The sequence below is a fragment of the Dyella marensis genome (genome assembly GCF_900112865.1).
GTDB classification, from domain to species: Bacteria; Pseudomonadota; Gammaproteobacteria; order Xanthomonadales; family Rhodanobacteraceae; genus Dyella_D; species Dyella_D marensis_A.
In genome coordinates this window covers 113,226-170,896 of sequence record NZ_FONH01000006.1, presented here as the reverse complement: position 1 = coordinate 170,896, position 57,671 = coordinate 113,226, and the positions used below count along the sequence as shown (strand labels likewise).

The 57,671-nt window shown below is 67.6% G+C and carries 48 protein-coding genes and 2 pseudogenes (2 of these 50 cut by a window edge); 23 read left to right on the top strand and 27 right to left on the bottom strand.

The window, feature by feature from the left end:
- The 4 genes and pseudogenes from BM172_RS22970 to BM172_RS11605 all read right to left on the bottom strand — a co-directional run.
- Window positions 1–685, bottom strand: a pseudogene (locus tag BM172_RS22970) (methyl-accepting chemotaxis protein) (its annotated part extends 554 nt beyond the left edge of the window); the annotation flags it as partial.
- 911 nt (window positions 686–1,596) lie between these two features.
- Complete coding sequence (locus tag BM172_RS11615) at window positions 1,597–2,130, bottom strand: chemotaxis protein CheW (RefSeq protein WP_026633540.1); 534 nt, start codon at window positions 2,128–2,130, stop codon at window positions 1,597–1,599.
- Window positions 2,131–2,140: 10 nt separating this feature from the next.
- Window positions 2,141–2,512: a response regulator gene (locus BM172_RS11610; protein WP_026633541.1), complete on the bottom strand. Its 372-nt coding sequence runs from the start codon at window positions 2,510–2,512 to the stop codon at window positions 2,141–2,143.
- A 34-nt stretch (window positions 2,513–2,546) separates the two neighbouring features.
- Window positions 2,547–2,900 (bottom strand): response regulator, encoded by a 354-nt coding sequence (locus tag BM172_RS11605; protein WP_026633542.1) that lies wholly within the window; start codon window positions 2,898–2,900, stop codon window positions 2,547–2,549.
- 373 nt (window positions 2,901–3,273) lie between these two features.
- Here BM172_RS11605 and gshB point away from each other — a divergent pair, with 373 nt between their 5' ends.
- The 7 genes and pseudogenes from gshB to BM172_RS11570 all read left to right on the top strand — a co-directional run.
- Window positions 3,274–4,251, top strand: coding sequence for a glutathione synthase (gene gshB / locus BM172_RS11600; RefSeq protein ID WP_026633543.1), 978 nt, complete (start codon window positions 3,274–3,276; stop codon window positions 4,249–4,251).
- A complete protein-coding gene (locus BM172_RS11595; RefSeq protein ID WP_026633544.1) occupies window positions 4,248–5,108 on the top strand; it encodes an energy transducer TonB in 861 nt (286 codons plus the stop codon). Before gshB ends, BM172_RS11595 begins: the two co-directional genes overlap by 4 nt.
- Before the next feature lie 83 nt (window positions 5,109–5,191).
- On the top strand, window positions 5,192–5,761 hold the full coding sequence (locus tag BM172_RS11590) for a YqgE/AlgH family protein (RefSeq protein ID WP_026633545.1): 570 nt from the start codon (window positions 5,192–5,194) through the stop codon (window positions 5,759–5,761).
- Window positions 5,758–6,210, top strand: a complete 453-nt coding sequence (gene ruvX, locus BM172_RS11585; RefSeq protein ID WP_026633546.1) for a Holliday junction resolvase RuvX — start codon at window positions 5,758–5,760, stop codon at window positions 6,208–6,210. The genes BM172_RS11590 and ruvX overlap by 4 nt, the downstream gene beginning before the upstream one ends.
- A gap of 10 nt (window positions 6,211–6,220) precedes the next feature.
- Window positions 6,221–7,150: an aspartate carbamoyltransferase catalytic subunit gene (locus BM172_RS11580; RefSeq protein ID WP_026633547.1), complete on the top strand. Its 930-nt coding sequence runs from the start codon at window positions 6,221–6,223 to the stop codon at window positions 7,148–7,150.
- 319 nt (window positions 7,151–7,469) lie between these two features.
- On the top strand, window positions 7,470–9,245 hold the full coding sequence (locus tag BM172_RS11575) for a hypothetical protein (protein WP_026633548.1): 1,776 nt from the start codon (window positions 7,470–7,472) through the stop codon (window positions 9,243–9,245).
- A gap of 377 nt (window positions 9,246–9,622) precedes the next feature.
- Window positions 9,623–15,271, top strand: a pseudogene (locus tag BM172_RS11570) (autotransporter-associated beta strand repeat-containing protein); the annotation flags it as partial.
- 364 nt (window positions 15,272–15,635) lie between these two features.
- Here the strand turns inward: BM172_RS11570 and BM172_RS11565 are convergent.
- Window positions 15,636–18,698, bottom strand: coding sequence for a TonB-dependent receptor (locus BM172_RS11565; protein WP_026633549.1), 3,063 nt, complete (start codon window positions 18,696–18,698; stop codon window positions 15,636–15,638).
- 520 nt (window positions 18,699–19,218) lie between these two features.
- Between BM172_RS11565 and BM172_RS11560 the strand changes: the two genes are divergently transcribed.
- Window positions 19,219–19,587 carry a BON domain-containing protein gene (locus BM172_RS11560; RefSeq protein ID WP_026633550.1) on the top strand — a complete coding sequence of 123 codons (369 nt, stop codon included), beginning with the start codon at window positions 19,219–19,221 and terminating at the stop codon, window positions 19,585–19,587.
- A gap of 83 nt (window positions 19,588–19,670) precedes the next feature.
- Here the strand turns inward: BM172_RS11560 and BM172_RS11555 are convergent, their stop codons facing one another.
- Entirely contained in the window at window positions 19,671–20,837 is a 1,167-nt protein-coding gene (locus BM172_RS11555) for a PilT/PilU family type 4a pilus ATPase (RefSeq protein ID WP_026633551.1), read from the bottom strand.
- A 31-nt stretch (window positions 20,838–20,868) separates the two neighbouring features.
- Complete coding sequence (locus BM172_RS11550) at window positions 20,869–21,906, bottom strand: type IV pilus twitching motility protein PilT (RefSeq protein ID WP_026633552.1); 1,038 nt, start codon at window positions 21,904–21,906, stop codon at window positions 20,869–20,871.
- Window positions 21,907–22,258: 352 nt separating this feature from the next.
- On the opposite strand from BM172_RS11550, the gene proC reads away from it, so the two are divergent.
- Window positions 22,259–23,083: a pyrroline-5-carboxylate reductase gene (gene proC, locus BM172_RS11545; RefSeq protein WP_026633553.1), complete on the top strand. Its 825-nt coding sequence runs from the start codon at window positions 22,259–22,261 to the stop codon at window positions 23,081–23,083.
- Entirely contained in the window at window positions 23,080–23,655 is a 576-nt protein-coding gene (locus BM172_RS11540) for a YggT family protein (RefSeq protein ID WP_026633554.1), read from the top strand. The genes proC and BM172_RS11540 overlap by 4 nt, the downstream gene beginning before the upstream one ends.
- A 110-nt stretch (window positions 23,656–23,765) precedes the next feature.
- On the opposite strand, the gene BM172_RS11535 is transcribed toward BM172_RS11540, so the two are convergent.
- The 3 genes from BM172_RS11535 to pdxH are packed head-to-tail and all read right to left on the bottom strand — an operon-like array spanning window position 23,766 to window position 25,645.
- The gene (locus BM172_RS11535) at window positions 23,766–24,566 is read right to left on the bottom strand and encodes a cobalamin-binding protein (protein ID WP_026633555.1); all 801 of its coding nucleotides are present in this window, start codon (window positions 24,564–24,566) and stop codon (window positions 23,766–23,768) included.
- Between the two features lie 14 nt (window positions 24,567–24,580).
- Window positions 24,581–25,021 carry a secondary thiamine-phosphate synthase enzyme YjbQ gene (locus BM172_RS11530; protein ID WP_026633556.1) on the bottom strand — a complete coding sequence of 147 codons (441 nt, stop codon included), beginning with the start codon at window positions 25,019–25,021 and terminating at the stop codon, window positions 24,581–24,583.
- A gap of 36 nt (window positions 25,022–25,057) precedes the next feature.
- Window positions 25,058–25,645, bottom strand: coding sequence for a pyridoxamine 5'-phosphate oxidase (gene pdxH / locus BM172_RS11525; protein WP_026633557.1), 588 nt, complete (start codon window positions 25,643–25,645; stop codon window positions 25,058–25,060).
- Between the two features lie 39 nt (window positions 25,646–25,684).
- On the opposite strand from pdxH, the gene BM172_RS11520 reads away from it, so the two are divergent.
- Window positions 25,685–26,515 carry a kinase gene (locus tag BM172_RS11520; protein ID WP_026633558.1) on the top strand — a complete coding sequence of 277 codons (831 nt, stop codon included), beginning with the start codon at window positions 25,685–25,687 and terminating at the stop codon, window positions 26,513–26,515.
- Between the two features lie 36 nt (window positions 26,516–26,551).
- Here BM172_RS11520 and BM172_RS11515 read toward each other — a convergent pair whose 3' ends face one another.
- Complete coding sequence (locus BM172_RS11515; RefSeq protein ID WP_035322360.1) at window positions 26,552–26,872, bottom strand: YbjQ family protein; 321 nt, start codon at window positions 26,870–26,872, stop codon at window positions 26,552–26,554.
- Between the two features lie 370 nt (window positions 26,873–27,242).
- Here BM172_RS11515 and BM172_RS11510 point away from each other — a divergent pair, with 370 nt between their 5' ends.
- Together BM172_RS11510 and BM172_RS11505 are read left to right on the top strand one after the other, a co-directional pair.
- The gene (locus BM172_RS11510; RefSeq protein WP_051548326.1) at window positions 27,243–27,965 is read left to right on the top strand and encodes a hypothetical protein; all 723 of its coding nucleotides are present in this window, start codon (window positions 27,243–27,245) and stop codon (window positions 27,963–27,965) included.
- 2 nt (window positions 27,966–27,967) lie between these two features.
- Window positions 27,968–28,573, top strand: a complete 606-nt coding sequence (locus BM172_RS11505) for a papain-like cysteine protease family protein (protein ID WP_026633560.1) — start codon at window positions 27,968–27,970, stop codon at window positions 28,571–28,573.
- A 172-nt stretch (window positions 28,574–28,745) separates the two neighbouring features.
- Here BM172_RS11505 and BM172_RS11500 read toward each other — a convergent pair whose 3' ends face one another.
- The gene (locus BM172_RS11500; protein ID WP_026633561.1) at window positions 28,746–29,582 is read right to left on the bottom strand and encodes an NAD-dependent epimerase/dehydratase family protein; all 837 of its coding nucleotides are present in this window, start codon (window positions 29,580–29,582) and stop codon (window positions 28,746–28,748) included.
- A 26-nt stretch (window positions 29,583–29,608) separates the two neighbouring features.
- Here BM172_RS11500 and BM172_RS11495 point away from each other — a divergent pair, with 26 nt between their 5' ends.
- The 6 genes from BM172_RS11495 to BM172_RS11470 all read left to right on the top strand — a co-directional run bounded on the left by BM172_RS11495 (window position 29,609) and on the right by BM172_RS11470 (window position 36,163).
- Window positions 29,609–30,148, top strand: a complete 540-nt coding sequence (locus BM172_RS11495; RefSeq protein ID WP_026633562.1) for a shikimate kinase — start codon at window positions 29,609–29,611, stop codon at window positions 30,146–30,148.
- Between the two features lies 1 nt (window position 30,149).
- On the top strand, window positions 30,150–31,250 hold the full coding sequence (gene aroB, locus BM172_RS11490; protein WP_026633563.1) for a 3-dehydroquinate synthase: 1,101 nt from the start codon (window positions 30,150–30,152) through the stop codon (window positions 31,248–31,250).
- Between the two features lie 92 nt (window positions 31,251–31,342).
- A complete protein-coding gene (locus BM172_RS11485; protein WP_026633564.1) occupies window positions 31,343–31,603 on the top strand; it encodes a WGR domain-containing protein in 261 nt (86 codons plus the stop codon).
- A gap of 1 nt (window position 31,604) precedes the next feature.
- Window positions 31,605–32,678, top strand: coding sequence for a uroporphyrinogen decarboxylase (gene hemE, locus BM172_RS11480; protein WP_026633565.1), 1,074 nt, complete (start codon window positions 31,605–31,607; stop codon window positions 32,676–32,678).
- A gap of 121 nt (window positions 32,679–32,799) precedes the next feature.
- Window positions 32,800–33,210 carry a VOC family protein gene (locus BM172_RS11475; RefSeq protein WP_026633566.1) on the top strand — a complete coding sequence of 137 codons (411 nt, stop codon included), beginning with the start codon at window positions 32,800–32,802 and terminating at the stop codon, window positions 33,208–33,210.
- Between the two features lie 124 nt (window positions 33,211–33,334).
- Window positions 33,335–36,163: a valine--tRNA ligase gene (locus tag BM172_RS11470; RefSeq protein WP_026633567.1), complete on the top strand. Its 2,829-nt coding sequence runs from the start codon at window positions 33,335–33,337 to the stop codon at window positions 36,161–36,163.
- 127 nt (window positions 36,164–36,290) lie between these two features.
- Here BM172_RS11470 and rimI read toward each other — a convergent pair whose 3' ends face one another.
- From rimI to BM172_RS11455, 3 genes are read right to left on the bottom strand one after another with little or no spacing between them, the layout of a single operon-like run.
- Window positions 36,291–36,761, bottom strand: a complete 471-nt coding sequence (gene rimI, locus BM172_RS11465; protein WP_026633568.1) for a ribosomal protein S18-alanine N-acetyltransferase — start codon at window positions 36,759–36,761, stop codon at window positions 36,291–36,293.
- A gap of 4 nt (window positions 36,762–36,765) precedes the next feature.
- Window positions 36,766–37,251 (bottom strand): hypothetical protein, encoded by a 486-nt coding sequence (locus tag BM172_RS11460; protein WP_026633569.1) that lies wholly within the window; start codon window positions 37,249–37,251, stop codon window positions 36,766–36,768.
- Window positions 37,248–38,021, bottom strand: a complete 774-nt coding sequence (locus BM172_RS11455) for a CDP-alcohol phosphatidyltransferase family protein (protein WP_026633570.1) — start codon at window positions 38,019–38,021, stop codon at window positions 37,248–37,250. Before BM172_RS11455 ends, BM172_RS11460 begins: the two co-directional genes overlap by 4 nt.
- A 116-nt stretch (window positions 38,022–38,137) precedes the next feature.
- On the opposite strand from BM172_RS11455, the gene BM172_RS11450 reads away from it, so the two are divergent.
- The 3 genes from BM172_RS11450 to BM172_RS11440 all read left to right on the top strand — a co-directional run bounded on the left by BM172_RS11450 (window position 38,138) and on the right by BM172_RS11440 (window position 41,207).
- Window positions 38,138–38,590 carry a DUF4124 domain-containing protein gene (locus tag BM172_RS11450; protein WP_026633571.1) on the top strand — a complete coding sequence of 151 codons (453 nt, stop codon included), beginning with the start codon at window positions 38,138–38,140 and terminating at the stop codon, window positions 38,588–38,590.
- Between the two features lie 273 nt (window positions 38,591–38,863).
- The gene (locus BM172_RS11445) at window positions 38,864–40,561 is read left to right on the top strand and encodes a proline--tRNA ligase (RefSeq protein WP_026633572.1); all 1,698 of its coding nucleotides are present in this window, start codon (window positions 38,864–38,866) and stop codon (window positions 40,559–40,561) included.
- Between the two features lie 316 nt (window positions 40,562–40,877).
- Window positions 40,878–41,207: an H-NS histone family protein gene (locus BM172_RS11440; protein ID WP_026633573.1), complete on the top strand. Its 330-nt coding sequence runs from the start codon at window positions 40,878–40,880 to the stop codon at window positions 41,205–41,207.
- Window positions 41,208–41,935: 728 nt separating this feature from the next.
- Here BM172_RS11440 and BM172_RS11435 read toward each other — a convergent pair.
- From BM172_RS11435 to BM172_RS11405, 7 genes are all read right to left on the bottom strand, one after another.
- The gene (locus tag BM172_RS11435) at window positions 41,936–43,246 is read right to left on the bottom strand and encodes a threonine/serine exporter family protein (protein ID WP_051548327.1); all 1,311 of its coding nucleotides are present in this window, start codon (window positions 43,244–43,246) and stop codon (window positions 41,936–41,938) included.
- 75 nt (window positions 43,247–43,321) lie between these two features.
- Window positions 43,322–43,768, bottom strand: a complete 447-nt coding sequence (locus BM172_RS11430) for an NfeD family protein (protein ID WP_026633575.1) — start codon at window positions 43,766–43,768, stop codon at window positions 43,322–43,324.
- A gap of 29 nt (window positions 43,769–43,797) precedes the next feature.
- Window positions 43,798–44,748: an SPFH domain-containing protein gene (locus BM172_RS11425; protein WP_026633576.1), complete on the bottom strand. Its 951-nt coding sequence runs from the start codon at window positions 44,746–44,748 to the stop codon at window positions 43,798–43,800.
- A gap of 84 nt (window positions 44,749–44,832) precedes the next feature.
- Window positions 44,833–46,215 carry a sensor histidine kinase gene (locus BM172_RS11420; RefSeq protein ID WP_026633577.1) on the bottom strand — a complete coding sequence of 461 codons (1,383 nt, stop codon included), beginning with the start codon at window positions 46,213–46,215 and terminating at the stop codon, window positions 44,833–44,835.
- A complete protein-coding gene (locus BM172_RS11415) occupies window positions 46,216–46,530 on the bottom strand; it encodes a hypothetical protein (protein ID WP_143096502.1) in 315 nt (104 codons plus the stop codon).
- 194 nt (window positions 46,531–46,724) lie between these two features.
- Window positions 46,725–48,068 (bottom strand): sigma-54-dependent transcriptional regulator, encoded by a 1,344-nt coding sequence (locus BM172_RS11410; RefSeq protein ID WP_026633579.1) that lies wholly within the window; start codon window positions 48,066–48,068, stop codon window positions 46,725–46,727.
- A gap of 74 nt (window positions 48,069–48,142) precedes the next feature.
- A complete protein-coding gene (locus tag BM172_RS11405) occupies window positions 48,143–49,969 on the bottom strand; it encodes a DUF885 domain-containing protein (protein WP_026633580.1) in 1,827 nt (608 codons plus the stop codon).
- 252 nt (window positions 49,970–50,221) lie between these two features.
- Here BM172_RS11405 and BM172_RS11400 point away from each other — a divergent pair, with 252 nt between their 5' ends.
- On the top strand, window positions 50,222–52,102 hold the full coding sequence (locus BM172_RS11400; RefSeq protein WP_081805006.1) for a DUF3857 domain-containing protein: 1,881 nt from the start codon (window positions 50,222–50,224) through the stop codon (window positions 52,100–52,102).
- Between the two features lie 94 nt (window positions 52,103–52,196).
- Here the strand turns inward: BM172_RS11400 and BM172_RS11395 are convergent, their stop codons facing one another.
- The 5 genes in view from BM172_RS11395 to BM172_RS11375 are tightly spaced (at most 41 nt apart) and all read right to left on the bottom strand, a layout consistent with a single transcriptional unit that may run on beyond the window.
- A complete protein-coding gene (locus tag BM172_RS11395) occupies window positions 52,197–53,411 on the bottom strand; it encodes an ABC transporter permease (RefSeq protein WP_026633582.1) in 1,215 nt (404 codons plus the stop codon).
- A gap of 7 nt (window positions 53,412–53,418) precedes the next feature.
- Window positions 53,419–54,735 (bottom strand): ABC transporter permease, encoded by a 1,317-nt coding sequence (locus BM172_RS11390; RefSeq protein WP_026633583.1) that lies wholly within the window; start codon window positions 54,733–54,735, stop codon window positions 53,419–53,421.
- A 21-nt stretch (window positions 54,736–54,756) separates the two neighbouring features.
- Window positions 54,757–55,980: an ABC transporter permease gene (locus tag BM172_RS11385; protein WP_026633584.1), complete on the bottom strand. Its 1,224-nt coding sequence runs from the start codon at window positions 55,978–55,980 to the stop codon at window positions 54,757–54,759.
- A 10-nt stretch (window positions 55,981–55,990) separates the two neighbouring features.
- Window positions 55,991–57,298: an ABC transporter permease gene (locus BM172_RS11380; protein ID WP_026633585.1), complete on the bottom strand. Its 1,308-nt coding sequence runs from the start codon at window positions 57,296–57,298 to the stop codon at window positions 55,991–55,993.
- 41 nt (window positions 57,299–57,339) lie between these two features.
- Window positions 57,340–57,671 carry the 3' portion of an ABC transporter permease gene (locus BM172_RS11375; protein ID WP_026633586.1) on the bottom strand. The gene runs 898 nt beyond the window's last position, so 332 of the gene's 1,230 nt are visible here — the last part of the coding sequence; its start codon lies off the right edge, out of view; it ends in the stop codon at window positions 57,340–57,342.

The following is a 57,671-nucleotide window of genomic DNA, read 5'->3' as shown; positions in this document are numbered from 1 at the left end:
GCTTGGAGGTTTCCTGGATCTGGTCGCGGATCGAGTCCATCCCCGAGATGGTTTCGCGCACCACTTCGGCGCCGCGCGAGGCGATCCGCACCGAGCGTTCGGCCACGTCGGCCGATTCGGCGGAATCCTTCGACACGTTGTCCATCAGGCTGGCGATCTGGTTGATCGCCGAGGTGGCGGTGCTGATCCGCGCCGCCTGGCTCTGCGCCGCGTCGGCCAGATGGCGCGCGGTGGTCTGGGTTTCCTGCGCCGAGGACGAGACCTGCTCGGAGGTCTCGTTAATCGTCGTCACCAGGGTGCGCAGCTCGTCGATGGCGTAGTTCACCGAGTCGGCGATGGCGCCGGTGATGTCCTCGGTCACGGTGGTCTTCACCGTCAGGTCGCCTTCGGCCAGCGAGCCCATTTCGTCCAGCAGGCGCATGATCGCCTCCTGGTTACGCTGGTTCAGCTCGGCCGATTCCTGGAAGCGGCGGCGCTGGTCGCGGATCAGGGTAAACACCAGCAGCACGGCGAAGGCGGCGGCGCCGCCGGCGCCCAGCACGCCCCACCACACGTTCGGGAACAGGCGGCGCAGCGGCAGCTTGCCGATCTGCTCGGACAGTTCGTTCGCGCGCAGCAGCACGTTCTGCGAATCCAGCGAGGCCTGGTTGCCGGCGCGCTTCACCTCGGAGAGGTTGCCGGCCGCGCCGACCAGCTTGGAGACCGGGTCCTGCAGGCTGTCCCACTTGGTCTGCATGTCGCCGAGGATCTTGCGGGCGTTGGAGTCGTTCATCGACCGCACGCCGACCTCGGTGTTGCCTTCCTGCAGGCCCTTGAGCACGCCGCCGTAGAGCTGGCCGTCGCGGGCCAGGCCGTCGGCCGCGGGCTGCGAGGCGTCGCCGCCCTGCAGGATTTCCTGCACGCGGCGGATCATGCGGTCGGCCAGCAGCATCTGGCGCGCCGAGGTGTAGGTCTGCTCCGCGCTGCCGCCGCGCTGCTGCAGGATGTTCACCACCTGCTCCATGCTGGAGTTCAGCACGGGAAGTTCGCGCGACAGGGTGCCGGCACGCTGCGCCGAATCCAGCACCAGCGCCTTGTTGGACAGGATCTTGCCGATGTCGGCATCCAGCTGCTTCCAGGCGTTGCTCAGCGCGGCCACGCCGCGGCCGGCCGGGGAGGCGCTGTTGTCGGCATAGGCCTGCATGCCGCTCTTGGTGTCGCCGGAATTCAGGCGCTGGACCGCGGAATCGATCGCATTGCGGTTGGTTTCCAGCTCCTTGAAGGAGTCGACGTTGCCGTCCGACGCCTCCAGCGCGTACTTGGCGGTCTGCTGCGACAACACCTGGATCTGCGTGGTCAGGCCGATGGCCTGGCGATCCTCGCCGTTCTTCGCGTTAAGCATGAAGAAGTCCAGCGCCGCGAAGCCGATCGCGACCACCAGCAAGACGATGAGGCCGGTATAGCCCCGCTCCTTGCCGACGCCCCCTGTAGTGCTCATGTGCGTTACCTCACCCGTCTACGCCACGCCGTCGTTGCGGCATCGGCTGGGATTTCAAAGCCTGTCAATCCGGCCGCGATCCGGCACCGGTCCTACTTATAGATTTGCCGGTTCCCGCTTCAGGCCGCGGCCTGGCGGAAGTCCGGGGCACGCACCAGGCGTCCCATGCTGAATACCGCCAGCCGGGGCTCTCCCACCCTTTCCTCGACGAAACGCGACAGGCGCGGATCGTCTTCCTGCTCGGCCGCCCGGCGCGCCTCGGTATCCACCGTGCGCTGGCCGAACACCTCATCCACCAGCAGCGCCACGCTGCCGGCGCCCTGGCGCACCACCAGCAGGCGGCTGCGCTCGGTGTGCAGCGTGCGCTCGCCGAACAGGAAGCGGCTCAGGTCCACCACCGGCACCAGGTTGCCGCGCACGTTGGCCACGCCCAGCAACCAGGCCTGGGTGCCCGGCACGGGCGTGAGCAGGGGCACGGCGAGCAGTTCGCTGATCTCGTCGATGCCGCTGACGAACAGGCGTGAACCCACGCGGTAGCCGATGCCGCGCCACAATCCCGGCGCCTCCAGCTTCTCGGGCGTATCCGAAGCATGGGTCAGCGACAGGCGCTCGTAGCGCGCGAGAATCTCGAACGGGGACAAGGTCTGGCTCATCGAGTAGACCTCAGGCCGCGTTGGGCAGCAGATCGTTGATGCACGCCAGCAGCTCCTTCTCGTTCACCGGCTTGGTGATGAAGGCGCGGGCGCCCTGGCGCAAACCCCAGACGCGGTCGGTCTCCATGGACTTGGTCGTGATCATCACGATCGGCACGTCCTTGGTCACCGGGTCGCGCGTCAGCGTGCGCGTGGCCTGGAAACCGTTCATGCCGGGCATGATCACGTCCATGATGACCAGGGCGGGCAGCTCGGCGCGCACGCGCTCGATGCCCTCCTCGGCGTTGTTGACCGAACCGACCGTATGCCCGGCGCGCTCAAGCAGCGTGGTGAACACGCGCACGTCGGTCGGCGAGTCGTCGATGATGAGAATATTGGCCACAGGTCCCCCTCAGCCCCTGTAGTCGATGGTGGTCTTACACCGTGACATGGCGATGGATGGCTCCAAGCAGTTCGTCGCGCGTGAACGGCTTGGTCAGATACTGCTCGGCGCCCACGATGCGGCCACGTGCCTTGTCGAACAGGCCGTCCTTCGAGCTGAGCATGATCACCGGCGTCGACCGGAACTGCGGATTGTTCTTGATGAGCGCGCAGGTTTGGTAACCGTCGAGGCGCGGCATCATGATGTCGACGAAAATGATGGCGGGCTTCTGGTCAGAGATCTTGGCGAGCGCCTCGAATCCGTCGACCGCCGTGAGCACGTCGCAACCTTCCTTCTTGAGCAAGGTCTCCGCCGTGCGACGGATGGTTTTGGAATCGTCGATCACCATGACCTTCAGACCGGCCAGGCCATTTCCACTTATGTTCAAGTTCACACACCCCCCTGTGACCCGCCCCAGGCTCAGGTAAGACACGAAGCCGACAGCCCTGGGCCGCCAGCTCCATGTGGACGAAAAGAATCCCGCAAGATTGCCCACCGATTCATCCGCTCGTGGGCGGACGATTGTCCGTGCTGTTTACCGCCTGCCCGTCGTGGCGTCAAGCCAAATTCCTCGCTGTTGCGCTGTGCGGCACGCCTTCACATACCTTGCCGCCCGTCGTGCGCGTCGGCGAACATGCGCGGCATCCCACCTCGTCGACCGACGCCCGCCGATCCGGCAAGAGCGCGCCAGCCTACGGGGCACCCACTACCGGAGAATGACGATGGCCCTCTCGGTCGCCGTGCTGATGGACCCCATCGGCGCCATCAAGATCGCCAAGGACACCACTTTCGCCATGCTGCTGGAAGCCCAGCGGCGCGGCCATGCGCTGCTGTACATGGAGCACGGCGACCTGGCCGTGCGCGACGGCCGCGCCTGGGCCCGCCTGCGGCCGCTGAGCGTGAAGGACGACCCCGCCGGCTGGTTCAGCCTGGGCGAGGCGCGCTGGCAGGAGCTGGCCGAGGTCGACGTGGTGCTGCTGCGCAAGGACCCGCCGGTCGATTCCCAGTTCATCTACGACACCATGGTGCTGTCGCTGGCCCAGCGGGCCGGCGTGACCGTGGTCAACGACCCGCAGGCCCTGCGCGACTGCAACGAGAAGATGTACGCGCTGGACTTCGGCCAGTGCATGGCCCCCACCCTGCTGTCCCGCGACAAGGCCGACCTGCGCCGCTTCGTGGCCGAGCACGGCGAGGTGGTGCTCAAGCCCCTGGACGGCATGGGCGGGCGCGGCATCTTCCGCGTGCGGGCCGGCGACAGCAACCTCAATTCGATGCTGGAAACCCTGCTCAGCGGCGGCCTGCTCAGCGGCCAGGCGCAGTTCGTGATGGCGCAGAAGTTCATCCCGCAGATCAGCGCCGGCGACAAGCGCATCCTGGTGGTGGACGGCGAGGCGGTGCCCTATGCGCTGGCGCGCATTCCCCAGGGCGACGAATTCCGCGGCAACCTGGCCGCCGGCGGCCGCGGCGAGGGCGTGCCGCTGACCGAGCGCGATCGCTGGATCGTGGCCCAGGTGGCGCCCGAGCTGCGCCGGCGCGGGCTGTGGTTCGTGGGGCTCGACGTGATCGGCGACTACCTCACTGAGATCAACGTCACATCGCCGACCTGCGCGCGCGAACTGGACAAGCAGTTCGGGCTTAATATCTGCGGCCAGCTGTTCGACGTCATCGAGCACCACATCCACGGAAAGCGTTCCGCGTGAGTCAACCCGCACCCCGGGGCGCCGACCTGATCGGCGCCACCCTGCTGTTCTCGCTCTTGCTGCACGGCGTGCTGCTGCTGGGCATCACCTTCGGCTACGTGAAGCCCAAGCCCAGCCTGCCCACGCTGGACGTGACCCTGGTCGACGTGGCCAACCGCGAGAAGCCCGAGCAGGCCGACTTCCTGGCCCAGGCCAGCAACCGCGGCGGCGGCGAGCAGGACAAGGCCGCCCGCCCGTCCCAGCCGTTCTCCGGCCCGCTGCCCAAGCCCGATCCGGGCATGGCCGAGCACGCCCAGGAAGCCACCGCGGCGCGCCCGCAGGACGCCACCCCGGACCGCCTGCTGACCACCATCGGCAACAGCCGCTTCAGCGTCAGCTCCGACAGCGCGCAGCCGCAGCGCAGCGACAGCACCCTGCCCGCCGCCGATGCCGACCGCGTGCGCCTGGAAGCCGCTCAGCTGGCGGCCGAGAAGCGGCGCATCCAGGAGGCCTACGCCAAGCGCCCCAAGAAGAAATTCATCTCCTCCAACACCAGCGAGTACGCCTACGCCGGCTACATGCGCAACTGGGTGGACCGGATCGAGCGCGTCGGCAACCTCAACTACCCCGACGCCGCCCGCCGCCAGAAGCTGCACGGCGACGTGCTGCTCACCGTCACCCTGGACCGCGACGGCAAGGTGATCGGCATCGAGATCATCGGCAGCTCCGGCCACGAGCTGCTGGACAAGGCCGCCGAGCGCATCGTGCGCCTGGCCGCGCCGTTCCCGCCGCTGCCGCAGACCGGCGAGCGGGTCGACGAACTGCACATCACCCGCACCTGGCAGTTCCAGGAAAACAACGTGCTGCATACGCGCTGAGGGCAGCCCGGACGGCCACGGCCGCAGGTTCCGCCAACCTCGTCCTAACCCCAGCTGCACCCCCTGCGCTTACAATGCGGGCCATGAGCGCTTCCCGCCCCTCCTCCCTCGCCGGTCATTTCCTGATCGCCATGCCCAGCCTGGCCGAGCCGCCGTTTTCGCGCGGTGTGGCCTTCCTCTGCCAGCACGACGAAGACGGCGCGGTGGGCCTGCTGGTCAACCAGCTTTCCGAATACCGCCTGGGCGACGTGCTCAGGCAGATGAAGCTGGAATGCGACGATCCGGAGGTCGCTGACCTGCCCGTGCTGATCGGTGGCCCGGTGCAGCAGGAGCGCGGCTTCGTGCTGCACCGCGAGGAAGGCCACTGGGAATCCAGCTATCGCATCAACGACCACTGGTCGGTGACCACCTCGCGCGACATCCTGATCGCCATGGCCGCCGGCACCGGTCCGCGCCAGGCCATGATGGCGCTGGGCTACGCCGGCTGGAGCGCCGGCCAGCTGGAGCAGGAACTGAAGGACAACAGCTGGCTCACCGTGGAAGCGAGCGAGCGCGTCGTGTTCGACACCCCGCTGGAGGAGCGCTGGAGCGCCGCCGCCGGCCTGGTCGGGGTCAACCCGCTGCAGTTGCCGGGCTACGTAGGTCACGCATGAGCTGTGTGTTCGGTTTCGACTACGGCAGCCGGCTGCTCGGCGTCGCGGTCGGCAACCGCTTCACCGGCCTGGCCCGCGCGCTGGCGGTGGTGCCGATGCGCGACGGCGAGCCGGACTGGACCAGGCTGGACGCCCTGCGCCGCGAATGGCAGCCCGACACCCTGGTGATCGGCCTGCCGCTCACCCTGGAGGGCGACGAACAGAAAGCCAGCCGCGGCGCCCGCCGCCTGGCCGAGCGCCTGCAGCAGCGCTATGACCTGCCGGTCGCGCTGATCGACGAACGCCACAGCTCGCAGGAAGCGGCCCGCCGTTTCGCCGGTGCGCGTGCGGCAGGCCTGAAGAAGCGCAGCGACGCCGCCACCATCGACGCCGAAGCCGCCGCCGTGATCCTGGAACGCTGGCTGGCCCAGCCGGCCGGCACCCCGTCCACCCTCGCCGACCCGCCCTGACGACACGCCCATGACCCCACGCCTGCGCCACCTCACCACGCTCGAAAACATGCCGCGCGCCACCATCGAGCGCCTGCTCGACCGCGCCGTCGCCATGCGCGACGCCTGCGCCCACGGCACGCGCAAGCTCGACCTGCTGGCGGGGCGCACCATCCTCAACCTGTTCTTCGAGCCGTCGACGCGCACGCGCACCTCGTTCGAACTGGCCGCGCGCCGGCTCGGCGCCGACGTGATCAATTTCGACATCGGCTTCTCCTCCACCAGCAAGGGCGAGGAGCTGTACGACACGCTGCACACGCTCGAAGCGATGCACCTGGACGCGATCGTGGTGCGCCACAAGATCTCCGGCACGCCCGACGAGCTGGTGCGCCACGCCATGAGCGGCGTGTCGGTGATCAATGCCGGCGACGGCAACCGCGCCCACCCCACCCAGGGCCTGCTGGATGCGCTGACCATCCGCCAGCACCGGCCGAATTTCGAGCAGCTGGGCGTGGTGATCTGCGGCGACGTGAAGCACTCGCGCGTGGCGCGCTCGGACGTGCACGCGCTGGCCGCGCTGGGTGTGCGCGACATCCGCCTGTGCGCGCCGGCGGCGCTGATGCCCGGCGAGCACGAGCTGCCGCATTGCCAGCGCTTCACCGACTTCGACGAGGCGGTCACCGGCGCCGACGCGGTGATCATGCTGCGCCTGCAGAAGGAGCGCATGGCCGCCACCGACCTGCAGGACGAGGCCGACTACTTCAGGCACTACGGCCTGGACACGCGCCGCCTGGCGCTGGCGGCGCGCAGCGCGCTGGTGATGCACCCGGGCCCGCTCAACCGCGGCATCGAGATCAGCTCCGAGGTGGCCGACGGGGCGCAGTCGCGCATCCTCGAGCAGGTCGGCAACGGGGTGTTCGTGCGCATGGCGGTGCTGGCCGAGATGCTGGCCCGGCCGTAATAACCTCACCCGCCCACAGCGCGCGCCCCCCCCCCCGGCGACCCGAACCAACGCTGCGGTATCCCTCAATCTTGAAGGTGGAATCCTTCTCCCTCCGGGAGAAGGTGGCGGCAGCCGGATGAGGGTACGGGCGGAGCGGTGCACATCGCTTCCGCGCTCCGCCCGTACCCTCACCCCACCCCCTCTCCCGGAGGGAGAGGGCTATCGCGATCCCGGCCGCTTCGGCCACTCGGAAGCCTTATCTTTGCCCGCAAGTCCGGGGCGAAACGGGCATAATGCGCGGCGCAACACCTTCTTCTATCTATCTCAGGGAATCGACATGCGAGTGAGTAAGCGCTATTTGGCGCTGGCTGTCGCCGGCGTGCTGCTGGCGGCCTGCGGCCACAAGGACAAGGATGCCCCCCTGGCTTTCGTGCCGGCGGATACGCCGTACGTGGTCGCCAACCTGGACGTGCTGGATGACGACACGCGCAAGGCGCTGATCGCCCAGGCCGACGCCCAGCTGCCGAGCCAGTTGGCGCAGCTGAAGGCCGCCGCGGAGGACATGAAGGAGAAGGACGCCGATACGGCCAACCTGCTCAAGGCCTTCATCGCCGAACTCGACGGCAAGAGCATCGAGGCCTTCGCGCAGAACATCGGCCTGGACATGAAGGGCCATTCGGCCGTCTACGGCCTGGGCCTGGCGCCGGTGGTGCGCTTCGAGCTGGCCGACCCGAAGGCCTTCGACGCCTTCGTCGGCCGCCTGGAAACCGCCTACGGCAAGAAGCTCGATACCGCCACCGAAGGCGGTGTCACTTATCGCAAGCACGCCTCCGCCGAAGCCGGCACCCAGGTGATCCTGGCCGTGGTCGGCAAGCAGATGGTCGCCACCGTGCTGCCGGCCGACGCGCCGCAGCCGCTGCTGCGCCAGGCGCTTGGCCTGGACCGCCCGGCCAAGAGCCTGCAGGACGATGGCCGCCTGGAACAGCTGGCCAAGGACAAGGGCTACAAGCCGTGGGCCGTCGGCCACGTCGACCTGGTGCGCCTGCTGCCGCTGGCCGCCAGCGGCAAGGACCCGCTGTTCGCCGCCATGTACAAGGCGCACCAGCACGCCGAGGCAGCCAAGACCGGCGAGCCGGTGACGACCCAGCCGGGCGTCTCCCCGGCCTGCGAAGCCGATGCCACGCGCATCGCCGGCCGCGTGCCGTCGATGAGCTTCGGCTACACCAAGCTCGATCCCAAGCACCAGGACCTGCGCTGGGACGTGGCCCTGGCCGACGACGTGGCCAAGGCCTTCGCCGGCGTCAAGGTCGAGCTGCCGGGCCTGGGCGTCGACGGCGACGCGCCGATGGACATGACCCTGGCCTTGCCGGTGGCGCAGTTGCGCACGTTCTGGGCCGCGCAGGCCGAGGCGGTGGCCGCCAAGCCGTTCGGCTGCCCCACGCTGACCAATCTCAACGAAGGCTTCGCCAAGCTGGGCCAGGTGGCGCAGCAGGCGGCGATGCCGCCGTTCGGCGACCTGCTGGGCCTGCGCGTGTCGCTGGACAGCTTCGACCCGAGCAGCACCACGCCGAAGTTCACCGGCCGCGTGCTGGTCGGCAGCACCAACCCGGCCGGCCTGGCCGCGATGGGCAGCATGGCTTCGCCGGCGCTGGCCCAGATCAAGCTCACGCCTGACGGCAAGCCGGTGGCGCTGCCGGCGGAAATGACCGCCGCGCTGGGCCAGCCGGTGTGGCTGGCGATGGGCGAGAAGGCGCTGGCCATCGCCGTCGGCCAGGGCGAGGACGCCAAGCTGGGCGACATGCTCAAGGCTCCCACCGGCGACGCCGGCCGCATGGGCCGCGTGCACCTCAGCGGCGATATGTACGTGTCGTGGATCAAGGCCATGGAGGAGAAGTCCGACCATCTCAAGCAGCTGACCGAATCCATGGGCAGCGACGAGAACGGCGAGGACGCCGACAAGGACCAGGCCACCAAGGCCCAGGCCGCGGCCGAGCGCGCCAAGTCGCAGTTCGAGACCATGCGCCAGCAGGCCGAGCGGATCAAGGCGATCAGCGGCGAAGTGCACGTCGAGAACGGCGGCATGGTGATGACCACGCAGACCGAGCTGAAGTAATTCCTCGCCATCGGCGGGAACGAAACGGGGCGCCGCTGGCGCCCCGTTTCGTTTCTCGAATCCTTCATGCGCCGCCGCCGAAAAATTCATTACTATCCGCCACGGCCCGCCAGGGTCGCCGCTGTCCTTGCCGCATCGCTGTCGCGCAGTTCGTGTCCCGATCCATTGCACAGGAGGTGTCATATGGTCATCGCCCCGTGGAACGACGCTCCGCCCCGCCGCATCTCGCCGCACCAGGCAGCACCGGCTGACCTCAGCCCCCCTTTGACGCGCTAACGCGCGACCTGCACGTCCGGAGCTCATAGGAGAGCCCCGTCAACACGCAGTACAGCCGCCCGGCACCGGCTAACTTCAGGGGTTAAAACATGAATCGCATTTACCGGCTCGTCTGGAACCGCGCGCTGCGCGTGCTTCAAGTTGCGTCCGAACTGGCGGATGCACGCGGCGCGGGAACTCCGCCGGGAGGAGCGCGCCGGCTGCCGGCCCGCCGCCTGCTCGCGCTGTGCTGCCTGGCCGCCTGCGCTGCCCTGCCGCTGCAATCGGCCATGGCCGCCTGCAGTCCGATCAACCCGGCCAATGGCGCCACGGTGACCTGCTCCGGCGCCGCCAATCCGCTGGCGCCCTCGTATGCGAGCGCCGCCAACAACCTCACCGTCAATGTCGTCGCCGGCGGCTCCACCGGCGTGCTGCTGGGCCTGGGCGGCACGGCGATGTCGCTCACCGGCAACGGCACCACGCTCAACAATGCCGGCACCATCGACCCGTCCCTGCTCGGCCTGCTCAGCCTGCTGTCCTCCGGCACGGTGATCGGCAACCCCAATCTCGGCACCGCCATCCCGGGCAGCACGGTCACCGTCAACAACCAGGCCAGCGGCGTGATGAAGGGCACCACCGGCCTGCTCGGCCTGAATCTCGCCGACTTCACCGGCATGGCACTGTCCGTGCGCAACGGCAGCGGCGGCACCACCACGATCAACAATGCCGGCACCATCGGCTCGTCCGCCCTGCTCGGCGTCTCGCTGCTGGGATCCGATGCCCCGGTGATCGCGGCCTACGGCGGTGCGCAGGTCAACATCACCAATACCGGCACCATCACCGGCCGCACCGCCATGGAGGCTTCCGCCACCGGCAACACCTTCATCAACGCCGGCACCATCAGCGGCAGCGTGTCGATGGGCGCCAACAGCACCAATACCTTCACCGCGGTGTCCGGCTCCAACGTCAACAACGGCGGCAGCCTCGGGCTGAACCTGCTCGGCGTGCTCGGCGTCAACCTGAACTTCGCGCCCACCGGACAGATCGACGGCGGCGCGGGCGGCAACAACACGCTGGTGCTGCAGAACGTGGTGGCCGGCCCCGGCTCGGGCACCGGCGGCACGGTGACCAATGCCTCGTCCGCCACCTACATCAACTTCCAGCACCTGACCGTCAACAGCGGCACCTGGAACCTGCAGGGCGCGCTGGTCAGCACCGACGCCACGCTCAACGGCGGCCTGGCCAACTTCGACAACGGCGCCGCCTTCGGCAGCAATCCGATCACCGCCAACGGCGGCGCGATCGGCGCCAGCAGCAGCGGCCTGACCCTGGGCAATGCGATCACCGTCAATGCGGGCGGCCTCACCGCGTCGGGCGCCAACAACTTCACCTTGTCGGGCCTGCTGTCGGGCAGCGGCGCGCTGACCAAGAACGGCGCCGGCACGCTGACCCTGGGTGCCGCCAACACCTACAGCGGCGGTACCGTCATCGACGCCGGCACCATCGCGCTGGGCGCCAGCGGCTCGCTGGCATCGACCGGCATGGTCAACCTGACTGGCCCTGGCGCCACGTTGGACATCTCCGGCGCCGGCGCCAACCAGACCATCGGCGCGCTGGCCGGCGCCGCCGGCACCACGCTCGCGCTGGGTGCGCGCACGCTCACCCTGGGCGACAGCGTCAACACCACGTTCTCCGGCGGCATCAGCGGCACCGGCGGCATCGTCAAGCAAGGCAGCGGCACGCTGACCCTGGGCGGCGCCAGCACGTATACCGGCGGCACCACGATCAATGCCGGCACCCTGGCACTCGGCGCGGGCGGCAGTCTCGCGGCCGGCGGTGCGGTGACGCTCAACGCCGCCGGCACCTCGTTCGACATTTCGGCGGCCGGCGGCAACCCGACCATCGGCGCGCTGTCCGGCGTCGCCGGCAGCCAGGTGGCGCTGGGCACGCGGTCGCTCATCGTCGGCAATGCCAGCAGCACGACCTACGCGGGGACCATCGGCGGCACCGGCGGCCTCGTCAAGCAAGGCAGCGGCACGCTCACGCTCAGCGGCGCCAGCACGTATACCGGCGGCACCACCATCAATGCCGGCGCACTGGCGCTGGGCAGCGGCGGTTCGCTCGCCGCGAACGGCCTGGTCACGCTGGCCGCGGGCGGCACCTTCGATCTCTCGGCCGCCAGCGCGCAGAGCCTCGGCGGACTTGCCGGCGCCGGCGGCACGGTGAACATCGGCGCGAACGCGCTGACCCTCGCACCGAACGGCGTCGGCTCCAGCTTCGGCGGCGTCATCAGCGGCAGCGGCGGCGTGACCATCAACGGCACGGCCACGCAGACATTCACCGGCGCCAATACCTATACCGGCGCCACCAGCATCCAGGCCGGCACGCTGGCGCTGGGCGCCGGCGGCAGCCTCGCCGCGAGCAGTGCGCTGACACTGGGCAACAGCGGCATCCTCGACATCTCCGCGGGCGGCAACCAGACCATCGGCGCACTCGCCGGCACCGGCGGCACCGTCAACCTGGGCGCCAACGTGCTCAGCGTGAGCGGCAGCGGCGGCGGCAGCTTCGACGGCGTCATCCAGGGCACCGGCGGCGTGACCAATACCGCCAGCGCACTCGTGCTCAACGGCGTAAACACCTACACCGGCCTGACCACGGTGCAGGCGGGCAGTCTTACCGTGGGCGATGCGACGCATGCCGCGGCCAGCATCGGCGGCAACGTCACCGTCGCCAGCGGCGCCGCGCTGGGCGGTTTCGGCACCGTCGGCGGCAGCGTCTCGGTGTTGAACGGCGGCCATCTCGCGCCGGGCAATCCCACCGGCACGCTCACCGTCAACGGCGATGTCACCCTGGCGCAGGGCAGCGTGCTGGACTTCTCGTTCGGCGCACCGGGACCGAACTTCAGCACGCCCGGCACCGGCCACAACGTGGCGGTCAACGGCAACCTGACCATCAACGGCGCCACGATCAATCCGATCGATGCCGGCGGCTTCGGTCCCGGCCTGTACAACCTGTTCACCTACGGCGGCGCGCTCTCCGAAACCAATGGCGGCATCGCGCCGCCGGCCGGCTTCACCATCCAGAACCTCACCGCCAGCAAGCAGATCAACCTGATCAACACCAACAGCCTGGCGCTGAATTTCTGGAACGCGAACGGCCTGGCCAACAGCACGCGCATGGGCGGCGGCAGCGGCACCTGGTCGGCAGCGCAGGCGAACTGGACGGATGCAACGGGCTCGGTGACCTCCACTCGCCAACCCGCCGATGCGTTCGCCATCTTCGGCGGCGATGCAGGCACGGTGACCGTCGACGGCAACGGCGGCGCGCAGCCGGTCACCGCGCTCGGCATGCAGTTCGCCAATGACGGTTTCCACCTGGTCGGCGACGCGCTCGGCCTGGTCGCGCCTTCGCCAGGCGCGCTCAGCGAGATCCGCGTCGGCGACGGCAGCGCGGCCAGCGCGGGCTGGGTCGCCACGGTCGACAACACGCTCACCGGCCTGGGCTTCAACAAGACCGGTGCGGGCACGCTGATCCTCGGCGGCGCCAACACCTATACGCAGGGCACCATGCTCAGCGCCGGCACCTTGTCGGTCAGCGCCGATACGAACCTGGGTGCGGCCAGCGCCGGCCTGGATTTCGAAGGCGGCATCCTGCAGGTGACGGGCACCAGCTTCCAGTCCACGCCGCGCGCGATCACCTTCGGCGCCACCGGCGGCGGCTTCGATATCGCCGACGCCGCCAACGTGTTCACCGTCAGCCAGCCCCTGAGCGGCACCGGCAGCCTGACCAAGCTCGGCGCGGGCACGCTGGTTCTTTCCGGCGCCAACAGCTACAGCGGCGGCACCACCATCAGCGCGGGCACGCTGCAAGGCGATGCCAGCAGCCTGCAGGGCAATATCACCGACAATGCCTTGCTGGTCTTCAACCAGGGCACCGATGGCAGCTTCGCCGGCGTGGTCAGCGGTACCGGCGCGTTGACCAAGCTCGGCGCCGGCACGCTCACGCTGAGCGGCGCGAACAGCTACAGCGGCGGCACCACGATCAGCGCGGGCACGTTGCAAGGCGATGCGAGCAGCCTGCAGGGCTCTATCGTCGACAACGCCGCGCTGGTCATCAACCAGGGCAGCGATGCCACGTTCAATGGCTCGATCTCCGGCAGCGGCACGCTGCTGAAGTCGGGCGCCGGCACGCTCACCCTCGACACCGCCAATCCGCTGACCGGCGCGACGACGGTCGCGGCGGGCACGCTGATCGTCGGGGACAACAGCCATCCGGGCGCCACGCTCGGCGGCGCGGTGACGGTCAACGGCGGCGCCACGCTGGGTGGCATCGGCACCATCGGCGCACTGGACCTGTCCGGCACCGTCGTACCCGGCAACACCACCGGCACGCTGACGGTGACCGGCAATGCGGTGTTCCACAACGGCTCCAGCTACCAGGTCGGCGCGACGCCGCAAGGCCAGAGCAGCCGCATCGTCGTCGGCGGCACGGCGTCGATCCTCGGCGGCAGCGTGCTGGTGCTGGGACAGCCGGGCAACTACGCGCCACGCACCGACTACACCATCCTCACCGCGGCGCAGGGCCTGAGCGGACAATTCGGCGCGGTCAGCGCCAACCTGACCTTCCTCACGCCGGTGCTCAGCTACACCGCCAACGCGGTGAACCTGTCGCTGCAGCGCAACGACGTCAGCTTCGAGAGCGTGGCGAACACCAGCAACCAGAAGAACACCGCCGGCGCGCTCGAGCACCTGGATCCGAACTCGCCGCTCTACGACGCCCTGCTCACCCTCGACCCCGCCACCGCGCGGCATGCCTTCGACCAGCTCTCCGGCGAGATGCACGGCAGCATCGGCACCGCGCTGTTCGACGACAGCCACTACGTGCGCGACGCCATCAACAACCATCTGCTCGGCGCCAGCTACGGCGGGCAGAATGCCGAAGGCGCCACCGGCAGCGGCAACATCGTGTGGAGTTCGCTGTGGGGCCACTGGGGCGACCACGACAGCGACGGCAACGCGCACGACATGAACGCCAACGGCAGCGGCGTGCTGGTCGGCGCGGATACGGCGATCGACGACCTGCGCGTCGGCGGCCTGGTCGGCCACGGCCAGAACAGCCTCAACGTGCGCGAACTCGGTTCCACCGCACATGCCAAGGCCAACTATGCCGGCCTGTACGCCAGCTGGAATCTCGGCAACATCCGCCTGCGCGGCGGCGCGGCGTATGCGTGGCAGAAAATCGACACCACCCGCCGCATCGCCTTCGGCACCTACTCCGGCGTGGCCCAGGCCAATTACGACGCCAACACCGCGCAGGCCTATATCGACGGCAGCTACGTGTTCCAGCTCGACCGCGCCACCGTCGAGCCCTACCTCAACCTCAGCCAGGTGCACGTGCGCACCGATGCCTTCACCGAGCACGGCAGCGACGCCGCGCTCGCCGTCGACGGCAGCTCGTCCAACCTCACCGTGGCCACCGCCGGCGTGCGCGGTTCGCTGCAGTTGGGTCCGGGCGGACTGCATGCCTACGCCGGCGTCGGCTATCAGCATGCCTCCGGCGATCGCGTGCCGGAACGCCGGCAGCGCTTCGCCGCGGGCGCGGACGACTTCACCGTGTACGGCCTGCCGGTGGCGGACAACGCCGGCGTGCTCGACCTCGGCCTGCGCTTCCCGGTCGGCCATGCAGTGACGATCGATCTTGGTTATCACGGGCAGTTCGCCAGTGATGCGCACGATCAGTCGGCACGGTTGACGGTGAACGTGGCGTTCTAGCCGCGGCGTTTGGGAGTGTCGCGACCTAAGCCCCTCTCCCTTCGGGAGAGGGGTTGGGGTGAGGGTACGGGCGGAGCGTAACGCTGCGCTCCGCCCGTACCCTCATCCGGCTGCCGCCACCTTCCTCGCTCCTCAGAGCCGCGCACATCCATGTGCGCTCTCCGCGTGCTCTCCCACGGGGACTACCTTCGGGTCGCCGGGGGAGAAGGGTTCCAACTTGAAGGTCGGGGAAGGTAGTCGCAGCGTTTGTGCGCCCCTTACCACTACGCAATAGAAAGAAAAAAACCACCGGCATGACGCCGGTGGTTTTCATGACTTTGCCGGGTCGAACCGGCGCCGCGAGGCGCCGGTCCGGCCTGCCCGCTTAGAAGTCGTAGCGGGCGGTCACGCGGAAGTAGCGCGGATCGGTGTAGTTCAGCTCACGACCGTACAGCGGGTTCACCGTGGTGCGGTTCAGCGCGTAGCGGTAGTTGTACATCGTCGCCGTCTGGCGATTCAGCGCGTTGATCACGTCCACCTGCAGGGTCAGCTTGTTGTCCAGCCAGCCCGGCGTGTAGGCCGCATTGAGGTTCAGCTGGTAGGTCCACGGCGTGGTGCCGTGCGAACCGCGCGGCGACACCGTGTAGCCGGTCTGGCCCGGCAGGCCGCAGAACCAGTACGTGGAGCTGTTGTACAGGCCGGCGTCGGCGGTCGGGTAGAAGCTGGTGCAGTTCTTCGGACGGCCCGAGGCGGCGATCAGGGTGGCGCCGAAACGCCACTCGGTGTTCAGCTGGTAATAGCCGAACGCCTTGACCTGGTGCGCGCGATGGTTAGGCAGCGTGCCGTTGGAGCCCACCATCAGCTGCGGCAGGTCCCAGTCCTGGGTGCGCGACACGTCGGTCTGGCCGCCCGCGCCGGTATCCAGGTCGGAGGCCAGCTGGCCTTCGGTGTTGCCGTAGTTGCGCGAGAAGGTGTACTCGACCTTGCCGTACCAGCTGTCGGCGAACGGATGCTCGACGAACAGATCCACCGCGTAGTACTTGCGCTTCAGATCCGGCAGGTTCAGGTCCTTCTGGCTCAGGTGCACTTCCTTCAGGCTGCCGTCCGCCTGCGGCACCATGAAGGTGTTGCCGCGGCCCGGGTTGAAGGTGAGGCACTTGTTGCCGAGCGACTGGATGCAGGTGTCGTCGATCGCGCTCATCAGCTTGCGGTAGGTCAGCTTCGCGCCCCAGTTGAACGTCGGGGTGAGCTGCTGCTCCATGCCCAGGATGTACTCGTCCTGGAAGTGCGCACGCAGGCCCTTGGCCGCGACGGTGCGCGGATCCGGCGCCTGGCCGCATTCCTTGTTGGACGACACGCCGCCGGTGCTGGCGCAGATGAACGGGCTGGCCGGGTTCACCGCGATCGGGTTCAGGCCCAGCGGCGCGCCGCTGACCGGATCCACGCCGGTGTAGGTGAAGTACTGGTTGCTGATCAGCGAACCGGACACGCTGCGCACGGCGGCGTTGTTCGGCACGGCCAGGTGGTAGCGGCCCGCGTTGGCGAACACCTTGAGGGTGGAGTCGCCGAACACGTCCCACGACGCGCCCAGGCGCGGCGCCAGCTGGTGGCGCTGCTTGATGTAGGCGTCGCCGTTCTTGTTGTAGTTGGTGAACTGCTCGTTGCGCAGGCCCACCGACAGCAGCCAGCGATCGTTGACCTGCCAGCGGTCTTCGATGAACTGCGCCGCCTGGTCGGTTTCCACGCCGGCGCGCTGGGTGTTGTACGCCTTGTAGACGTAGTAGCCCTGCGCGCCCAGGCCGCCCGCCGAAGCCGGCGAACCGGTCACGCCCAGGCCCGGGTCGATCGCGGTGGCCGGGTTGGTCTGCTTGCCGTACACCCAGGCGTAGCCGCCGGCGTATTCCTTGCCGGTGAACGACTTGGCGTTCTGCGCGTCGTAGCCGAAGCGGATGTCGTGGTCACCGAGGCGGTACTCGATGTCCAGGCGCCAGCCCTTGGTCTTGTCGTTGGCGCCGTCCAGCGGCAGGGTCGAGGTGGTCGCGGTCTGGCAGGTGTTGTAGATGATGCCCGGCGCCTGCGCGTTCGAACCGACCGAGATATACGGGCAGGCCGGATTGAAGCCGTAGTTGGTCTGGACGTGGTTGATCTTCTGCGTGCCGTACAGCGCCGACACGGTCAGGTCGTCGGTGATGTAGCCGGTGTACTTGGCAATGTAGAGGTCGCCACCGTCCTTGTTGTACACGCCGCCCGTCTGAGTACTGCCGTGGGTCTGCGTCTTGTAGTCGTAGGTGTAGCGGTCGGAAGTGAATTCGGTCTTGTCCGACACACCCGTGAATTCCAGGATGTGGTTGTCGGTGATGTTCCAGTCGATCTTCGCCGTCCAGCGCGGAATCTTGTTCTGGAATTCGTTGTAGCCGATTTTCGAAGCCGACGCCGCCGAATTGGAGAACGACATGACGCTGGCGCCTTCCTGGCGGTTCACTTCGGCGTCGATGTAGTAGAACAGGCGGTCCTTGATCAGCGCGCCGCTGATGTACGCGCCGACGGTGGACTTCCAGTACTGGTTGCGGTTGCGGTACTGGTACAGCGTGCCGTCGGTGGCGGCGTTGGTGGCCGCGCCGGTGTGCGGGAAGTAGTTGTTGCGCGGGCTGGCGCGCAGCGCTTCCGGTTCCCAGATGGTGTAGATGCCACCCTTGGTCTGGTTCGAACCGCGCTTGGTGACGATGTTGATCACACCGCCGGTGGAACGGCCGAACTCGGCGCCGTAGCCGCCGGTCAGCACCTGCTGCTGGTCGATCGCGTCGAACGGCAGCTTGGTGAAGCCGATCGAGGTCAGCGGGTTGGTCACGGCGTAGCCGTTGATGAAGTACGCGTTCTCCGACGAGGCGGCGCCGCCGAAGCTGGGCACGCCGTAGCTGGAGTTGGCAACCACGCTCGGCGCCAGCATGGCGGCGGCGGCGATGTCGCGGTCGATCGGCAGCTTGGCCAGCTGCTCGGAGGTCAGCACGGTGCGGGTGTCGACCGAGGACACGTCGATCGCCGGCAGGGCCGAGGCCACCACCGAGACGCCGTCGAGGTTCTTCGCGTCGGTCGCGGCCGCGGCGGACGCGCCGAAGGACACTTCCGTGCCGCCGGCGATGCTCAGCTCGACGTTGTCGCGGGTGCTGACGGCGGCGCCGTTGTTCTTCAGCGTGACGGTGTAGCGGCCGGTCGGCAGCGAGCTGAAACGGTAGCGGCCCTGCTCGTCGACGTTGGCCGAACGGGTCAGGCCGGTGTCGACGCTCTTGATCTCGACGGTGTTGCCCGACTGCGGGGCCACCTGGCCGAAGATCGAGCCGGTGATGTTGGACTGGGCCATGGCGGCAGTGCCGGCCAGCGCGAGGGCGACGGCCAGGGCCAGGGACGAACGTCCCTTAGGCCGCTTGGTGAAAGCAGCGAGGTAACTCACAGGTTGTACTCCCATCAACTTGTTAGCAACGCAAGATCCGCAGTGGGTGCGGACCGGGGATGTGGGTCTTGCGGGCCCGGGGAAGGGCCTTGCTCCGAGGAAGAAACGTGCCCCCGGATGGCTAACCAGATGCGGCTCGACGAGCCCCCCTCTCGTATCCATCCAGCCCAAAGAGCAGCGGGCTGTATAACGCAACATCGTGCGATTCACAACGAATTTGTAACGCGATTTTTTTCACCCGGTCACTAATTCCGCCACCGGTGCAGGGCGAAAAAACGCGTAACGTGCTGTAGAAAATGAAAAGATGCGCATGCTGCGACACGGCATGCAAGCTTCGCGAAAGCTTGCGATCTTTCCATCGGAAGCGCACGAAATCTTCGCTTAGGCCAGCGCGCCCTGAACGCCTGCACGCGCTTTCGAAGCCTTGTTCACACCCGACCTGTTGCTATCCGGAACGGACGGCCGACATGCGTTCCGGCTGTCTCCCCCCGGACAGCGTCCCATCCCCAGGAGAGTTGCCATGAAGACTTCGTCCCTGCTCCGCAAGACCCTGCCTGCCGCCGCCCTCGTCGCGCTGCTCGCCGCCGCGCCGCTGGCGCAGGTCGCCGCGCAGGACGCGGGCGCCATGCAGAAACCCACCAGCAACCAGACCGTGCCGGACAAGGCCGCCGACGGCTGGATCACCACCAAGGTGAAATCGGAGCTGGCCACCACCAAGGGCATCAAGAGCGGCGACCTGTCGGTCAACACCACCGACGGCGTCGTCACCATCACCGGCACCGCCGCCACCAGTGGCGAGAAGGCGAAGATCGAAGCGATCGCCAAGAAGGTCAAAGGCGTGAAGAGTGTGGACGCCGGCGGCGTCACCGTCAGCGACAACGCCAAGTGACCGTCGCGCCCTCAAGCGCGTAGAAACGAGAAAGGAGCCCGCGAGGGCTCCTTTCTTTTTGCATCGGCGATGAGCGTGCAGCGTCAGCGATACAGCATGCCGCCGCCGAACTGGTTGGTGTCGCGCGACTCTTCCAGCTCCACGCCTTCCAGCCCCTGCGACAGCGTATGCGCGTCGCCGCCCTGGGCCAGCTTGATGCGCAGGCGCACTTCGTTGGAGCTGTCGGCGTGGCGCAGCGCGTCCTCGTAGGAGATCTCGCCGGCGTGGTAGAGCTCGACCAGGCTCTGGTCGAAGGTCTTCATGCCGAGGTTGGTCGATTCCTTCATCACTTCCTTGAGCTTGTGGATCTCGCCCTGGCGGATGTAGTCCTGCACCAGCGGCGTGCCCAGCAGGATCTCCACCGCCACGCGGCGCGCCTTGCCGTCCGGGGTGGGAATCAGCTGCTGCGCGACCACGCCCTTGAGGTTCAGCGACAAGTCCATGAACAGCTGCGAGCGGCGGTCTTCCGGGAAGAAGTGCAGGATGCGGTCCATCGCCTGGTTGGCGTTGTTGGCGTGCAGGGTGCACAGGCACAGGTGGCCCGTCTCGGAGAAGTTGATGGCGTGTTCCATCGTCTCGCGCGTACGCACCTCGCCGATCATGATCACGTCCGGCGCCTGGCGCAGGGTGTTCTTCAGCGCGTTGTCCCAGCTGTCCGTGTCGATGCCCAGCTCGCGCTGGGTGATGATGCAGCCCTCGTGCTTGTGCACGTATTCGATCGGGTCCTCGATGGTGATGATGTGCCCGGTCGAGTTGGCGTTGCGGTAGCCGATCATCGAGGCCAGCGAGGTCGACTTACCGGTGCCGGTGCCGCCGACGAAGATGATGATGCCGCGCTTGGTCATCGCCAGCTGCTTGATCACCGCCGGCAGGCTCAGCTCCTCGATGGTGGGGATCTTCGACTCGATCCGGCGCAGCACCATGCCCACGCAGTTGCGCTGGTAGAAGCACGACACGCGGAAGCGGCCCACGCCCTGCGCCGAGATGGCGAACTGGCATTCGTGGGTCTTCTCGAACTCCTCGCGCTGCGAGGGCGTCATGACGTTGAGCACCATGTCGCGCGACTGCTGGGCCGACAGCGGGCTCTGCGTGATGGGCACGATGCGGCCCTGCACCTTCATCGACGGCGCGACGCCGGCCGTGATGAAAAGGTCCGAGGCCTTCTTGTGGACCATCAGCTTGAGGAACGAGGTGAAATCGAAATCGCTCATGGGCGGTCTCCTGCGGAGACGTAGGTGTGGATCACTTGAACACTTCCTTGTTCCTGGCGTACGCCGACGCCTGCTGGCGCGTCACCAGGCCGCGCTTGACCAGGTCCTGCAGGTTCTGGTCGAGGGTCTGCATGCCGTACTGCTGGCCGGTCTGGATGGCCGAATACATCTGCGCCACCTTGTCCTCGCGGATCAGGTTGCGGATGGCCGGAATGCCGACCATGATCTCGTGCGCCGCCAGGCGTCCGCCGCCGACCTTCTTCAGCAGCGACTGCGAAATCACCGCGCGCAGCGATTCGGACAGCATCGAGCGCACCATCGGCTTCTCGCCGGCGGGGAACACGTCGATGATGCGGTCGATGGTCTTGGCCGCCGAGCTGGTGTGCAGGGTGCCGAACACCAGGTGGCCGGTTTCCGCGGCGGTGAGCGCCAGGCGGATGGTTTCCAGGTCGCGCAGCTCGCCCACCAGGATGAAGTCCGGGTCTTCGCGCAGCGCTGAGCGCAGCGCCTCGTTGAAGCCGTGGGTGTCGCGATGCACCTCGCGCTGGTTGACCAGGCACTTCTGCGAGGTGTGCACGAATTCGATCGGGTCCTCGATGGTGAGGATGTGGCCGTATTCGTTCTTGTTGATATGGTCGACCATCGCCGCCAGCGTGGTGGACTTGCCCGAACCGGTCGGGCCGGTGACCAGGATCAGGCCCTGCGGCTGCTCGATCAGGTCGCGGAAGATGCGCGGCGCGCCCAGGTCCTCCAGGGTCAGCACTTCGGAGGGAATGGTACGGAACACGCTGCCGGAGCCGCGGTTCTGGTTGAACGCGTTGACGCGGAAGCGGGCCAGGCCGGGGATCTCGAAGGAGAAGTCGACCTCGAGGAATTCCTCGTAGTCGCGGCGCTGCTTGTCCGACATGATGTCGTAGATCAGCGCGTGCACCTGCTTGTGTTCCAGCGCCGGGATGTTGATGCGCCTGACGTCGCCGTCCACGCGGATCATCGGCGGCAGGCCGGCGGACAGGTGCAAGTCCGACGCCTTGTTCTTCACCGAGAAGGCCAGTAGTTCGGCGATATCCATGCATTCCCCTTTGGACGTTCAGCTTTGGGCGGTGCGGCGTGGGGAATGGTCGCGAAAGGCTTGCTCGGCCTCGCTGCTGCCACCCTTCTCAGGTCCCCCTCGCAGCGGCCCGATACTACTCGCGGCGCGGCGACAGGGGCCAGTCTTTCAGGTGGCCGATGTTTGAAAGTGATAACCGCGTAATGGGCCGTAGGTTGGGGTGAGCCAAAGGCGAACCCCAACGGACCCGGCAATCCGAGCGCCCGGATCGATGAATCGGCCGGTAGGCAACAGCATGGCGTCCGTTGGGGTTCGCTGCGCTCACCCCAACCTACGGTTAAGGTATGCCCCCACCGTCCCCCAAGGAGTCCGCATGACCCGCATCGCTTTCATCGGCGGAGGCAACATGGCGCGCAGCCTGATCGGCGGCCTGCTCAAGACCGGGATCGCGGCCTCGTCCGTCAGCGTGGCCGAGCCGCGCGCCGAGGCGCGCCAGGAGCTGGGCCGCGAGTTCGGCGTGGCCTGCTATGCCGAAGCCCGGCCGGCCGTCGCCGAAGCCGAGGTGGTGGTGCTGGCGGTGAAGCCGCAGGTGCTGCCGGCGCTGCGCAACGAGCTGCAGGACGTGCTGCGCCAGCGTCGCCCGATGCTGATCTCGATCGCCGCCGGCGTGCGCATCGACCAGCTCGAGCGCTGGCTCGGCGGCCAGCTGCCGATCGTGCGCTGCATGCCCAATACCCCCGCATTGATCGGCGCCGGCGCCACCGGCCTGTGCGCCAACGGCCGGGTCAGCCCGCCGCAGCGCGCGCTGGCGCAGCGCATCCTGGACGCCGCGGGGCTGACCCGCTGGATCGACGACGAGGCTCTGATGGACACGGTGACCGCGCTGTCCGGCTCCGGCCCGGCCTATTTCTTCGCCCTGGTCGAGGCGCTGGAAGACGCCGCCGTGGCGCAGGGCATGCCGCGCGAGACCGCTCGCGCGCTGGCCGCGCAGACCTGCCTGGGCGCCGGCCGCATGCTGGCCGAGAGCGGCGAGGCGCCGGCCGAGCTGCGCCGCCGGGTGACCTCGCCCAACGGCACCACCCAGGCCGCGCTGGAAAGCTTTGCCGCCGACGGCCTGCCGCGTATCGTCGCGCGCGCCGTCGCCGCCGCCACCCGCCGCGGCGAGGCCCTGGCCGCTGCCCTGGATGACGCCCCGTGAGCTATCTGCTGAATGCCCTGACCTTCCTGGTCGACCTCGTCTTCGGCGCGGTCGCCACGCTGTTCCTGCTGCGCCTGCTGGCCGAGGCGACGCGCGCGGACTTCAACAATCCGCTGAGCCAGTTCCTCTACCGCTATACCAATCCGGTGCTGGCGCCGCTGCGCCGCGTGCTGCCCAACTGGCGGCGCATCAACCTGTCCTGCGTGTTGCTGCTGTGGGTGCTGATGCTGCTGCAGCGGGTGGTGATCTTCGCGCTGTACGGCCAGCTGCCGGACCTGCTCGGCCTGCTGGTGCTGGCGCTGGCCGACCTGCTGGACTTCGTACTGCTGACCTACCTGGTGCTGATCTTCATCTGGTCGCTGCTGAGCCTGTTCCCGGTCGACCAGCGCCATCCCGCGCTGCGCCTGGTCGGCAGCCTGGTCGCGCCGGTGCTGCGTCCGCTGCGCGGCAAGCTGGTGGCCGGCGGGCTGGATTTCTCGCCGTGGATCGTGGTGATCGTGTTGGTGCTGGTGCGCATCCTGGTGGCCGCGCCGCTCACCGCGCTGGGCGTGCAGCTCGCCCTGGGCCACTGAGCAACACGCCGGCGTAGGTTGGGGTGAGCGCAGCGAACCCCAACGAACCTTTCATCCCGAACGCCACGTTGGGGTTCGCTGCGCTCACCCCAACCTACGCCGGTGCGCTGTCATCTGGCGGCCCACGCGGCGATATGCCGATGCAATTCGCTGAGTCCGTCGAACAGCGCCGCCGGACCGGGCTGCAGGATGATCGGTGACTTGATCTCGAGCACATCGCCCGTGCGCACCGCCGGGATCGCGTCCCAGCCGGGCCGCGCGGCGACGTGCTCGGGGCGGAAGCGCTTGCCGCACCACGAGCCGAAGATCACCTCCGGCGCGGCGTGTACCACGTCGGCGGGATCGGCCAGAATGCGGTGCTTCGCCAGCGACTCGCCGGACTGGCGCGGGAACACATCCTCGCCGCCGGCGATGCGCACCAGTTCGGCCACCCACTGGATGCCGGTGATCAGCGGCTCGTCCCATTCCTCGAAATAGACCCGCGGATGCTTCGGCAGCGCTGCGGCGGCCGCGCGGATCTGTGCGATATGGCGCTCGGCGGTCTGCGCATAGGCCTCGGCCTTGGCGCCCGCGCCGACCATCGCGCCGAGCCGGCGGATGTAGGCGAGGATGCCGTCCACGCTGCGATGGTTGCTGATCCATACCTCGACGCCGGCCCTGATCAGATCGCGTGCGATGTCGGCCTGCATGTCGGAGAAGCCGATCACCAGGTCCGGCTGCAGCTTGAGGATCTCGCCGATCTTCGCGCTGGTGAACGCCGACACCTTCGGCTTCTCTTTTCGTGCCCGTGCCGGCCGCACGGTAAAGCCGGAGATACCGACGATGCGGTGTTCCTCGCCGAGCGCGTAGAGGACTTCGGTGGGTTCTTCGGTGAGGCAGACGATGCGTTGCGGAAAAGCGTCGGTGGACATGGCTTCGAATGAGGTCAGTGGCCCAGCACGGTGACGGTCACCTTGCGCTGGTGCGGATCGAGCCGGTGCTCCCACAGGTACACGCCCTGCCACGTCCCCAGCAGCAGCTTGCCGCCGTGCACCGGCAGGGTGAGGCTGACGCCGGTGAGGATGGAGCGCACGTGCGCGGGCATGTCGTCGGGGCCTTCGGCATCGTGCTGGAAGATCGCATCGCCATCGGGCACCGCGCGGCCGAACCAGCGCTCGAGATCGTCGCGCACGGCGGGATCGGCGTTCTCGCTGATCAGCAGCGAGCAGCTGGTATGCGTGGTGAAGACATGGGCGATGCCGGTGTGCACACCGCTCGCCATGACGGCCTCGGTCACCTTGTCGGTGATCTCGCTGAAGCCGCGGCCGCGCGTATGCACGGTGAAGCCTTGTTGGGCGACGTGTCCGGCGGGCGCGGCTCGGGTCATGGCGGCAGTCCTCTACGGATGGAGCATGCGGTGCGGCTACGGATAAAGCATGCGGTGCGTCCAGGTCTGGCCGTGGCGGCTCCAGCGGACGCGTTCGTGCAGGCGGAACTGCGCGCCGTACCAGAATTCGATCATGTCCGGTTCGACCACATAGCCGCCCCAGTGTGGCGGGCGCGTGACGTCGCGGCCGTCGAACTCCTGCTCGTAGCGCGCCACGCGCTGCTCGAAGGTGTCGCGGTCGGGCAGTGTCTGCGACTGCAGCGAGGCCCAGGCGCCGATCTGGCTCATGCGCGGGCGGCTGGCGAAGTAGGCGTCCGACTCCTCGTCCATCAGCTTGCGCGCGGCGCCCTCGATGCGCACCTGCACGCCGTCGCGCAGCTGCTTCCAGTGGAAGCACAGCGCCACCTGCGGGTGGATCTCCAGCTCCGAACCCTTGTCGCTCTGGTAATTGGTGAAGAAACGGAAGCCGCGTTCGTCGGCGCCCTTGAGCAGCACGATCCGCGCGCTGACCCGCCCGCCGGCGTCGGCGGTGGACAGGGTCATGGCGGTGGGCTCGGGGTCGCCGCTCGCCCGCGCACCCTCCAGCAGCTGTTGGAAGGTCTCGAGGATTTCGGGTTTCAGCATGGGTCTTGAATCGTGGCCGGCGCGCGTCATCATGCGCGGATGGTTAACGATGCTAGCACGCAGAATTCGACCCTGGCGGGACTCCTGCTGGATCAGTACGCCGGCCGTATCGCCCGCTCGCGGCGGCCGTACCTGCTGGGCATCTCCGGCCTGCAGGGCAGCGGCAAGAGCACCCTGGCGCGGGAAGTGAAGACCCAGGCCGAAGCGCGCGGCCTGCCCACCGAAGTGCTGGCCCTCGACGATTTCTACTACAGCCGCAGCGAGCGCGAGTCCCTCGCCCACCAGGTGCATCCGCTGCTGCGCACCCGCGGCGTGCCGGGCACGCACGAGATCGAACTGCTGATGTCGGTGCTGGCGGCCCTGCCGCATGCCTCGGACAAGCTGCCGGTCACCTACCCGCGCTTCGACAAGGGCCGCGACACGCGCATGCCGCCGTCGCGCTGGCCGAAGATCACGCGGCCGCCCAAGCTGATCATCCTGGAAGGCTGGGCGCTGGGCATCAAGCCGCAGCTGCAGTCGGCGCTGGACGAACCGGTCAACGCACTGGAACGCCGCGAAGATCCGGAAGGCGCGTGGCGCCACTGGGTCAACAAGCAGTTGCGCGGCTACCAGCCGCTGTGGCGCAAGCTCGACGCACTGGTGGTGCTGCAGGCGCCCAACTGGGAAGTGGTGCGCCAATGGCGCAGCGAACAGGAAGAAGAACTGCTGGCGCGGCATGCGCCGCTGGCGATGGACGCCGCCGCGATGGAGCACTTCCTCGCCCACTTCGAACGGCTGAGCCGCCACGCCCTGGCCACGCTGCCGGCGCTGGCCGACACCTGCGTCGAATACGACACGCAGCGCCACGTCACCGGCCTCAGCCACTTTTGAGCAAGCCAGGGCGCGGTCCGCGCCCCGGCCCATCGATCAGCCCTGCGGTTCGACCAGCACGGCCGTGCCGTAGGCCAGCACCTCGGTAACGCCCTCGGCCACATCGTTGGCGTCGTAGCGCATCGCCACCACCGCATTGGCGCCATGCTGGCCGGCGTGCTGCAGCATCAGCTCGAACGCTTCCTCGCGCGCCTTCTCGCACAGCTCGGTATAGATCGAGATATTGCCGCCGACCAGGGTCTGCAGCGCCGCGCCGAGGTTGCCGATGACGCTGCGCGAACGCACGGTGATGCCGCGCACGATGCCCATCGGGCGGACGATGCGGTAGCCCGGCAGTTCGTTGCCGGTGGTGACCATGTTGGGGGAGATGCGGGACACGGGGGCTCCTCGGCAGTGAAGTACGCGGGGGATGATCCCATACCCGGCGGGCAGCGAAATGTGCCGGCCACGAAGACGTTGCGGCCCTTGATATCGACCGCCGGCAAGACCACCGGGCCGTACGCCAATAGCGATTAATCCGCCCGAGGCATCGGAATAATCCCGTTCTTGAGTACGACGCAAGAGCCCCGCCAATAGCCAGGGATATATTCACCGGACCATGACGCTTCGATGGAGCGCCTTTCGCGTTCGCGCAAAGGCCAGCCCTTCGACCGCGCATTTCGGCCATCCGAATCACCCGCAGGCGCCACCGATGCGACCTGTGCAAAAAAAACAATGGGATCTCCTGATGAAACATCTCCTCCCCATCACCCTGTTCGTGTCCGTCGCCGCCGCGTGTGCGCCACTGGCATACGCGGCATCCTCCGGCAACCAGCCTGCCTCGAGCACGTCCAGCCCCCCTGCGGCGGCGCGAGCGGCGGCTGAAGTCGGCCTCTACACCTGGGCAAACAATTTCATCAAGGACAATGTTCAGCCGGACGACGACTTCGTGCTGGATGTACAGACGCTGCAAGAACTGGAGTCGGTCCGCATCGGCCGCGGCTTCGCCATGAAACTTGTCGACCCCGATCAGCTCATGGCCGGCGGACGCCTCAGCGAAGCGATACACGCCAACGGCGAATGGCGTTTCGTGGTCATGGCCGGCGAAAGCCCCGTGGGCCTGGTGAACGTGCGTCGGGTGGCGGGGAAGTACAAGATGGTCGGCCTGGGCGGAAAAGGCCTGGCCAAGGATGTCGAGGCAGCGCTGGCGGCCTACCCTGGACGAGATGCGAGCCTGGTCCGCAGCTATCAGGCGCGCACCGATTACATGGAGATCCCTGCGAACAGCGCCACCCAGGCGCGCTATGCCCCGCTCAAGGCGGCCCGCGTCAGTCATGCGTCCGGCCCTGATGCGCGGGGTTTCGCCATGCGCAATCGCTCATTGGAAACATCGAGCTTGATCGGGGAAGACGCGCTGGCCACGGAACTGCGCGATGCCATTTCCCACGATGCCCGTACGGAGGAGCGCTGACCATGAACAAGGCAACGATCTTCGTCGAACTTGCCGCACTCGCCCTGCTTTCGACGTCGGCGCTCGCGGTGACCACCACCAGCCCACAAAATAACAAGGAACAAGTGCACAGCATGTGGTGCTGGAACGCCAGCGTCCGAAACCTCATCTATACGGAGAGCAATGGCAAGCGCGACCTGTGGCAATGCGACATCGGGAACTTTGTATTTGGGGTCAACTACGCCTGCCGATTCAACAACACCTTCTCATGGAAAGATCGAGCCAATGGCGGAAACTGGCTGAAGAAGGACGGCACCAGGGATATTTATTCCATATTGAATAAATATGGATTCAATCGGCTCCGCCATTACCCCGCAGCTCTTTCGTTTTTCCATATGCAGCAATCGATAAACCATAATCACGGCGTGCTTACGGCGTGGCTTTGGAAGAAGGGCGGCGGGCATATCGTCGTCGCCTACGGCTATAACGCGCTGGCGGACGGATCGAAGTGGGTCAAGATATCCGACCCATGGCCAGGCGAGGGGGAGTACTGGCGTACCTATGAGGAATACGTCGGAGGAAAGGATGCGGACCATACGACAGCGGGTACGTTGCGAGTGATCGACTAGCCGCTCTTTAAAGCATTCGCCTTCGACCTTTCAATTTCCTCCACCAAAAGGGTGCCCCGTCCAGGGCACCCTTTCTATTGGGCCGGCGCACCAAGACGATGGCCGGCTTCCAGGACATCAGGAATCGCTTGGGGCAATGCCTTCCGCGTAACCCGGCAAGCATCCCGGCAACTTACGGTGCACGCGTTAGCGCGCGATAACCTTCCCGCGCGTCCGGCCACAAGAAATCGAACCCGCTCGCGCGCAGGCGCGCATTGCTCAAGCGCTTGCTGCCGATCCCCGGCGGCGGCGTCCCTTCTCCCGGACTCGGGGCGTCGATCAATCCCGCGAGGTGTTCATACAGCACGTGGATCGGCAATGGCGTGTCATCGACACCCACATAAAGACGATTCGGCGCCGGCAATCCGAGCAGGTGCACGATCGCCGCCGCGGCATCGTCGGCGTGGATGCGGTTGGACCAGTGCGGAGGATCGCGCGGCACCTTCGCTTCGCCGGCGCGCAGGCGGTCGAGCAGTTGCAGGCGGCCCGGGCCGTAGATGCCGGCCAGGCGCAGGCTGGTCGACGGTACCGCTTGCGCCGCGAGCCACCGCTCCGCCTCCAGCAGCACGCGCCCGTTGAAGCCGGGCGGAGCGGGCGGCGTCTCCTCGTCCACCCATCCGTCGCCATGCTCGCCATAGACCGCGCTGGAAGAAACGAACAGCACACGCTGCAGCGGCGCAGCGGCGAGCGCATCGAGCAGATGCTGCAGGCCGTCGACGAAGATCGCGCGATACGCCGCTTCGTCCCGCGCGCCGGGCGTCGGCGCATACACCACGCGGGTGATGCCTGCGGGCAGTTCGCGCAAGCTCTCCGGACGGATCAGGTCGCCGCGCAGCCAGCGCAGGCCGTCTCCTGCGTCACGGACCGGTGAGCGCCGCAGCGCCCACACCTCGTCGCCGCGCGCCAGCAGGCGTTGTGCCACGCGCATCCCAAGATCGCCGCATCCGGCCAGCAAGACCCGTTCGGTCATGCGGAGCCTGCTGTTAAAGTCGGCATATGAATCCCTCGTGCAACCTGTTCATCGTCGGTCCGACCGGCGCCGGCAAGACGTCGATCGGCCGGCGGCTGGCCGCGCATTATGAGCTGGAGTTCCTGGATCTGGACCAGGAGATCGAGCGCCATTGCGGCGCCACGGTGAGCACGGTGTTCGAACTGGAAGGCGAGGCCGGCTTCCGCCGCCGCGAAAGCACCCTGCTCGACGCCTGCACCGCCCGCAGCGGCGTGCTGCTGGCCACCGGCGCCGGCGCGGTGCTCGACCCGGACAACCGCCGTCTGCTGGCCGGACGCGGCTATGTGCTGTGGCTGCAGGCCACGCTGGAACAGCAACTCGAGCGGCTGGCGCGCGACCGCAGCCGCCCGCTGCTGGCCGGCGAGGACCGCAGCGCGAAACTCCAGGCCATGGCGGGCATCCGCACGCCGCTCTATGCCGATGTCGCCGACCTGGTCATCCCGGGCGAGCACGAGCTCGTCCAGGCCGCCAGCGAACGCAGCATCGCCCTGATCGACCAGCACTGGCAGCGCCAGCAGGCCGCATGACATGACCGACACGCCCACTCTCCGCAGCATCGACGTCGCCCTCGGCCAGCGCAGCTATCCCGTATGGATCGGCCCCGGCCTGCTCGACGACCGCGCCCGCTGGCGCGCCATGCTGCGCGGCCGCCATGCGCTGGTGATCAGCAACACCACGGTGGCGCCACTGTACCTGGAGCGCGTCGCCGCGGGCCTGGAAGGCCTGCAATGGTCGGCCTTCCTGCTCGACGACGGCGAGGCGCACAAGACCTTCGACAACGTCGGCCGCGCGCTGGACGCACTCGCGCAGCTGGGCGCCACCCGCGACGCCTGCGTGGTCGCGCTGGGCGGCGGCGTGGTGGGCGACCTGGCCGGCTTCAGCGCGGCGTGCTGGATGCGCGGCATCGACTTCATCCAGATGCCGACCACCCTGCTGGCGATGGTCGATTCCTCCGTCGGCGGCAAGACCGGCGTGAACCTGCCGGCCGGCAAGAACCTGGTCGGCGCCTTCCACCAGCCGCGCGCGGTGATTGCCGACATCGACACCTTGGCCACGCTGCCGCAGCGCGAATACCGCGCCGGCCTGGCCGAGGTGGTCAAGGGCGCGGCGATCGGCGACCTGCCGTTCTTCGCATGGCTGGAGCAACATGCCGACGCGCTGGCCGCGCGCGACACCGCGCCGCTGATCGAAGCGATCGCGCGCAAGGTGCAGTACAAGGCCGGCGTGGTCGCCCGCGACGAGACCGAACAGGGCGAACGCGCCCTGCTCAACCTGGGTCACACCTTCGGCCATGCGCTGGAAACCGCCGGCAAGTACACCACCCTGCTGCACGGCGAAGGCGTCGCGGTCGGCATGCTGCTGGCGGCGCGGCTGTCGGAGCGGCTGGGCATGAGCGCCGCCGCCGACACCGCACGCCTGCAGCGCCTGCTGGAACGGCTGGGCCTGCCGGTGGCGATTCCCCCCGGCATGGACCCGCAGGCCCTGCTGGCGCTGATGCGCCTGGACAAGAAGAACACCGCCGGCACGCTGCGCCTGATCCTGTGGCGCGGCATCGGGCGCGCGGAGATCGTCGGCGGGGTGGACGAGCGCGAGGTGCTGGCGACGCTGCACGAAGCGACCGCGGCCTGAGCGCGACAACGGCGCACTCGCCGCGGGCCGGCGCCGCCCCCTAGAATGCGGGCCTCGCGGCCTGCCGCCACCCATCCACCATGCAGCCATCCATGCGCCTCTACCTGCAAACCGCGCCCAGCTCCGGCGAAGCGCCACGCTACGTCCAGATCGTGCTGGAGCAGGATCTGCTCGGCGGCTGGACGCTCTACCGCGAAAGCGGGGTGCAGGGCGGCAAGGCCACGCTCAAGCGCGAGCAGTTCCTGGAGCGCGACGATGCCATGGCTGCGTTCGAGAAGGCGCGCGACGCGCAGCTCAAGCGCGGCTTCCGCCTGATGTTCAGCCAGGGCATGGATGGCCCGTACGGACGTTGACATGACCGAAGTTCTGCAGAACGACCGCTTCCTGCGCGCCCTGCGCCGGGAGCCCACCGACACCACGCCGATCTGGGTGATGCGCCAGGCCGGCCGCTACCTGCCGGAATACCGCGCCACGCGTGCCCGCGCGGGCAGCTTCATGGCACTGGCGCAGTCGCCGGAGCTGGCCTGCGAAGTGACGCTGCAGCCGCTGCAGCGCTTCGACCTGGATGCGGCGATCCTGTTCTCCGACATCCTCACCATTCCCGATGCGATGGGCCTGGGGCTGAGCTTCGCGCAGGGCGAGGGTCCGCAGTTCGCGCATCCGGTGCGCACCCGCGCCGACGTCGACAAGCTCGGCGTGCCCGACATGGAAGGCGAGCTGCGCTACGTGATGGATGCGGTACGCACGATCCGCCGCGAGCTGCACGGCCGCGTGCCGCTGATCGGCTTCTCCGGCAGCCCGTGGACGCTGGCCTGCTACATGGTCGAAGGCGAAGGCTCGCGCGATTTCGCCACGCTCAAGGCGATGTGCTGGAACGAGCCGAAGCTCGCGCACCAGCTGCTCGACACGCTGGCCCGCTCGGTGGCCGCTTATCTTTCCGCGCAGGCCGCGGCCGGCGCACAGGCGCTGATGGTGTTCGATACCTGGGGCGGCATGCTGGGACCGGCGGCATACCGCGAATTCTCGCTGCGCTACATGGCCCAGGTCGTCGATGCCTTGAAGGCCGACGCGCACGCCCGCGAACTGCCGGTGATCCTGTTCTCCAAGGGCGCCAACCGCCATCTCTCCGCCATGGCCGATACCGGCTGCGCGGCGCTCGGCGTGGACTGGACCATCGACCTGGCCGACGCCCGCGCCGCCGTCGGCGGCCGCGTGGCGCTGCAGGGCAATCTCGATCCGGCCGTGCTGCGCTCCAATCCCGAGACCATCCGCCGCGAGGCGCGTGCCGTGCTGGACAGCTACGGGAACCATCCCGGGCATGTGTTCAACCTCGGCCATGGCATCACGCCGGAAGTGGATCCGGAGCATGTGAAGGTGCTGGTGGACGAAGTGCACGCCTACGGCCGGGCGCTGCGCGACGCGGCCTGAAACGCCTGACTGGCCAACGTAGGTTGGGGTGAGCGCAGCGAACCCCAACATGGCGCCACCGTGAAAGGTCCGTTGGGGTTCGCTGCGCTCACCCCAACCTACGCCAGGGCCGGAGTCTGCCATGCACACCAACCGCTCGATCCCAACCTGCACCGTCATCCCCGAACTGCCCTACCCGGACGTCCGCGAAGCCGCCGCCTGGCTCGTCCGCGCCTTCGGCTTCCGCGAGCGCCTGCGCATCGGCGGGCATCGCATCCAGATGCATGCCGGGGACGGCGCCATCGTGGTCACCGAAGGCGGCGGCAAGGATGCCGCGGCCGGACATGCGGTGATGATGCGGGTGACCGGCATCGACGCCCATTACGCCCGTGCCCGCGAGGCTGGCGCCGTGGTGATCCGGCCGCCGGCGACCTATCCCTACGGCGAACGGCAATACACGGTGGCCGACCTGGGCGGCCACGCCTGGACCTTCTCGGAGTCCGTGGCGGACGTGGATCCCACCGACTGGGGCGGCGAGCTGGTCGAGCCGTAAGCCCTCCTGGACGGGCCGTGCCGCCTGTTTTTTGGCAGCTCCGAGCCCCCACCCTTACAATCCAGGGTCTTTACGCCCCGTTTCCACCCACGCGCCCACCCCGGCGTGCCATGACGAGCCCCCGATGGACAAGAGTTTCGAGCCCCGCCAGATCGAGTCGAAGTGGTATGCGCGCTGGGAAGCCAGCGGCGACTTCCAGCCGTCGGGGCGCGGCGAGCCCTACTGCATCCTGCTGCCGCCGCCGAACGTGACCGGTACCCTGCACATGGGCCATGCGTTCCAGCAGACCGTGATGGACATGCTGATCCGCTACCAGCGCATGCGCGGCATGAACACACTGTGGCAGGTCGGCACCGACCACGCCGGCATCGCCACGCAGAAGATCGTGGAGAACCAGCTCGCCGTCGACGGCAAGACCCGCCACGACCTGGGCCGGGAGGCCTTCGTCGAGCGCGTGTGGCAGTGGAAGGAGGAATCCGGCTCCACCATCACCAACCAGATGCGCCGCCTGGGCGTCGCCGCGGACTGGTCGCGCGAGCGCTTCACCATGGACGAGGGGCTGTCGTCCGCGGTGCGCAAGGTGTTCGTGGAGTGGTATCGCGCGGGGCTGATCTATCGCGGCAACCGGCTGGTGAACTGGGATCCGGCACTGGGTACCGCGGTGTCGGATCTGGAAGTGAACAATGTCGAGCGCGACGGCCACCTGTGGTCGATCCGCTACTACACCGTCGATAACAGCGACAGCGTCGTGGTCGCCACCACGCGTCCGGAAACCATGCTGGGCGACGTCGCCGTCGCCGTGCATCCGGAAGACGAGCGCTATGCGCACCTGGTGGGCAAGCTGCTGCGCCTGCCGCTGTCGAACCGCGAGATCCCGGTGATTGCCGACGACTACGTCGATCGCGAGTTCGGCACCGGCTTCGTCAAGATCACTCCGGCGCACGACTTCAACGACTACGCGATCGGCCAGCGCCACGGCCTTGCGCCGATCAACATCTTCACCCTGGAGGCGAAGGTCAACGAGAACGCGCCGGAAAAATACCGCGGCCTCGATCGCTTCGAGGCGCGCAAGCGCGTGCTCGCCGACCTGGAAGCCGAAGGCCTGCTGGTCGAGACCAAGCCGCACAAGCTGCAGGTGCCGGTAAGCCAGCGCTCGGACGCGGTGATCGAGCCGATGCTCACCGACCAGTGGTTCGTCGACCTCACCAGCGACGCGCAGCAGGACGGCCGCCCCGGCGGCCGCAAGGCGATCACCGAACCGGCGCTGGAAGCCGTGCGTTCGGGCGAGATCAAGTTCGTGCCGGAGAACTGGTCGACCACCTATACGCAGTGGCTGGAGAACATCCAGGACTGGTGCATCAGCCGCCAGCTGTGGTGGGGCCATCGCATTCCGGCCTGGTACGACGAGGCCGGCAATATCTTCGTGGGCGAGGACGAGGCCGATGCGCGCGCGCATGCCACGGTGGCGCCGGTCGGCGCGCTGCGCCAGGACGAAGACGTGCTGGACACCTGGTTCAGCTCGGCGCTGTGGCCGTTCTCCACGCTCGGCTGGCCGGGCGACGGCCCGGTGAAGAATGAGCGCGGGCAGATCGTCGCCGACTGGCAGGCGGACAAGATCTTCCTGCCCAGCGCGGTGCTGGTCACCGGCTTCGACATCATCTTCTTCTGGGTCGCGCGCATGGTGATGGCGACCAAGTACTTCACCGGCCAGGTGCCGTTCCGCGAGGTGTACATCAACGCCATCGTGCGCGACGCCGAAGGCCAGAAGATGTCCAAGTCCAAGGGCAATACGCTGGACCCGCTGGACCTGATCGACGGCATCGAGCTGGAGCCGCTGGTCGAGAAATCGACCAGATCGCTGCTGATCCCGCAGGTGCGCGAGAAAGTGGAAAAGCGCATCCGCAAGGATTACCCGGCCGGCATTCCCGCGATCGGCACCGATGCGCTGCGCTTCACCTTCGCCGCGCTGGCCAGCTACAGCCGCACGATCAATTTCGATATCAAGCGCGCCGAGGGCTACAAGGCGTTCTGCAACAAGCTGTGGAACGCCGCGCGCTTCGTGCTGATGAACGTGGAGAGCGGCGAGATCGCCGCCGCCGGCGCACCGCCGGCGACGGAAGCCGAGCGCTGGATCCTCACGCGCCTGCAGCGGACGCTGCTGGATGTCGAGCAGCACTTCGCCACCTACCGCTTCGACCTGCTCGCGCAGGAGCTGTACGAGTTCGTGTGGAATGAGTACTGCGACTGGTTCCTGGAGCTGTCCAAGCCGGCGCTCAACGGCGACGACGCGGCCGCTGCCGCGTCCACGCGCCGCACGCTGCTGGTGGTGCTGGAGACGGTGCTGCGTGCGCTGCATCCGATCGTGCCGTTCCTCACCGAGGAAATCTGGCAGTCGGTGGCGCCCATGCTCGGGCTGACCGAGGAAGCGATCCTGCGCCGGCCGTGGCCGCAGGCGGCGGAGATCGCCGCCGACGATGCCGCCACTGCCGAGATCGAATGGTTCAAGAACGTGCTGAGCGGCATCCGCCGCATCCGCTCGGAAATGAACATCGCACCGGGCAAGACCATCCCGCTGCTGCTGGCCGACGGCGACACGGCCGATCGCGCGCGCGCCGCCAAATTCGCCGCGCAGATCGCCTTCCTCGCGCGTGTGGAGGCGCCGCAGTGGATCGATGCCGGCGCGGACGAGCCGGCGGCCGCGGCCGCGGTGGTCGGCTCGATGCGCGTGCTGATCCCGCTGGCGGGGTTGATCGACCTGGGTGCGGAGAAGACGCGCCTGGGCAAGGAGATCGGCCGCATCGAAGGCGAGATCAAGAAGTGCGAGGGCAAGCTGGGCAATGCCAACTTCGTGGCGAATGCGCCGGCAGAAGTGGTGGCGCAGGAGCGGCAGCGGATTGCGGACTGGGGGACGCAGCTGGGTGCGTTGAGGGAGCAGTTGCAGAAGCTGGGCTGAGCCAAACGCCCGGCCGCCAACCGCCCGGCGTAGGTTGGGGTGAGCGCAAGCGAACCCCAACATGCCTCACCCGTTGCCGTGGCGTTGGGGTTCGCTTGCGCTCACCCCAACCTACGGCGCAGCTGCGCTACGGCGCGACCAGGTCCAGCGCCATCACGATCGCGTCTTCCCTGCCCTGCTTCGCCGGGTAGTAATTCGGACGCCTGCCGATCTCCTCGAAGCCGATCGACCGGTACAAGGTCTGCGCCACCGGATTCGACGGGCGCACTTCCAGGAACACCCGTTCGGCGCCGTTCCAGCGCGCCACGTCCAGCAGCCGACGCAGCAGGTGCCGCCCCAGGCCCAGCCCGCGATGGTTCTGGCCGATGCACAGATTGAGCACGTGCGCCTCGCCCGCGGCGACGGACAGCACGCCATAGCCGGCCATCTCGCCTTCCACCCACAGCACCCAGCTCGGGTGCCCGGCCTTCAGGCAATCGCCGAAGATGCCTTCGCTCCAGGGAAAGTCATAAGCGGCGCGTTCCAGCGCGGCGACGCCGGGCAGGTCCTCGCGGCGCATGGCGCGGACTTCGGCATGGGGCCGTGCGACCGCGACCATGAGCTCAGCCCGCGGTCTCGGCCAGCGCGCGGCGCAGACTGCGCAGCGCGTTCCACAGGCGCCGCTTGCCGGCGCCGGAGCTGTGCACCGCGCCGGGCTCGTCCGCCAGCACGATATGCGCCTGCTGCAGCATGGCGGCCGGCAGCTCGCGGCCCAGCGCATGCGCCTGGGCTTCGCCGAACACCAGGTAGGCCCTGGCCAACGGCGCGGCGGCGAGCTTGCCGTCGCGCACTTCAATGCGCGCGGCGCGCGCCAGTGCGGGGCCGAAGGCGATCAGCGCGCGGCCGAGCAGGTCCAGCGTGCGCGGCTCGCAGCCGGCGGGAAGCAGCACCACGCAATGCCCGTTGGCCACTTCAGCGGTGGCGGCCGTTTCGGCCATCGGCGCAGCCTGCAGCGACGGCTGCGCACGCTGCACCCATGGCGTGACGCCGAGCGCGCGCAGCACGCGGGCGCGATGCGAGGGAACCGACGGCCGCGCCATCGCGCTCATGCCGCTCCGCGGCGGCGGCGGGTGGCGCGGCCCCACAGCGTGAGGGCCGGCCCGGACAGCAGGTACAGGGTGAACACCACGAACAGCACGCGCGGCGGATCGACCACGAAGGGGATCAGGATCAGCACGCCAACGATGATCCACAGGAACGGCACACGGTCGCGCTCGCCCATCGGCAGCGACTTGAAGCTGTAGTAGCGGAAGCGGCTGACCATCAGCAGGCCCACGACCACCGCCAGGAACGGGGTGAAGAAGCACAGCTCGTCGCCGCCGATGCCGAACTTGTCCATGCTCCACACGAAGGACATGCACACCGCGGCGGCGGCCGGACTGGCCAGGCCCTGGAAATAGCGCTTGTCGGCCACGCCCACCTGGGTGTTGAAGCGCGCCAGGCGCAGCGCCGCGCAGGCGGCGTAGATAAACGCGGCGGCCCAGCCCAGCTTGCCCCACAGCGGGCCATAGGCTTTGAGCATGGACAGCGACCAGGTGTACATCACCAGCGACGGCGCCAGGCCGAAGCTGACCAGGTCGGACAGCGAGTCGTACTGCACGCCGAACTCGCTCTGCGTGCCGGTCAGGCGCGCCACGCGCCCGTCCATGCCGTCCAGCACGGCGGCCACGAACACGGCGATGGCCGCGTCGCTGTAGCTGCCGCCGATGCTCGCCACGATGGCGTAGAAGCCGGCGAACATGGCTCCCGTGGTGAACAGATTGGGCAGCAGGTAGATGCCCCGGTGGCGCGGCGGGCGGACGGGCGTGCTCTCGCTCATGGATCAATCCGTGACGGAATGCGCGCAGTGTAAACCATCGCTTGAGTCCTATCCGTGCGGGTGCTAACAAGGGCGCCGAACCTTTTTCCGCCTCTTTAGCTTCCCCGGAGAAGACCATGCGTCGCCCGCTGATCGCCGCCGCCCTGCTGCTCGCCCCCCTGGCCTTCGCCTTGCCGGCCGCGGCCCAGCAGGTCTACAAATGGACCGACGCCAGCGGCTCCGTGCACTACTCCGACACCCCGCCGCCCAAGGGCAGCACCTCCAAGAAGATCACCCTCACCGGCGGCACCCAGGCAAGCGCCGAGGCGCCCCAGCCGGCCAGGTCCGGCAGCGCGCGCGAGCAGACCACCGGCTCCGCCGAGGCGCCGGCCCAGGCACCGGTGGCCGATACGCCGGAAAACCGCAAGAAGCTCTGCGGCACGCTCAAGGGCAACCTGGACATCCTGCGCGACAAGAAGCCGGTGGTGGTGCAGGAAGGCAACCAGGCCAAGGTGCTCGACGACGCGCAGCGCAAGCAGCAGCAGAGCACCGCCGAGGCGCAGTACAAGCAGTATTGCCCGAACGAGTAAGCCGCCCGGCCACCATAACGTGAAGCCCCTCTCCCGTCGGCGACCCGAAGGTAGTCCCTGCGGGAGAGAGGGGTTGGGGTGAGGGTCCGGGCGGAGCGCGCAAGTGACGCGCACCGCTCCGCCCGCATCCTCATCCGGCTGCCGCCACCTTCTCCCGAAGGGAGAAGGACTCGCCTCGGAGGGTCGAGGAAACCACACGCTACCGACCGACGGATCGGCGCTAATCGGGAATCGCTATACTCGGCTTCTTTACCCCGCCGGAACGCCCCCCGCATGCGCCTCAGCCAATACCACCTGGCCACCGTCAAGGAAGTGCCCGCCGACGCCGAGATCGCCAGCCATCAGCTGATGCTGCGCACCGGCATGATCCGCAAGCTCGCCGCCGGCCTGTACACCTGGGCGCCGCTGGGCCTGCGCGTGATGCGCAAGGTGGAACAGGTGGTGCGCGAGGAAATGGACCGCGCCGGCGCGATCGAAATGCTGATGCCGACCATCCAGCCGCGCGAGCTGTGGGAAGAGACCACCCGCTGGCAGAAATTCGGCGGCCAGCTGCTGAAGATCAAGGACCGCAAGGAGCAGGAGTTCTGCTACGCGCCCACCGCGGAGGAAGTCGTCACCGATTTCGCACGCAACGAGCTGAAGAGCTACAAGCAGCTGCCGGTCAACTTCTATCAGATCCAGACCAAGTTCCGCGACGAGATCCGCCCGCGCTTCGGCGTGATGCGCGCGCGCGAGTTCGTGATGAAGGACGCCTACTCCTTCCATCTCGGCCAGGACTCGCTGGGCCAGACCTACCAGGCGATGTACGACGCCTACACGCGCATCTTCAGCCGCCTGGGCCTGAAGTTCCGCGCGGTGCAGGCCGACACCGGCGCGATCGGCGGCAATGCCAGCCACGAGTTCCAGGTGCTGGCCGATGCCGGCGAGGACGCGCTGGTGTTTTCCGACGGTTCCGATTACGCCGCCAATATCGAGAAGGCCGAGGCACTGGCGCCGACCACCTCGCGTCCCGCGCCGGCCGCCGAGCTCGAGCGCGTCGACACGCCCACGCAGAAGACCATCGAAGACGTCGCCGCCTTCCTCAAGGTCGAGCCCAGCCAGTGCGTCAAGACCATCCTGGTCCAGGGCAGCAAGGGCCTGGTCGCGCTGTGCGTGCGCGGCGACCACGAGGTCAACGAAGTGAAGGCCGGCAAGCTGGCCGAGATGCCCGGCGAATCGGCGCTCGCCACCGAGGCGGAGATCCTCGCCGTCACCGGCACCCGCCCCGGCTTCATCGGCCCGGTCGGCCTGCCCGCCGAGATCCCCGTGATCGTCGACCGCAGCGCCGCCGTGCTGGCGGACTTCATCTGCGGCGGCAACCAGGACGGCACCCACTACAGCGGCGCCAACTGGGAGCGCGACGCCCGCGTCACCCGCGTCGAGGACATCCGCAAGGTGGTCGAGGGCGACCCTTCGCCGGACGGCAAGGGCAGCCTGCGCATGGGCCGCGGCATCGAGGTGGGCCACGTGTTCCAGCTCGGCGGCAAGTACGCCGAGGCGCTGAAGGCCACCGTGCTGGACGAGAGCGGCAAGGCCCAGGTGATGCTGATGGGCTGCTACGGCATCGGCGTCAGCCGCATCGTCGCCGCCGCCATCGAGCAGTGCCACGACGAGGCCGGCATCCTCTGGCCGGAGGCGATGGCGCCCTGGCGCGTGGCCGTGTGCATGATCAATCCCAAGGGCCTGCCCGAGGTGACCCAGGCCGCCGAGACGCTCTACGCCCAGTTGCAGGAGCGCGGCATCGAGGTGGTGCTGGACGATCGCGGCCTGCGCCCCGGCGCGATGTTCGCCGACATGGAACTGATCGGCATCCCGCACCGCGTGGTGGTCAGCGAACGCGGCGTCGCCGCCGGCACGCTGGAATACCGGGCGCGCAACGCCGCGGAAAGCCGCAATATCGACAGCGCGGAGCTGTTCGCCCTGCTCGGCTGAAAGCCCACGCTGTCCATCCGATGAAGAACGGCCGCCCTGCGCGGCCGTTTTTTTGCGAAACAGTTCGCAGGATTCGGGCCAGATTCGGGATGGGGTAAGCCATTCCCTACCGTATTGCCGGTTAATTACCCCCTTTCTTAATAGGAATCCGCTGAATAATGGCCACGAAAGCTTTCGCTGGCGTATTACCGGGAATTAACCGGCGGATTTTGCAATTCGCGATCGAATCATCCAGAATCCCCGGCGCAATACGCCTAAGCTGCGTTGCACCTAAAACAACATAATGCCTTTAATGGCTCGTCACCCGGGAGTAGTCATGGCTGTCGATATCAAGAATCTCAACCATAACCAGCTCAACGACCTGATCGCGAAGGCGCAGTCGCGCCAGACCGAACTGCGCAAGGATAAAGTCGTCAAGCTGCGTGAAAAGATCCATGCCCTGATCAAGGCCGAAGGCTTCGCCTTCGACGACGTATTCGGCCAGGGCCGCGCGGTCAAGGGCCCGCGCAAGAGCGGCGGTATCGTCCCGCCGAAATACCGCAACCCCGCCGACCCGGAACAGACCTGGTCCGGCCGCGGCAAGCGCCCGCGCTGGTTCAACGACGCGCTGAAGGCCGGCAAGAAGGAAAAGGATCTGGCGATCTGAATCCTTCGGCTCAGTCGAATGGAAAACGCCGGCCTTGTGCCGGCGTTTCTTTTTCTCGGCGCGGTGATTGGCAGTGCGTCGTTTATGCAACACCAAACATCACGACCGCATTAAGACCCGCTCACTCCATTCCATTAATAGCGACTCGACGCTAATGAATAGCCCGCGGCAAAGCCGCGGCGTTCCGCTTGTGCGCTTTGCTCTGGCTCTGGCTTCTGATGTTGCTCTTGATCTCCCCCCTTGGCGCGGCGGTGAGGGCTGGACGATCAGGCCCCGAAGGGGGCGAGGACAGGAGTCCTCGCTTTTTGACGGGACATGGATGTCCCGTCAAAAAGCCCGGCCAGCCCTCACGTACCCGCAGCAGCTTCAGCTGCGGAGGGCGCCGTGCAGGGTGCCCTTCTCTTTGGTTACTTTCTCTTGGGCAAGCAAGAGAAAGTAACTCGGGCGCGGCAGCGGCACGAAACCCTCGCCATAGGCGAGACAAGCTCCGCGCAACGCGACCATCGAGCGTGGTCGTTACTGGATGACTCGCTTCGCTCGCCCCTTCGGGGCCGCCCTTCGGGCGTTCTTCGCGCTACGCGCTCGTCCGGCCTGCGCCGGGATGACGAGTGAAGAGCGCCGGTTGCACCACTAAAGCAGAAACGGTTGGGCGAGCCCCGGCCCCTCACCCCGACCCTCTCCCCGAAGGGAGAGGGAGCAAAGCAGCGAAGCGCCGCGAAGAGACGGCGCTACAGCGAGCGCCTCGGCGCCACCAGCAGATCGCCGAACAGCAACCCCGCCACCAGCGAAATCAACAACGTCACCAGCAATACGCCAGTATCGAAACCCAGCACCGTATCGCGCTCCAGCAGATACGACACACTGCGGAAACTCACACTGCCCGGCACCAGCAAAATAATCCCCGGCTCGCGCACCACCGCGCCCGGCCGATGCGCAAACCGAGCATACGCATTCGACAGCGCACCGAGCAGGAAACCGCCCAGGAACACCCCGAACGGCGCCGCCGGCAGATGACCCGCAACCAGGCCGCCCCAGCGCGTGGACACATAACCCACCACCACAGCGCCCATCACCACCGGCCAGTCGCGCCGCGCCGCGCGGAACGCCATGGCGAACGCGATCGCGGCCACCAGCAGCGCGGGCAGCTCGGTCCAGGCCGGCAGCGGCGGCAAGGAGAAATCACGCGGGTAGATGCCAACCGCCGCGCAGAGCTGTGCTCCGGCCACGGTGCCGAAGGTGAGCTTGAGCAAGGTGGCCAGCGCGCCGCCCATTCTCGCCATGCCCGCGACCAGATGCTGGCTGGAAATCTCGCGCACGGCGGTGGTCAACGCCATGCCGGGCATCAGCATGATCAGGCCGGCCAGGATCACCGACTTGATCGCCAGCGGCACCACCAGCGCGCTGACCAGGATCGCGAAGATGGTGCCGACCAGCGCGCAGATCGCCTCGCTCGCCACCGCCAGGCGCGGACGCGTGGCGGACAGCACGCTGATCGTGCCGATCATCAGGCCGATCACCGCGGTGGTCAGCAGGTCGGCCCAGGAGCTGTGCAGCAGCAGCGCCACGATGCTGGCCGCGGCCAGTCCGTAACTGGCGATCACGCCGGCCTGGGCGCGGCGCGTATCCGGCCGGCCGAGTTCGCGCAGCAGGCGAAAGCCTTCGCGCAGCTCGATCTGCCCGGCGATCACCTGGTCGGCGATCAGGTCGGCCTGGCACAGGCGCGCGAGATGGACGTCGCCCGGCGGCAGGCGCATCACCTGGGTGACCTGGGCCACGCCGTCGTCGCCCTGCGCCTGGTCGGAAAAGGAAATGATGATCGCGGTCGGGCTGGACCACACTTCGGCGGCCAGCCCCAGGCGCGTGGCCGAACCGGCGATCGCCGTCTCCAGGCGCGGCGCCGAGGTACCGTACTGATGCAGCCGCCGCGCCAGCTCGACCAGGAAGGCGATGCGCGTATTCAACGCCGCGGTGGCGAACTGGTTCGGCGCCGGCTGCGTCGGCGAGGCGAAACCGGTCGGGGAAGAAGGCGGGAAGCTCATCCGCGCATTCTTACCCGGAAGCGGCAGGCTTGAATACGTTTGGCCGTCCGAATGCGTGCGCGGACCGGCGCTGCGTCACGCCGCCGGCTTCACCAGCAGCGTATTGCCCTCCACCGCCACCACCTCGACCGTCGTGCCCGCCGGCAGGTCCGGCCCGTTCACCAGCCACAGGCCATCGCCCACGCGGGCCTTGCCGCGGCCGTTGACGATGGCCTCGGCCAGCACGTACTGCCGGCCGATGTTCTGCTCGCCGCGGCGGTTGAGCCGCGACTCGCTCTGCTCGGTGCGCCGCATGCGCGGACGCAGCGCATACCAGTAGATCGCGCAGGAGAGGAAGGCGAACACCACGAAGGCGATCGCCTGCGCCAGCATCGACAGCGGCGCCACCAGCGCCAGCAGGCCGGTGGCCGCCGCGCCGATGCCGATCCACAGCAGGAAATAACCCGGCAGCAGCACCTCGGCGCCGATCAGCACCAGGGCGACGATCCACCACAGATAATGCGTTGCGACATCAGGAAACATGGCTGACCCCTTTCAGAAGATCCGCAGCATCAGACCGGCGGCGGCGTGCGGCGCGGCATGTTTTTCTCCTGCTGCTGGCCGAGCGACTCCCTGGCCAGTTCCGCAATGCCGGCCAGCGAACCGATGATGCCCGTGGCTTCCACCGGCAGCAGCAGCATCTTCTGGTTGGGCGAATGCGCCATTTCCTTCAGCGCCTCGACGTACTTGTTGGCGACGAAGTAGTTCAGCGCATTGACGTCGCCGCTGGCGATCGCGTCGGAGACCAGCTTGGTCGCCTGCGCCTCGGCCTCGGCCAGGCGGATGCGCGCCTCGGCCTCGCGGAACGCCGCTTCCTTCTTGCCGTCTGCGGCGAGGATCATCGACTGCTTCTCGCCGTCCGCCTTGAGGATGGCCGACTGGCGCAGGCCTTCGGCTTCCAGGATCTGCGCGCGCTTCTCGCGCTCGGCCTTCATCTGGCGCGCCATCGAATCGACCAGATCGCGCGGCGGCGCGATGTCCTTGATCTCGATGCGGTTGACCTTGACGCCCCACGGATGCGTGGCCTCGTCGACCACGCGCAGCAGCTGCGCATTGATCGCATCGCGCTGGCTCAGCGATTCGTCCAGGTCCATCGAACCGAGCACGGTGCGGATATTGGTCATCACCAGCGCCAGCGCGGCCTGTTCCAGATTGGACACTTCATAGGCCGCCTTGGCTGCGTCCAGCACCTGATAGAACACCACGCCGTCCACGCGCACCACCGCGTTGTCCTTGGTGATCACGTCCTGCGAAGGCACGTCCAGCACCTGTTCCATCATGTTCACCTTGCGGCCGACGCCGTACATGACGGGTATCAGGAAATGCAGGCCCGGCGTGAGCGTATGCGTGTACTTGCCGAACTGCTCCACCGTCCATTCGTAGCCCTGCGGCACGATGCGCACCAGCTTGGCGATCATGATGATCGCAACCACCACGACCACCAGCGCTAAAAGCGATCCCATGGTCCAACCTCCTGTCCGTGACGATGGCGCGGAGTATAGGGGAGGACTGCGCAGGGGACGGTTACGTTATGACGTCACCCGGTATCAGGAGAGCTTGAGCGGCAGCAGCAGGCTGACGCGCAGGCCGCCCTGTTCGCGGTTGGCCAGCGTGATGCGGCCGCCGTGCGCCTCGACGATCTCGCGTGCCAGGGCCAGGCCCAGGCCCGTGCCGGAGCGCTTGGTCGAATAGAACGGCAGCAGCGCCTGCGCCAGCACGGTCTCGCTCATGCCGGGGCCGCGATCGGCCACTTCGATGCGCACGTCGCGGCCGATGATCGCCAGCGACAGTGTCACGCCGTCTTCCGCGCTGCCGGATTCGTGCGCGTTCTTCACCAGGTTGATCAGCACCTGCTCGATCTGCGCCGCGTCGAACCAGCCCGGCTGCTCCGGCAGGCTGCCCTGCAGGCCGAACTGGCAGTGCAGGGCCAGGCTGTCCAGGAACGGGCGCCACTGGATCGGCACCGGCTGCGGCGCCGGCAGCTTGGCGAAGTTGGCATAGCCGGCGATGAAGCCATGCAGGTGCCGCGCGCGCTCGCCGATGGTGGCGAACACGCCGGGCAAGCGCTCGGTCTGGCCGCGGCGCGCCAGCTCCGCGCCGGAATGGGCCAGCGAGGAGATCGGCGCCAGCGAGTTGTTCAATTCGTGGCTGATCACGCGGATCACGCGCTTCCAGGTCGCCACTTCCTGCCGCGACAGTTCGCGCGTCATGCGGCGGAACAGCTGCAGGCGATGCGGCCGTCCCTGCAGGCGGAAGCTGCGCTGCGAGAGATGGAAGGTCTCCTCGCTGCCGTCCATTTCCACCGTCAGCAAGGCGTCCTCGCCGCCTTCCACCGCACGGCGCAGCGCATCGGGCGCATCCGCCAGCAGTTCGAGGAAATCCAAGCCGTGCAGGGTGCGCCCTTCGTTGAACAGATGGCGCGCGGCGATATTGGCGTAGGTGACGCGGCCGCTGGCGTCGGTGAGCACCAGCGCCACCGGCGTGTTCTGCACCACCGTGTCCAGCAGCAGCTCGCGCTGCGCCAGGTTCTGGCGCTGCTCGCGCAAGGTCTGGCCCAGCGCGTTGTGCATGCGGATCAGCTCGCCCAGTTCGTCATTGCGCCGGGCCGCGATCGAAAAGCTGAAGTCGCCATCGCGATAACTGGCTACCGCGCCCTCCAGCGCGCGCAGCAGGCGGCTGAGCGGATGCATTACCTGCCCGGCCAGCCAGATCGACAGCGGAATCGCCACGCCCGCGCTCACCGCCAGCCCGCCCCACACGCCCAGCCGCGACGGCGCCTGCACGGTCACGCCGAGGTCGTGCTTCATCCATTGCAGCAGCTGCGGCAAGGGCCACAGCGTGATGCCGATATAGATCAGCGCGCCCAGCATGTAGGCCACGCACAGCAGCAGCGCCAGGCGCGCCTGCAGGCTGTTGAGGCGTCGCAGCACTCAGGAACCCTGGCCGGGACGCGTCTGCGCCTGCCGGCAGGCGGCGTTGGCAGGGTCGCAGTTCGCCTGCGGACGGCCACTGCCGCGCTGCGTCGTCCCGCCGACACGGAAGCGCGGCTCGGCGGTCTTGTCGTCGCCCTTGAAGCGGAACGCGCTGTGGCCGTCGCGCGAGGTCGTGGCAGGACTGCTGCCGTAGCTGGCACTGGATGCAGCCGCGGGGCGCTCCCAGCTGTCGCTGGCCTGCTGGGCGGATTGCGCATGGGCCGTTGCCGTCGCGAAGGCGGCCGTGATTCCCAACATCATCCATCGACGCATGATCGTTTCCCCGGGGAGCCTGGATCGCGGCATCTTGATATGCGGCAGGCACGGCGGGCAACCATCTTTAGGCATGGCCTCGCCGCGTAGGTTGGGGTGAGCCGCAGGCGAACCCCAACATCGGCACGGTCATGCACTTCGCCACGTTGGGGTTCGCCTGCGGCTCACCCCAACCTACGCCAAGCTGTGCGGGCTCAACTTGCCTGCGTCGCCAACCCGTACCGCTCCATTCGCCGATACAACGCCTGCCGCGACAAGCCCAGCGCCTGCGCAGCGCGGCTGACCACGCCATCCGCCTTGTCCAGCGCCGCCTCCACCGCCTCGCGGCTCGGCTCGTCCAGGTTGCGGTTCGCGGCCGGCGCGGTCTGCGGCAGGTTCAGCAGCTCGGGCTGCACGCGGCCGTCGGCTGCCAGCAGCGCGGCGCGCTCGATCGCGTTCTTCAACTCGCGCACATTGCCCGGCCACGGATACGACAGCAGCGCCTCGCGCGCCGCGTCGGTCAGCTCCGCGCGGCCATCGAGGAAATACTCGGCCAGCGGCAGGATGTCGTCGATGCGTTCGGCCAGCGGCGGCAGGTTCACCTCGATCACGTTGAGGCGGTAGTAAAGGTCTTCGCGAAAGCTGCCGGCGCGGATCATCGCCTTCAGGTCCGCATTGGTCGCGCTCAGCACGCGTACCTTCACCTGGCGCGTACGGCCCGACCCCAGGCGCTCGAACTGCCCGGTCTCCAGCACGCGCAGCAGCTTCACCTGGCCGGACAACGGCAGGTTGCCGATCTCGTCCAGGAACAGCGTGCCGCCGTCGGCCAGCTCGAAACGGCCCTCGCGCGCCTTGTTCGCGCCGGTGTAGGCGCCGGCCTCGGCGCCGAACAGCTCGGCTTCGATCAGCTCGCCCGGCAGCGCGCCGCAGTTGACCGCGACGAAGGCGCCGCGCTTGACCGCCGAATTGGCATGCACGATCGCCGCGATGCGCTCCTTGCCCGCGCCGTTGGGGCCGGTGATCAGCACCGGCACTTCCGATCGGGCCACCTGGCAGGCCAGTTCCAGTGTGCGGGCCATCGCCTCGGAAGAGAACACCAGGCCGGTGAGGTCGTAGCGGCGCTCCAGGTCCTCGCGGCGGCGGCGGCGCTCGTTGCGGGCCCGGTTCACCTCGCGGGTGGATTCGGACAGCTCCAGCAGGTTCTCCACCGTGGCCAGCAGCTTGGCGTCGTCCCAGGGCTTGGCGAGATAGTCGGCGGCGCCGGCCTTGACCAGCTCCACCGCGGTTTCCAGGTGGGTCCAGGCGGTCAGCAGGATCACCGGCAGGTCGGTGTGGCGCTGGCGGATCGCGCGGAACAGCGCGATGCCTTCCTCGCCCGAGGTGGTATCCGCGGTGAAGTTCATGTCCTGGATGACCACGTCGATGCGCTCGCGCTCGAGCAGCTCCAGGCCGTGCTCCGGCGTCAGCGCGGTCAGCGGACGGATTTCGTGCAGGGACAGCGCCAGCGAGAGCGCCTCCCCCACGGCGGGGTTGTCGTCGATGATCAGGACGGTACGCATGTGGCTCTTGGGCATGCCGGAACAGATGCATCCTGCCGGCAAAACGTTGTAATGACCATTGGCCTATTCAGCCGTTACGGGGCGGCAACGACGGGATGCGCCGGCGCCTTGCCGGCCTTCACGTCGGCGATCCAGGCGTCGGTGCGCGCCTCCAGCACGTCCAGCGGCAGCGCGCCGCCGCCGAGGATCCGGTCGTGGAAGGCACGGATATCGAAGCGCTCGCCGAGTTCCTTCCTGGCCCGCTCGCGCAGCTCCAGGATCTTCAGCTGGCCCATCTTGTAGCCCAGCGCCTGGCCCGGCCAGGTGATGTAGCGGTCGGTCTCGGCCTGGATATCGGGCTCGTCCTGGCTGGAATGGGCGTGGAAGAAATCGACCATCTGCTGGCGCGTCCAGTGCTTGTAGTGCACGCCGGTATCCAGCACCAGGCGATCGGCGCGCAGCAGCTCGTCGGACAGGCGGCCGTAATCGGACAGCGGATCCTTGTAGAAACCGATGTCCTTGCCCAGCCGCTCGGCGTACAGCGCCCAGCCCTCGACATAGGCGTTGTAGCCGGCCTGCTGGCGGAACGGCGGCAGGCCGGGCAGCGCCTGCGCGATCGAGATCTGCATGTGATGGCCGGGAATCGCCTCGTGGTACGCGGTCGATTCGATGGTCAGCGTGGTGCGGTCGGCATAGTCGCCGGTGTTCACGTAGACCTGGCCGGGACGCGAGCCGTCCGGCGTGCCCTGGTGGTATTCGGCGCCGGGAGCTTCCTTCTCGCGGTAGGCCTCGACCGGCATCACCTGCACCTTAGTTCTCGGCAGCAGGCCGAACAGCTTGGGCAGCTCCGGCTGCATCTGCGCGATGAAGCCGCGGTAGCGGTTGAGGATGTCCTCGCGCGAGGTCGGATTGAGCTTGGCATCGTGCTTGAGCGCCTCGCGGAAGCTGGCCAGGTCCTGGTAGCCCTGCCCCTTGGCGATCACCGTCATCTCGTCCTCGATGCGCTTCACCTCGGCCAGGCCGATCTCGTGGATGCGCTGCGGGGTCTCCCTGGTGGTGGTCATCTGCTCGACGTCGAAGCGGTAGATCGCATCGCCGTTGGCCAGCTGCCACACACCCGGCTCGCTGCGGCCGTGCGGCGCGTAATCCTTGGCGACGAACTGGCCGAGCTTGCGATAAGCCGGGCGCACCTCGTTGTCGATGGCCGCGACGATGGCATCGTGCAGCCGCTTCTGCTCGGCGGCCGGGATCGACTTGGGAAAATGCTTCAGCGGCTCGGCGAAGGAGTTCTCCTCGCCCGCCGGCCTGGCGATGCTGTCGATCTGCCCGACCACTTTCTCCAGCAGATAGCGCGGCGGCATCATGCCGTCCTTCAGGCCCTGGCGAGCCACTTCGGAGACCTGTTCCAGCACGCGCGGCACGGCGTGCAGGCGCGCGAGGTAGTCCTCGTATTGCCTGGCGCTGTCGAACGGGATCGAGCTGACGAAGCCCGGCAGTTGCAGGTGCATGCCGTTCATCTGGTCCAGCGGCATCTCGTTGAGCTTCAGGTCGTAGCTCTTCAGCGCTTCCTTGAGCTGGCGCACCATCAGCTGCTGGTTGAGCTTGTCCTCGTCGGCGAAGCCGGTGGTGTCGATCGCCTCGAAGCGCTTGAGGAATTCCGCATTGACCTTGCGCTCGGCCGCCTGGTGCGCGAGCGAGACGTCGCTCCAGCGCTCGTTGTAGCGCAGGTCGCCCAGGATGGTGGCGAACTCCGGCGAGTTCTGCAGGTTGTGCTGCCACTGCTCGGCCAGCAGCGCATTGAGCGTCTTGACCCGCGCGGCGACGCCGGCGGCCGGCGCGGCGGGGGGCGCCGCGGCCACCGGCCCGGCCACGGTGACCGAGCCGAGCAGGCTCGCGCAGATCATCCAGGACACCAACTTCATTGCCGACCTCCGGGTACTAAAGCGATCCGCGCACTGTAGCTGGCTTGAGCCTCGCTTTGCAGCCATCGCTGACGGCGCCACGCCACGATCGCGACGCCGCGCCCGGAAAATTCGAGTTCACTGCCACGGCCATGATCCATATCGTCGGCGGTCGCCTCCTGCGAGCCGACGCAGCGTTCAGACCTCATCGACCGCCGATAAACCAAACCTCCGGCCGCCCTCTTTGAGCGCCGGGAAACCAAGGATTCGCCGATGTCCGGATATACAGCCATCCTCATAGCCAAGCGCACGGCCTGCGTCGCGGCATGCCTGGTCGCATCGCCCTGCTTTGCATCATTGGAGTCTGCGAATGACGCGCTGATGGCGCTCAAATTTCAGGCCTCCTGCCGGGTCAACGCCGACCTGAGCAAAGACTGCATCGGTACAGCACGCCAAGACATCCTGACACCCGCCGGCAGGGACCGGCTCTCCCAGCTCAGCCTTCCCTCATCTGCCAACGAGACGATGTCCGTCACGGCGGCCCACGTCATCAAACGTGATGGCACACGCGTTCGGCTACCGGAAAGCCAGATCGTCCGGAGGGCCGGCTCGGGTACCGATCAAGGGATTGACAACGGCACGACCACTACATTGCTGTTCCAGGGGCTGGAGGTGGGTGGAGGCATCGAATACAGCACCAAGGAACATATCAAGGCCTTGAAAGGCGTCGCCGAATTTCATGAGTCGATGAGTTTCGAGCCCGCGCCGCAGCGCTATGACAGTCTTCATATCGAATATGCTGCGGACAGACCGATCGAATGGCGCGGCGAAAACCTGGATGCATTCGCCGTGAAGACATCGGAAGATGGGAAAAAAATCACCATCGATCTCATCAAGCCCTATTACTTCAATGTCGTGAATGAAGACGGCTTCACGGTCCGCAAGATTCCGCGCATCGAGCTGTACGCCAGCGACAAGGTGGAAGACCACTACGGGAAGCTCGTCGGCATCTATAACAAGATTCTGTCTTCGCCATTGCCTCCCCGGGCGCGCATGGAGGTCGAGAAGCTGAAGGGCAAGCCGCGCGACGAACAGGTCAAATCGCTGGTCAGGTTCGTAGGAGAGCATTATCGCTACCTGGCCGACTATCGCCTGGACAGCCGTGAATTCATCCCCCTGGATCTCGCCCAGGTCGAGCAGAACGGCTACGGCGACTGCAAGGACCTGACCATGCTGCTCACGGCGATGATCCGCCGTCTTGGCATGGACGCCGAACCAGCCTTTGTCGTGCGCGGCGACTATGCCCCCAAGCTGCTCATACCGAGCCTGCGCGCACCGAATCACGCGATCGTGCGCGCAGTCGTCGAGGGCAAGGTCTGGTGGATCGACGCGACGAGCCCGGTTTTGCTGCCTGGATATACGCCCGCGGACCTGCAGGATCGCTGGGCAATCGTGGCCGGCAATGACGGGAAACCGAGGCTGGACACCATTCCTCCGGCGGAAACCGCGATGGCGCAAAACATTTCGCAGACCACGCGATTCAACTTCGATGGAACTTCGGAAATGGACGCCAGCACATGGCTCGACGGCGAAAAACTACTGGGACTCATGAGATACGAGCACAGCAACGGCAGGAATGCTGCCGATCGCCTCATCTGCGAGGACGATCAAAAATGCAGCGTGAGCCGGCTTGCCATGGAGCAGATGAAGCCGCCATATCTGTTGCAAGTCCGTACCTCAGACCTGCCCGCTGCCCCTAAGTATGAGGGATATTACAAAGGTGAGCTCGGGAGCTTCCTCCTGCCCGCCCTGAATGCACTCAAGAACTATCGAAAAACCGGCGGCATAGGCGACTACAACACCGGCATTCCCACGAGCCGCCAGTTGTCCGGCAAGGTCAGCGGCATCAAGCTGCGGCAGCCGCTGAAGGCCTGCCATGTAAGTTCCCGCTGGTTCGATTACAACGCCGAGTTTCGCCATGAGTCGAACGATATCTCGTATACGCTTCGCGCTGTCGAGAAAGTAGCCTGGATTCCCCACGACGAACTGAGCAGCGCGGCGTTCGGAAAATTTCTGGCCGATGCCGAGGCTTGTTTCGAAGGTCTCGGGTATTCCTACACCACCGAGTTACCTGCGCAGCCGGCCGGCCATTGATTGTCGCCCAACCAGCTCGTCGCGCGCGCGGCGCAACACCGGCTGCGCGATCGCAGCAAAGAGCCTGCCTTGCGCAGGCTCTTTGCTTTTCGCCTCAGCCGGAGCGCGTCGCCACCACCGGCGGCACCGCCGCGGCGCGCAGCGCAGGGCCCAGCACGGCCAGCTGGCCGAGCGCCCACAGCGCGATGGCGCCTACCGGCAGGTAGTACAGCGGCAGGTGCGGCAGCTCGTAGAACTTCATCAGGGCCAGATTGAGCGCGAAGGCCATCACCATGCCCAGCGCGATGCCGCCGCTGACGATCAGGAAGTTCTCGGTCTGGAAGTAGCGCAGGATGTCGCCGCGCGTTGCGCCGATGGCGCGGCGGATGCCGATCTGCTTGCGCCGCTGCTGCACCCAGAAGCTGGCCAGGCCCACGATGCCCAGCGCGGTGACCAGCAGCAGGGCGACGATCACGCCGACCAGCATGAAGGCCATGATGCGATCCTGCTGGAAGAACTGATTGCGCAGGTCGCTGATGGTCTGCGAGCCTTCCTGGTCGAGCACCGCGTCGGGCGCGACCTTGGCCACCATCTCGCGCGCATCGCGCAGTACGCGGCCGATATCCGCCGGCGCGGCCTTGATCAGGTAGCTGCCGGCCATCATCGGCCCAGGCTGCGCCGGCACGAACGCCGACCAGCCCGGCGCGCTGCGCCCGGCATAGCTTGGGTAGGGCGTGACCAGGTAATCGACAATGCCGACCACCCGGTACGACCACTTGTCCACCCAGAAGGTCTTGCCCAACGGATCGGCGCCCGGCCACAGGTGATCGGAGAGCTCCCGCGCCATCAGCACCGAGGCGGAGGTGGGGAACACACCCTCGAACGGCTGGTAATCGTCCGCTTGCAGGGGCCGCCCCGCCACCACGTGCAGCCCCAGCGCTTCCAGGCTGCCCGGCCCGCCCATATAGAGCTCGACCACGCCGCCGAAATGCTTGCCTTCGGCGTCGGTCATGATGCCTACGCGGCCGCGGTGCTCGCCGAAGGGAATCGAGTTGAGCACGCTGGCCGACTGCACGCCGGAAATGGCGCGCAGGCCGGCGAGGATGCGCGCGTTGATGTCGTTGGCCTGGCTGTTCTCGAAGCCGCTGATCTGCAAGGTCGCCAGCGCGGCCTCGTCCACGCCGCTGCGCACCTGCATGGCCTGCAGGCGGTTGGCGATCAGGAAGCAGGCGTTGCACAGCACCGCGCAGGCCAGCGCGATCTCCAGTGCGATCAGCAAGGTGGCCAGACGATGTTTGCGCAGCGCCGCCAGGATGGGTTGGATTTCCATGCACACCTCAGAGCGTCTTCAATTGGAGGCCGGGTGCCACCCGGCTCGCCCGCAGCGCCGGCAGGAAACCGGCCAGCAGGCTGGTCACGATCGCCAGCACGAAGGTCAAGGCGAACATGCGCGCATCCAGGTGCACCATGTCGGCGAATGCGACCGGCTGCCTCCGCACCAGGCCCAGCCCCAGCAGGGTCAGCAGCAGGCCGCCGAGGCCGCCGACCAGGCCGATCATCCCGGCTTCGACCAGGCACTGGCAGAAGATCGCGCCGCGGCTGGCGCCGAGCGCGCGGCGCACGCCGATCTCGCCGCCGCGCCGCAGGAACTTCGCCAGCAGCAGGCCGATCGTGTTGAACAGGCAGATCGCCAGGAAGCCGAACGCCAGCCAGGTCTGCAGGCGTACGTCGCTGGGCACCACGCCCTGGAAATCCAGCCACTCCATCAGGCTGCGCAGCCGCGTGTTCTGCGGGCGCAGGATGCGCCCCTGCTGCTGCGCCGCGTAGCCATCCAGAAAGCGCTTGTATGCCGCGGCCCTGTCCGGGCTGTTCAACTGCACCCACAGGCCCAGCCACGCGCACGGCGCGTTCTGCAGATGGCCTGGCGTCGCCGGCGGCTGCGAGCAGGTGTATTGGTAGAAGTTGCCGTCGTTGAATTCCAGCGCGCTGGAGAACGGCGTGAAGATGTCCTGCGGCTTGCTGTAGAAGTCGGCGGTCTTGCCGGCCGCGAAGCGGCCACCGGCCACGGTGTAGAACTGCGGCGACGGCCGCCAGCGCCCCAGCACGCCGACGATGCGCACGTCGGTATCGCGCAAGCGCAGCGTGCGGCCGACGCTGTCGGCGCCGCCGAACAGCTTGTCGTTGAGGTCGGACGAAATCACCGCGACGCGTGCGCGCGACGCGTCGTCCTCGGCGCGCCAGGGAGCGCCATAGCGGAACGGCACGTCGAACATCGGGAAGAAATCCGCCGTGGTGGACAGCATCGACAGCATCAGCGGCGGCAGCGTGGTCTGCGGTGCGCGCAGCTTCACCGGGCTTTCCACCACGATCGCCTGGCGATCGGCCTGGCGGGCGTTCCACAGGTCGATGGTGGACTGATAGCCCTGCTTGTCCAGCGGCTCCTTGTAGTCGCCGGCGGAGAGGTTGTCGTCCACCTGTGCGTAGAACAGCTTGTCGCTGCGCCCCGGCAGCGGGTCGCCCGACAGCAGGTGCATCACCGTCAGCGTGGTCATGCTGGCGCCGATGCCCACGGCGATGGCCAGCACCATCAGCGCCGTCAGCACCATGTTGCGCCTGAGGCTGCGCAGGGCGAGATCGAGGTAGTAGCCGAACATCCGTTTTCTCCTGAAAAACGCTTACACCGAGCGCGTCGCCACCACCGGCGGCACCGCCGCCGCGCGCATCGCCGGCCCCAGCACCGCGGCCTGACCGATCAGCCACAGCGCCAGCGCGCCGACCGGAAAATAGATCGCCGGCAGGCGCGGCAATTCGTAATGCACCATCAGGAACAGGTTGATGCCGTAGGCCAGCACCATGCCGATCGCGATGCCGATGGTGGCGAGCAGGAAATTCTCGGTCTGGAAGTAGCGCAGGATGTGCCCGCGGGTGGCGCCCAGCGCGCGGCGCACACCGATCTGCCGGCGCCGCTGCGCCACCCAGAAACTGCCCAGGCCGACGATGCCCAGCGCGGTGACCACCAGCAGCGCCACGCACACGCCGATCAGCAGGCCGGTCATGGAGCGGTCGCTGTCGAAGAACTTCTGGCGCACCTCGTCCCAGGTGCGCTTCTGCCAGAAGATGCGATGCGGGTTGTTCTTCTTCAGCACCTCGATCGCGGCGGCCAGCACGCGCTCGCGCTGGCCCGGCGCGGTGCGGATCAGGTACTGGTTATCCTCCACCCGCATCGGCAGCATCATGCTGTACTGCGCCTCGGCGTCGTTCCAGATCGACGGGCGTACCAGGTTCTTCACCACGCCGACCACCTGCAACGGCACTTCCGAACCCAGCCAGATCGTCTTGCCCAGCGCCGACTGGCCCGGGAACAGGCGCTCCGCCATCGGCTGGGTGATCACCACGATGCGCGGCAATCCCTCGGTCTTGCCTTCCTTGAAGGCCTGGCCCGCCTCCTTGAGGCTGACATGGTCCTCCGGCTGCAGCAGGCGCCCGGCGACCAGCTGCACGCCCAGGGTCTGGCCGATGTTCTCGCCGTAATAGTTGGTGGCGTTGACGGTGGGCTTGTTCTGCTTGGGATCGAGCTTGATGCCGCTATTGTTCGACGAACGGCCGAAAGGTATCTGGTTCACCGAGGCCACTTCCGTCACGCCAGGGATGGCGCGCAGTGCGGCCAGGTCGGTCAGCGTGCGGGCATGCTCGTCGGGCGTCTTGCCGATGTCGGCCAGGCCGATCTGGATCAGCTCGTGCTCGGCCACGCCGCTGGGCATGTGGATGCGGTCGATGCGCTGGGTGACCAGAAACACCGCGTTGCACACGATGGCGCAGGTCAGCGCGATCTCCAGCACCACCAGCAAGGCCGTGGTCTTGTGGCGGCGCAGGGTGGACAGAATGGGACGGATGGCCATGGTGTCTCCCTTATTGGCTCTTCAGTTGCAGCGCGGGCGCGACCTGGCAGGCGCGCCAGGCGGGCAGCAGGCCTGCCGCGATGCTGGAGCCGACCGCGAGCGCGAAGGTGGCGCCGAGCATGACCAGGTCCAGCCGCGCCAGCGAGGCGTAGTCCGCCGGTTGCTGGCGCACCAGCCACAGGCCGATGAAGGCCAGCAGCAGGCCGCATACCCCGCCGGCCAGGCCGACCACGCCGGCCTCGATCAGCAGCTGCTTGAAGATCTCGCGCTTGGACGCGCCCAGCGCGCGGCGCACGCCGAGCTCGCCGGCGCGGCGCAGGAACTTGGCCAGCATCAGGCCGACGGTGTTGACCAGGCATACGATCAGGAAGCCGATCGCCAGCCAGCTCTGCAGGCGCACGTCGCTGGGCACCACTTTTTCCTGGTCCAGCCATTGCATCACGTTGCGCAGGCGCACGTTCACCGGGCGCTCGAAGCGACCCAGCGCCTTCTGCTCGCGCGAGTAGTTCTCCAGGAACGTCTTGTACGCCGCGGCGTCCGCCGGGCTCGCCAGCTCCACCCAGAACTGCATCCACACGCAGGTGGCGTTCTCCACCTGATCGCCGTCGTTGCCGCCGCCCCTGCCCCAGCAGTTGGTGCTGCCGTTGCGTGGCAGGACCAGGTCGCGCGAGGTGGAGAGCGGCAAGAACACTTCCTCCGACTCGGAGTAGTTGCCCATGTTGAGATCGTAGAAATGCGGATTCGGCCGCCAGTCATCGAGTACACCGACCACGCGGAAGGCGGTGTCCTTCAGCCGCACGATCTGGCCGCGGCTGTCCTTGCCGCCGAACAGCTTGTCGTTGAGCTTGCGCGTGATCACCGCCACGCGTGCCTTGGCGTCGTCGTCGCCGCCGCTCCAGCCCTGGCCGTACAGGAACGGCACCTCGAACATCGGGAAGAAATCCGCGGTGGTGTAGCGCGCGTCACTGAAGAACGGCTCGACGTCGGCCTGCGCCGGCTGCACCGGCACCGCGCCGCCGGTCATCAGCGCCTGGCGCTGGGCGCGCCTGGCCTTGAGCAGGTTCTGGCCGTCGATCCAGGTCACCTGCTCCGGCGGCTCCTCGCCCTCCCGGTAGCCGTCCATGTCCTGCGGGTCGAGCTGCGGATAGAACAGCCGCGCGCTCTTGGCCGGGATCGGGTCGCCCGACAGCACGTGCAGCACGGTCAGCGTGGTCATGCAGGCGCCGATGCCCAGCGCGATGGCCACCACCATCAGTCCGGTGAGCACCTTGTTGCGCCGGAGGCTGCGCAGCGCGAGCTCCAGGTAATACGTGAACATGCCCTCTCCCCTCTTTTGTCCCTGATGAGCGATGCGCGCGGTCACACCGAGCGCGTCGCCTCCACCGGCGATACCTTCGACGCGCGGATCGCTGGCGCCAGCACCGCCCCTTGACCCAGCAGCAACAGCATCAGCACGCCCGCCAGCACGTAGAACAGCGACAGCCGGTGCATCTCGAAGCGCGTGACCAGCCAGAGATTCATGGCGATCGCCAGCACCGCGCCGGCGACGGCGCCGCCCACGCTGATCAACAGGTTCTCGGTCATGAAATAGCTGAGGATGTCGCCGCGCGTGGCGCCCAGCGCGCGGCGCACGCCGATCTGCCGGCGCCGCTGGCCCACCCAGAAGCTGGTCAGGCCGACGATGCCCGCGG

Coding starts and splice junctions, on each gene's coding strand:
- BM172_RS11615 (WP_026633540.1), bottom strand. CDS start 2,130: ATGAGCCAGACCTTGTCCCCGTTCGAGATTCTCGCGCGCTACGAGCGC.
- BM172_RS11605 (WP_026633542.1), bottom strand. CDS start 2,900: ATGGTGATCGACGATTCCAAAACCATCCGTCGCACGGCGGAGACCTTG.
- gshB (WP_026633543.1), top strand. CDS start 3,274: ATGGCCCTCTCGGTCGCCGTGCTGATGGACCCCATCGGCGCCATCAAG.
- BM172_RS11590 (WP_026633545.1), top strand. CDS start 5,192: ATGAGCGCTTCCCGCCCCTCCTCCCTCGCCGGTCATTTCCTGATCGCC.
- ruvX (WP_026633546.1), top strand. CDS start 5,758: ATGAGCTGTGTGTTCGGTTTCGACTACGGCAGCCGGCTGCTCGGCGTC.
- BM172_RS11580 (WP_026633547.1), top strand. CDS start 6,221: ATGACCCCACGCCTGCGCCACCTCACCACGCTCGAAAACATGCCGCGC.
- BM172_RS11575 (WP_026633548.1), top strand. CDS start 7,470: ATGCGAGTGAGTAAGCGCTATTTGGCGCTGGCTGTCGCCGGCGTGCTG.
- BM172_RS11560 (WP_026633550.1), top strand. CDS start 19,219: ATGAAGACTTCGTCCCTGCTCCGCAAGACCCTGCCTGCCGCCGCCCTC.
- BM172_RS11555 (WP_026633551.1), bottom strand. CDS start 20,837: ATGAGCGATTTCGATTTCACCTCGTTCCTCAAGCTGATGGTCCACAAG.
- BM172_RS11550 (WP_026633552.1), bottom strand. CDS start 21,906: ATGGATATCGCCGAACTACTGGCCTTCTCGGTGAAGAACAAGGCGTCG.
- proC (WP_026633553.1), top strand. CDS start 22,259: ATGACCCGCATCGCTTTCATCGGCGGAGGCAACATGGCGCGCAGCCTG.
- BM172_RS11535 (WP_026633555.1), bottom strand. CDS start 24,566: ATGTCCACCGACGCTTTTCCGCAACGCATCGTCTGCCTCACCGAAGAA.
- BM172_RS11530 (WP_026633556.1), bottom strand. CDS start 25,021: ATGACCCGAGCCGCGCCCGCCGGACACGTCGCCCAACAAGGCTTCACC.
- pdxH (WP_026633557.1), bottom strand. CDS start 25,645: ATGCTGAAACCCGAAATCCTCGAGACCTTCCAACAGCTGCTGGAGGGT.
- BM172_RS11520 (WP_026633558.1), top strand. CDS start 25,685: ATGGTTAACGATGCTAGCACGCAGAATTCGACCCTGGCGGGACTCCTG.
- BM172_RS11515 (WP_035322360.1), bottom strand. CDS start 26,872: ATGGTCACCACCGGCAACGAACTGCCGGGCTACCGCATCGTCCGCCCG.
- BM172_RS11510 (WP_051548326.1), top strand. CDS start 27,243: ATGAAACATCTCCTCCCCATCACCCTGTTCGTGTCCGTCGCCGCCGCG.
- BM172_RS11505 (WP_026633560.1), top strand. CDS start 27,968: ATGAACAAGGCAACGATCTTCGTCGAACTTGCCGCACTCGCCCTGCTT.
- BM172_RS11500 (WP_026633561.1), bottom strand. CDS start 29,582: ATGACCGAACGGGTCTTGCTGGCCGGATGCGGCGATCTTGGGATGCGC.
- BM172_RS11495 (WP_026633562.1), top strand. CDS start 29,609: ATGAATCCCTCGTGCAACCTGTTCATCGTCGGTCCGACCGGCGCCGGC.
- aroB (WP_026633563.1), top strand. CDS start 30,150: ATGACCGACACGCCCACTCTCCGCAGCATCGACGTCGCCCTCGGCCAG.
- BM172_RS11485 (WP_026633564.1), top strand. CDS start 31,343: ATGCGCCTCTACCTGCAAACCGCGCCCAGCTCCGGCGAAGCGCCACGC.
- hemE (WP_026633565.1), top strand. CDS start 31,605: ATGACCGAAGTTCTGCAGAACGACCGCTTCCTGCGCGCCCTGCGCCGG.
- BM172_RS11475 (WP_026633566.1), top strand. CDS start 32,800: ATGCACACCAACCGCTCGATCCCAACCTGCACCGTCATCCCCGAACTG.
- BM172_RS11470 (WP_026633567.1), top strand. CDS start 33,335: ATGGACAAGAGTTTCGAGCCCCGCCAGATCGAGTCGAAGTGGTATGCG.
- rimI (WP_026633568.1), bottom strand. CDS start 36,761: ATGGTCGCGGTCGCACGGCCCCATGCCGAAGTCCGCGCCATGCGCCGC.
- BM172_RS11460 (WP_026633569.1), bottom strand. CDS start 37,251: ATGAGCGCGATGGCGCGGCCGTCGGTTCCCTCGCATCGCGCCCGCGTG.
- BM172_RS11455 (WP_026633570.1), bottom strand. CDS start 38,021: ATGAGCGAGAGCACGCCCGTCCGCCCGCCGCGCCACCGGGGCATCTAC.
- BM172_RS11450 (WP_026633571.1), top strand. CDS start 38,138: ATGCGTCGCCCGCTGATCGCCGCCGCCCTGCTGCTCGCCCCCCTGGCC.
- BM172_RS11445 (WP_026633572.1), top strand. CDS start 38,864: ATGCGCCTCAGCCAATACCACCTGGCCACCGTCAAGGAAGTGCCCGCC.
- BM172_RS11440 (WP_026633573.1), top strand. CDS start 40,878: ATGGCTGTCGATATCAAGAATCTCAACCATAACCAGCTCAACGACCTG.
- BM172_RS11435 (WP_051548327.1), bottom strand. CDS start 43,246: ATGAGCTTCCCGCCTTCTTCCCCGACCGGTTTCGCCTCGCCGACGCAG.
- BM172_RS11430 (WP_026633575.1), bottom strand. CDS start 43,768: ATGTTTCCTGATGTCGCAACGCATTATCTGTGGTGGATCGTCGCCCTG.
- BM172_RS11425 (WP_026633576.1), bottom strand. CDS start 44,748: ATGGGATCGCTTTTAGCGCTGGTGGTCGTGGTGGTTGCGATCATCATG.
- BM172_RS11415 (WP_143096502.1), bottom strand. CDS start 46,530: ATGCGTCGATGGATGATGTTGGGAATCACGGCCGCCTTCGCGACGGCA.
- BM172_RS11410 (WP_026633579.1), bottom strand. CDS start 48,068: ATGCGTACCGTCCTGATCATCGACGACAACCCCGCCGTGGGGGAGGCG.
- BM172_RS11405 (WP_026633580.1), bottom strand. CDS start 49,969: ATGAAGTTGGTGTCCTGGATGATCTGCGCGAGCCTGCTCGGCTCGGTC.
- BM172_RS11400 (WP_081805006.1), top strand. CDS start 50,222: ATGTCCGGATATACAGCCATCCTCATAGCCAAGCGCACGGCCTGCGTC.
- BM172_RS11395 (WP_026633582.1), bottom strand. CDS start 53,411: ATGGAAATCCAACCCATCCTGGCGGCGCTGCGCAAACATCGTCTGGCC.
- BM172_RS11390 (WP_026633583.1), bottom strand. CDS start 54,735: ATGTTCGGCTACTACCTCGATCTCGCCCTGCGCAGCCTCAGGCGCAAC.
- BM172_RS11385 (WP_026633584.1), bottom strand. CDS start 55,980: ATGGCCATCCGTCCCATTCTGTCCACCCTGCGCCGCCACAAGACCACG.
- BM172_RS11380 (WP_026633585.1), bottom strand. CDS start 57,298: ATGTTCACGTATTACCTGGAGCTCGCGCTGCGCAGCCTCCGGCGCAAC.